At 65.5% G+C, this 53,008-nt stretch carries 46 protein-coding genes, 2 tRNA genes and 1 pseudogene; 20 read left to right on the top strand and 29 right to left on the bottom strand.

The window, feature by feature from the left end; genetic code table 11:
- Positions 1-284: 284 nt before the first annotated feature.
- The 8 genes from J8I34_RS27590 to J8I34_RS27555 all read right to left on the bottom strand — a co-directional run bounded on the left by J8I34_RS27590 (position 285) and on the right by J8I34_RS27555 (position 10,365).
- A complete protein-coding gene (locus tag J8I34_RS27590; RefSeq protein WP_209807473.1) occupies positions 285-1,205 on the bottom strand; it encodes a LysR family transcriptional regulator in 921 nt (306 codons plus the stop codon).
- 373 nt (positions 1,206-1,578) lie between these two features.
- Positions 1,579-2,040, bottom strand: a complete 462-nt coding sequence (locus J8I34_RS27585; protein WP_245176169.1) for a Zn-ribbon domain-containing OB-fold protein — start codon at positions 2,038-2,040, stop codon at positions 1,579-1,581.
- A complete protein-coding gene (locus J8I34_RS27580; protein WP_052279385.1) occupies positions 2,037-3,158 on the bottom strand; it encodes a thiolase family protein in 1,122 nt (373 codons plus the stop codon). The genes J8I34_RS27585 and J8I34_RS27580 overlap by 4 nt, the downstream gene beginning before the upstream one ends.
- Positions 3,159-3,205: 47 nt before the next feature.
- The gene (locus J8I34_RS27575) at positions 3,206-3,997 is read right to left on the bottom strand and encodes a crotonase/enoyl-CoA hydratase family protein (protein ID WP_209807472.1); all 792 of its coding nucleotides are present in this window, start codon (positions 3,995-3,997) and stop codon (positions 3,206-3,208) included.
- 48 nt (positions 3,998-4,045) lie between these two features.
- The gene (locus tag J8I34_RS27570) at positions 4,046-5,557 is read right to left on the bottom strand and encodes a class I adenylate-forming enzyme family protein (RefSeq protein WP_209807471.1); all 1,512 of its coding nucleotides are present in this window, start codon (positions 5,555-5,557) and stop codon (positions 4,046-4,048) included.
- Between the two features lie 76 nt (positions 5,558-5,633).
- Entirely contained in the window at positions 5,634-6,806 is a 1,173-nt protein-coding gene (locus tag J8I34_RS27565) for an acyl-CoA dehydrogenase family protein (protein ID WP_209807470.1), read from the bottom strand.
- Between the two features lie 80 nt (positions 6,807-6,886).
- On the bottom strand, positions 6,887-7,969 hold the full coding sequence (locus J8I34_RS27560) for a Bug family tripartite tricarboxylate transporter substrate binding protein (RefSeq protein ID WP_209807469.1): 1,083 nt from the start codon (positions 7,967-7,969) through the stop codon (positions 6,887-6,889).
- Positions 7,970-8,853: 884 nt separating this feature from the next.
- Positions 8,854-10,365: an aldehyde dehydrogenase family protein gene (locus J8I34_RS27555; protein ID WP_209807468.1), complete on the bottom strand. Its 1,512-nt coding sequence runs from the start codon at positions 10,363-10,365 to the stop codon at positions 8,854-8,856.
- Between the two features lie 1,357 nt (positions 10,366-11,722).
- Between J8I34_RS27555 and J8I34_RS27550 the strand changes: the two genes are divergently transcribed.
- Positions 11,723-13,489: a hypothetical protein gene (locus tag J8I34_RS27550; RefSeq protein WP_209807467.1), complete on the top strand. Its 1,767-nt coding sequence runs from the start codon at positions 11,723-11,725 to the stop codon at positions 13,487-13,489.
- A 487-nt stretch (positions 13,490-13,976) separates the two neighbouring features.
- Here the strand turns inward: J8I34_RS27550 and J8I34_RS27545 are convergent, their stop codons facing one another.
- The 3 genes from J8I34_RS27545 to argH form a co-directional block, all read right to left on the bottom strand.
- Positions 13,977-14,384 carry a RidA family protein gene (locus J8I34_RS27545; protein WP_209807466.1) on the bottom strand — a complete coding sequence of 136 codons (408 nt, stop codon included), beginning with the start codon at positions 14,382-14,384 and terminating at the stop codon, positions 13,977-13,979.
- A 306-nt stretch (positions 14,385-14,690) separates the two neighbouring features.
- Positions 14,691-15,659 (bottom strand): Bug family tripartite tricarboxylate transporter substrate binding protein, encoded by a 969-nt coding sequence (locus J8I34_RS27540; RefSeq protein WP_209807465.1) that lies wholly within the window; start codon positions 15,657-15,659, stop codon positions 14,691-14,693.
- 29 nt (positions 15,660-15,688) lie between these two features.
- On the bottom strand, positions 15,689-17,188 hold the full coding sequence (argH, locus tag J8I34_RS27535; RefSeq protein ID WP_209807464.1) for an argininosuccinate lyase: 1,500 nt from the start codon (positions 17,186-17,188) through the stop codon (positions 15,689-15,691).
- 125 nt (positions 17,189-17,313) lie between these two features.
- Here argH and J8I34_RS27530 point away from each other — a divergent pair, with 125 nt between their 5' ends.
- The 3 genes and pseudogenes from J8I34_RS27530 to J8I34_RS27520 all read left to right on the top strand — a co-directional run bounded on the left by J8I34_RS27530 (position 17,314) and on the right by J8I34_RS27520 (position 20,161).
- On the top strand, positions 17,314-18,192 hold the full coding sequence (locus tag J8I34_RS27530) for a LysR substrate-binding domain-containing protein (protein ID WP_029049942.1): 879 nt from the start codon (positions 17,314-17,316) through the stop codon (positions 18,190-18,192).
- A gap of 313 nt (positions 18,193-18,505) precedes the next feature.
- Positions 18,506-18,610: pseudogene (locus J8I34_RS34890) on the top strand (tail fiber protein); the annotation flags it as partial.
- Positions 18,611-18,937: 327 nt separating this feature from the next.
- Positions 18,938-20,161, top strand: a complete 1,224-nt coding sequence (locus tag J8I34_RS27520) for a LamG-like jellyroll fold domain-containing protein (RefSeq protein ID WP_209807463.1) — start codon at positions 18,938-18,940, stop codon at positions 20,159-20,161.
- A gap of 21 nt (positions 20,162-20,182) precedes the next feature.
- On the opposite strand, the gene J8I34_RS27515 is transcribed toward J8I34_RS27520, so the two are convergent.
- The gene (locus J8I34_RS27515; protein WP_209807462.1) at positions 20,183-21,034 is read right to left on the bottom strand and encodes a helix-turn-helix transcriptional regulator; all 852 of its coding nucleotides are present in this window, start codon (positions 21,032-21,034) and stop codon (positions 20,183-20,185) included.
- A gap of 29 nt (positions 21,035-21,063) precedes the next feature.
- On the opposite strand from J8I34_RS27515, the gene J8I34_RS34885 reads away from it, so the two are divergent.
- Positions 21,064-21,384, top strand: a complete 321-nt coding sequence (locus J8I34_RS34885) for a hypothetical protein (protein ID WP_245176168.1) — start codon at positions 21,064-21,066, stop codon at positions 21,382-21,384.
- Between the two features lie 131 nt (positions 21,385-21,515).
- Positions 21,516-21,746, top strand: a complete 231-nt coding sequence (locus J8I34_RS35750) for a DUF7706 family protein (RefSeq protein WP_500784439.1) — start codon at positions 21,516-21,518, stop codon at positions 21,744-21,746.
- Here the strand turns inward: J8I34_RS35750 and J8I34_RS27505 are convergent.
- The 4 genes from J8I34_RS27505 to J8I34_RS27490 all read right to left on the bottom strand — a co-directional run bounded on the left by J8I34_RS27505 (position 21,700) and on the right by J8I34_RS27490 (position 24,858).
- A complete protein-coding gene (locus tag J8I34_RS27505) occupies positions 21,700-23,052 on the bottom strand; it encodes a serine hydrolase domain-containing protein (protein WP_209807461.1) in 1,353 nt (450 codons plus the stop codon). The two genes, J8I34_RS35750 and J8I34_RS27505, sit on opposite strands and share 47 nt — an antisense overlap.
- A 51-nt stretch (positions 23,053-23,103) precedes the next feature.
- Positions 23,104-23,463: a MarR family winged helix-turn-helix transcriptional regulator gene (locus J8I34_RS27500; protein WP_256441871.1), complete on the bottom strand. Its 360-nt coding sequence runs from the start codon at positions 23,461-23,463 to the stop codon at positions 23,104-23,106.
- Between the two features lie 125 nt (positions 23,464-23,588).
- A complete protein-coding gene (gene ribA, locus J8I34_RS27495) occupies positions 23,589-24,185 on the bottom strand; it encodes a GTP cyclohydrolase II (RefSeq protein WP_133094483.1) in 597 nt (198 codons plus the stop codon).
- 202 nt (positions 24,186-24,387) lie between these two features.
- Entirely contained in the window at positions 24,388-24,858 is a 471-nt protein-coding gene (locus J8I34_RS27490) for an Lrp/AsnC family transcriptional regulator (protein ID WP_029049258.1), read from the bottom strand.
- A gap of 152 nt (positions 24,859-25,010) precedes the next feature.
- Between J8I34_RS27490 and J8I34_RS27485 the strand changes: the two genes are divergently transcribed.
- A complete protein-coding gene (locus J8I34_RS27485) occupies positions 25,011-25,373 on the top strand; it encodes an AsnC family transcriptional regulator (protein WP_209775631.1) in 363 nt (120 codons plus the stop codon).
- Positions 25,374-25,382: 9 nt separating this feature from the next.
- Here J8I34_RS27485 and J8I34_RS27480 read toward each other — a convergent pair whose 3' ends face one another.
- Positions 25,383-26,300 (bottom strand): LysR family transcriptional regulator, encoded by a 918-nt coding sequence (locus J8I34_RS27480; protein WP_209775630.1) that lies wholly within the window; start codon positions 26,298-26,300, stop codon positions 25,383-25,385.
- Positions 26,301-26,432: 132 nt separating this feature from the next.
- Between J8I34_RS27480 and metE the strand changes: the two genes are divergently transcribed.
- Positions 26,433-28,808: a 5-methyltetrahydropteroyltriglutamate--homocysteine S-methyltransferase gene (gene metE / locus J8I34_RS27475; RefSeq protein WP_209807460.1), complete on the top strand. Its 2,376-nt coding sequence runs from the start codon at positions 26,433-26,435 to the stop codon at positions 28,806-28,808.
- Positions 28,809-29,457: 649 nt separating this feature from the next.
- Here the strand turns inward: metE and J8I34_RS27470 are convergent.
- Entirely contained in the window at positions 29,458-30,876 is a 1,419-nt protein-coding gene (locus tag J8I34_RS27470) for a DUF1254 domain-containing protein (protein WP_209807459.1), read from the bottom strand.
- Between the two features lie 251 nt (positions 30,877-31,127).
- Entirely contained in the window at positions 31,128-31,505 is a 378-nt protein-coding gene (locus J8I34_RS27465; RefSeq protein WP_209775627.1) for a short-chain fatty acid transporter, read from the bottom strand.
- Positions 31,506-31,722: 217 nt separating this feature from the next.
- Here J8I34_RS27465 and J8I34_RS27460 point away from each other — a divergent pair, with 217 nt between their 5' ends.
- Both J8I34_RS27460 and J8I34_RS27455 read left to right on the top strand, forming a co-directional pair.
- Positions 31,723-33,432 (top strand): MBL fold metallo-hydrolase, encoded by a 1,710-nt coding sequence (locus J8I34_RS27460; RefSeq protein WP_209807458.1) that lies wholly within the window; start codon positions 31,723-31,725, stop codon positions 33,430-33,432.
- Positions 33,433-33,512: 80 nt separating this feature from the next.
- Positions 33,513-33,589, top strand: a tRNA-Arg gene (locus J8I34_RS27455).
- 110 nt (positions 33,590-33,699) lie between these two features.
- Here J8I34_RS27455 and J8I34_RS27450 read toward each other — a convergent pair.
- Together J8I34_RS27450 and J8I34_RS34880 are read right to left on the bottom strand one after the other, a co-directional pair.
- Entirely contained in the window at positions 33,700-34,527 is an 828-nt protein-coding gene (locus J8I34_RS27450; RefSeq protein ID WP_369796521.1) for a hydrolase, read from the bottom strand.
- A 479-nt stretch (positions 34,528-35,006) separates the two neighbouring features.
- Positions 35,007-35,459, bottom strand: coding sequence for a hypothetical protein (locus J8I34_RS34880; protein ID WP_245176167.1), 453 nt, complete (start codon positions 35,457-35,459; stop codon positions 35,007-35,009).
- A gap of 571 nt (positions 35,460-36,030) precedes the next feature.
- Between J8I34_RS34880 and J8I34_RS34875 the strand changes: the two genes are divergently transcribed.
- Positions 36,031-36,705, top strand: coding sequence for a GGDEF domain-containing protein (locus J8I34_RS34875; RefSeq protein WP_371748149.1), 675 nt, complete (start codon positions 36,031-36,033; stop codon positions 36,703-36,705).
- Between the two features lie 113 nt (positions 36,706-36,818).
- On the opposite strand, the gene J8I34_RS27440 is transcribed toward J8I34_RS34875, so the two are convergent.
- The 7 genes from J8I34_RS27440 to J8I34_RS27410 form a co-directional block, all read right to left on the bottom strand.
- Positions 36,819-36,905, bottom strand: a tRNA-Leu gene (locus tag J8I34_RS27440).
- A gap of 108 nt (positions 36,906-37,013) precedes the next feature.
- Positions 37,014-38,300, bottom strand: coding sequence for an amidohydrolase family protein (locus J8I34_RS27435; RefSeq protein WP_209807457.1), 1,287 nt, complete (start codon positions 38,298-38,300; stop codon positions 37,014-37,016).
- Positions 38,301-38,402: 102 nt separating this feature from the next.
- A complete protein-coding gene (locus J8I34_RS27430; protein WP_035878448.1) occupies positions 38,403-39,125 on the bottom strand; it encodes a TetR/AcrR family transcriptional regulator in 723 nt (240 codons plus the stop codon).
- Positions 39,125-39,832, bottom strand: a complete 708-nt coding sequence (gene upp, locus J8I34_RS27425) for a uracil phosphoribosyltransferase (protein WP_209775623.1) — start codon at positions 39,830-39,832, stop codon at positions 39,125-39,127. The genes J8I34_RS27430 and upp overlap by 1 nt, the downstream gene beginning before the upstream one ends.
- Before the next feature lie 99 nt (positions 39,833-39,931).
- A complete protein-coding gene (locus J8I34_RS27420) occupies positions 39,932-41,254 on the bottom strand; it encodes a URC4/urg3 family protein (protein WP_029049246.1) in 1,323 nt (440 codons plus the stop codon).
- On the bottom strand, positions 41,251-42,489 hold the full coding sequence (locus J8I34_RS27415) for a GTP cyclohydrolase II (protein WP_029049245.1): 1,239 nt from the start codon (positions 42,487-42,489) through the stop codon (positions 41,251-41,253). The genes J8I34_RS27420 and J8I34_RS27415 overlap by 4 nt, the downstream gene beginning before the upstream one ends.
- 230 nt (positions 42,490-42,719) lie before the next feature.
- Positions 42,720-43,829 (bottom strand): acyltransferase family protein, encoded by a 1,110-nt coding sequence (locus J8I34_RS27410; RefSeq protein ID WP_209775622.1) that lies wholly within the window; start codon positions 43,827-43,829, stop codon positions 42,720-42,722.
- 251 nt (positions 43,830-44,080) lie between these two features.
- Between J8I34_RS27410 and J8I34_RS27405 the strand changes: the two genes are divergently transcribed.
- Together J8I34_RS27405 and J8I34_RS27400 are read left to right on the top strand one after the other, a co-directional pair.
- The gene (locus J8I34_RS27405; protein ID WP_209807456.1) at positions 44,081-45,022 is read left to right on the top strand and encodes an amino acid ABC transporter substrate-binding protein; all 942 of its coding nucleotides are present in this window, start codon (positions 44,081-44,083) and stop codon (positions 45,020-45,022) included.
- 194 nt (positions 45,023-45,216) lie between these two features.
- Positions 45,217-45,525, top strand: a complete 309-nt coding sequence (locus tag J8I34_RS27400) for a hypothetical protein (protein ID WP_029049242.1) — start codon at positions 45,217-45,219, stop codon at positions 45,523-45,525.
- 71 nt (positions 45,526-45,596) lie between these two features.
- On the opposite strand, the gene J8I34_RS27395 is transcribed toward J8I34_RS27400, so the two are convergent.
- Positions 45,597-46,499: a hypothetical protein gene (locus tag J8I34_RS27395; protein ID WP_029049241.1), complete on the bottom strand. Its 903-nt coding sequence runs from the start codon at positions 46,497-46,499 to the stop codon at positions 45,597-45,599.
- A gap of 197 nt (positions 46,500-46,696) precedes the next feature.
- On the opposite strand from J8I34_RS27395, the gene J8I34_RS27390 reads away from it, so the two are divergent.
- The 7 genes from J8I34_RS27390 to J8I34_RS34870 form a co-directional block, all read left to right on the top strand.
- On the top strand, positions 46,697-47,260 hold the full coding sequence (locus tag J8I34_RS27390) for an HdeD family acid-resistance protein (RefSeq protein ID WP_029049240.1): 564 nt from the start codon (positions 46,697-46,699) through the stop codon (positions 47,258-47,260).
- A gap of 298 nt (positions 47,261-47,558) precedes the next feature.
- The gene (locus J8I34_RS27385) at positions 47,559-49,295 is read left to right on the top strand and encodes an ArnT family glycosyltransferase (protein WP_209807455.1); all 1,737 of its coding nucleotides are present in this window, start codon (positions 47,559-47,561) and stop codon (positions 49,293-49,295) included.
- 19 nt (positions 49,296-49,314) lie between these two features.
- A complete protein-coding gene (locus J8I34_RS27380) occupies positions 49,315-49,686 on the top strand; it encodes an EamA family transporter (protein ID WP_029049238.1) in 372 nt (123 codons plus the stop codon).
- Between the two features lie 86 nt (positions 49,687-49,772).
- Positions 49,773-50,945, top strand: coding sequence for a DegT/DnrJ/EryC1/StrS family aminotransferase (locus J8I34_RS27375; protein WP_029049237.1), 1,173 nt, complete (start codon positions 49,773-49,775; stop codon positions 50,943-50,945).
- Positions 50,924-51,916: a glycosyltransferase gene (locus J8I34_RS27370; protein WP_029049236.1), complete on the top strand. Its 993-nt coding sequence runs from the start codon at positions 50,924-50,926 to the stop codon at positions 51,914-51,916. The genes J8I34_RS27375 and J8I34_RS27370 overlap by 22 nt, the downstream gene beginning before the upstream one ends.
- Complete coding sequence (locus J8I34_RS27365) at positions 51,916-52,851, top strand: formyltransferase (RefSeq protein ID WP_209775619.1); 936 nt, start codon at positions 51,916-51,918, stop codon at positions 52,849-52,851. Before J8I34_RS27370 ends, J8I34_RS27365 begins: the two co-directional genes overlap by 1 nt.
- Positions 52,848-53,008: NAD-dependent epimerase/dehydratase family protein (locus tag J8I34_RS34870; RefSeq protein WP_245176170.1), on the top strand; the 161-nt coding region annotated here is incomplete at its 3' end. The genes J8I34_RS27365 and J8I34_RS34870, both read left to right, overlap by 4 nt.

Raw genomic sequence — 53,008 nt, 5'->3', positions numbered from 1 at the left:
GCACCTGCTTGAACAACGCCTCCTGCGCTCTGCTTGAACAGGGTGCCGCCGTTCGCCCCGGGTTATTGAGCAGTTACCCAATTCGGTCCGCGCTCGTTCGGATGAGAACCGGAAATAGCGAGACTGACCTGAATTGAAGCGCGAATTCGTTGGACTACCCGCACCGGTCGCTCACTGTCTCTTTGCGACCCGAAGCGGCCTTGCAGGTTTTCGCGACGGCTACGACTGCTATTGAGGAGCAACAGCCGCAGGCCCGTATGCGCGCCCTAAGATGTGGGCGCCGGTCATACAGCCGCGTCGTACTGACGGATCTGCGTCGCTAGTCGTTGCAGCAACCGGTTCGCCGCAGGCGAAAGCTGGCGGCCCACGCGCGTGATCAATTGAGCCTCCGGACTTTGCAGCAACCGGTTCTCGACTGGGATTGTCGTCAATTGGCCGGCTTCCAGCTCAGGGGCAACCGCGATCCGCGTCAGAAACGTGAAGCCGAGATTGTTGGTTATGAACAGCTTGAGCAAGGTGACCGAATTCGTTGTCAACGCTGGCGTCAGTCTGACGCGGTCGAGCAGCATCGCCGCCTCCACCAGCCGCCGCGTGCCGTGCTCCGGATGCGTCAATGCCAGCGGATAAGGAAGCAAGTCCTGCAGCGTGACCGATCCTAACTTGCCGGCGAGAGGAAAATCCGGCGCAACGACCGCGTGCATCGGTTGACGCGATTCAGCGCGGCTGACGACCTTAGGGTCGGGCGACGGGTTGAACGCTAGCCCGATGTCGGCCTCGTCCTCGGCCACGCGACGCACCACTTCGTTGGTGCTGCACTGGTCAACTGTGAGCGAGATTTCCGGGTGGCTCTCGCGGAACTGCCGTATCGGGCCGCCGACCATCGTCGACGCGAAGCCTTCACCCATGACGACAGTGACCTTGCCGCGGCGCAGTCCGCGCAATTCCTGGATCTTCGAAACGAGATCGGCCTGATGGGCGCGCTGCTGGGAGAAGTACTCGAGCAGCAGCGCGCCTGCCTCGGTTGGTTTGACGCCGCGCTTGTTACGCTCGACGAGCGGCGTGGCAAGTTCCTCCTCGAGCAGTGCGATCTGCCGACTCACGGCCGAGGGCGCGATGTCCAGGAAGTCGGCCGCGGCGCGCACTGTGCCACAGCGCACAGCTTCATACAGGTAACCAATACGGCTTTCGGTGTAGGGGGCTGGCATGCGGTCGTCCCAGACGTAGCGTGTAGGCGCCTATTCTGGCACGCCAGCGGAATTGGGGAGCATGTCTCTCCGCCGTCTGCGGCGCGACCGCCTCGCCGGTCATCGGACCAGACACCAACGGGTCAATCAGCTCTTCAGGGATCTTCGGCAGTACCGCACTCATGGCGGCGATCTCCGCGTTCTTCTGCTTCGTTCTGCTTGGTACAAATGCTCCGGTAGGTCGTGTCTTGCCTCACACAAAATTCTGGACAGGCTCCCGAAGCCAAGCACATCAGGCCGCCGCGGCCGGTCCGAGGCCGTCCCGAGCCCGTCTTGGGCCTTGCGCCTTGCTTGCCCAGGGCTTTAAAGTTCCTATGCTCCGCTGCCACCTCGTCTACTGCTCCGGTTGAAACATCAGTAGGTGCATGCCATCGTCTATCGGCAGCCAGTAGGGCACGACCTTCATGCCGATGCAAACCTCATCCAGCGCACAATTGACCAGGTTGGCAATCACATTGACGCCGACATCGAGGGTCACCGACGCGACCACATAGGGCTCGTGCCCACGAAAAGCCGCGGCGGCGCGCCGCACCACGGTCCATGAGAAAATTTCGCCGCGACCCGAGACCTCGCGCCATTCAATGTCGGTCTTGCGGCCGGTGAAAATGCTGGTTGGGCGCGGGTAATGCTGATATTTGCCGGTTGCCCGGCAGTACTGGATGACCAATTTCTTCTCGCGTGTCGCCGCCCAGAATGGTTGCGTGAAGCTGGATGGCTTGATCGCGCGCCTGACATCAAAGGTATCGTTGAGAAGATCGGGAGTAGCTGTTGGCATTGTCGCCTCGCGTTTGATCATGCGTTGGGAGCCAGGACCAGGGCGCTGCTCGTGCCCCAGTTGCGCGAGTAATTGATCCAGCCGATGCCACTCACCAGCGCATTGGCGGTATTCCTTACCTGACGCGCACCACCCTCGCCCATCAACTGCCTCACTGCCTCGGTCAGGTTGTGCGAACAGCATGCCGCTTGCCCCGCCGAGATCTGGCCGCCGCCGGTATTCAACGGTAGATCACCATCGAAGGCAAAGTTCATTTCGCGGATGAACTGCACGCCCTGACCAGGCCCACAAAAGCCGAACGCCTCGAGCTGCAGCATGATCGCGATGATGAAATCGTCGTAGGGATGAAACGATGCAACATCCCTGAGCGCGAGTCCTGCCTGGGCGAGGGCGCGTTTGCCGCAAACTTCGTGGCCACTGCGGGTAACATCGACGAAGTTCTCCCCACCCAGGAAGTTGGTTCGCTCCCCGTAGCCGATCGGTGTGACGAACTTGTCGATGCCCTTTTCCCTGGCGCGTCGCCTGCTGGTCATCAGCAGGCCGGAAGCGGCGTCGCAGCGCATGACGCAATCGAGCAGACGTATCGGGTCGGCGATCATGCGCGAGTTGAGGTAGTCATCGATAGTAATCGGCTTGCGCAGCTTCTCGCAGGCGTTGTCGTTCAACATGGCATGGGCACGCTGGGTGACCGCGAGCTTGCCCAGCATCTCGTAGTCAAGTCCATACTGATGCTCGTAGCGCCGCGTCAGCAAGCCGAAAGCGTCGGGGGGGCCGAATACACCGTACGGATCAGCCCACTCGCGGCGGAAACTTCGGTCACCTCGGTTGTTTTCCGCCACGCCAGTATCGGCGAACAGCAGCAAGACCGTGGTGCATAGGCCGGCATCGATCGCTGCCGCGGCACGTGCGACGCTGCCGGTGGCTGAACAGCCGCCGATATGCACCTGGTCGCAGTAGTCGAGTTCCAGGCCGAGCTGGTCGGCCGTAACCTGTGCCCAGAAGCTCTCACCCGCCGCTGTCAGCCCGAACCCGGCCATGACCAGGCCGTCGATCTCCGCCTTCTCGAAGCCGCTGCGCTCGAGCAAGGCGTCGAGCACCTCGGCATCAAGCTCCCAGACGTCGCGGTCGCTCTTCTCCATGATCTTGGTTTCGGCATAAGCGACGATCGCCGATTCGCGTAGGCAGTTCACAGCGCCCCTTCCCCTCCCGGCGCCTTGATGGGCGCCGCTTTCTTGTTCAGGAACTCGCTCAGACGCGCGGTCGTTTCGGGGCTGAGGGTATATTCACTGACCAGCCGCTCGACGAAGATGCCATCGTCGTAAGACATATCCCGGATGCGCGGCAAGGCATTGGTGATGGCGAAATTGGTCAGCGGCGCGTTGGCGCAGATGCGCCGGGCCAATGTGACGGCCTTCTCCAGCGCCTGCCCCTTGGGCACCACATACTGCACCGCGTTGAAGCGTAGCGCCTCATCGGCGTTCAGCACGCGTCCCGTCAACATCAAATCCGTCATGAGGGCGGTCCCGATCAGCCGGCTGATCCGCACCGAGCCGGCGCCGCCGACGAAGATGCCACGCTGGCCTTCAGGCAGGGCGAAAAACGCCGTTTCGTCGGCGACCCGAATATGGGTGCTGGCCGCGGCCTCGAAGCCGCCACCGATGGTGGCACCATGCAAGGCAGAGACGAAGGGTATCCTGCCCCGAGCGATCGACTCAGTGTCGTAATTGCGAGGATACGGCAGTTTGTGGTCCTGGCCGCTTTCCCACATCGACGCGGCGTAGGCGAGATCCAGCCCACCGCTGAAGCACTCCCCATGACCGAACAGCACGCCGCACCTGGCCTCTTCACCCGCGCGCATCACCGCCGTATGCAACTGCTTATGCAATTCGTCGTTGAAGGCATTACGCTTTTCCGGACGGTTGAGACCGATAATGGCAACGTCGCCATCGAGTTCATAACTCACTACTTCCTTGCTCATTTCTTTCTCCTTCGATGTTTCGTTCATTTCACGAGGGCAACAGCCCGGTCATCCCTGCGCCACTGCATCGACGTGGGCGAGCAAATTTCGTTTGAGCAACTTGCCGGTGTCAGTCATCGGCATGGAGGGCAGCACGCGAAACAGTGCCGGTTGCTTGTAGGGCGCCAGTTGCTCCCGCAGGTGGCCGCGCAGTGCTTGCTCATCAAAACCCATGCCGTCGCGAAGCTCGAGGAAGGCGATCACCCTCTCGTTGCCATCAGGCTCTCGCTGCCCAACGACCGCCGAGCGCCGCACGCTGGGATGCTGATTGAGCACCGCTTCCACTTCTGCCGGATACACATTGAAGCCGGAGCGGATGATGAGCTCCTTAAGTCGGCCGACGATGAACAGCGCGCCGTCCTCCCCCAGCCGCCCAAGGTCACCTGTGGCATACCAGCCGCCGGGACGGAACGCCTGCCGGGTAGCCTCGGGATCTCGAAAGTAACCGGGCGTCAGATACGGCCCGGCGAGCCAGATCTCCCCGGTCTCTCCCGCCGCTACATCACGATGGTTGGCGTCCACGATGCGAATGGACATGCCTTCCAGGAGATAGCCTGCGGCGGTGTCCTGGCGCCGCACGTTGCTTGCGGTGGCGCAGCCGACCGGGGATTCCGAACTCGCATAACCGTGGTGCAGCGGCAGGCCGAAACAAGCCTCCACGCGCTCCTTCAGCGCGATATCGAGTGGACTGCTTCCCGTGTAGATGTAGCGCAGATGCGGCGCTGATGGCCGGTCAATGCCATGCGTCTCGAGGTGGGCAAGGAGGCGCGAATACAGCGCCGGCGGACCTTGCAGTTGGCTGACCCGATGATGGGCGAGTGCGTCGAGCACATCAGCGGCAGAGAAAGTCTGCTGCAAGACCAATGTTGCGCCCGAAAGGAGCGACGAGGCCAGCACGGCGGCAAGGCCAAAGATATGGGTCATCGGCACGAACAAGCACAGGCGATCGTCGCGACCCAGGCCGCGCGATTTGCAGGAGACGCGCGCGGCATGCAGCACGGCCGCGTGGGTCACCATGACGCCCTTTGGCCTTCCGGTGGTGCCGGAGGTGGAGATGATCGCCGCGACGCGCTCGGCTTCGCTGCCTTGTTCGGCGACTGCCTCAAGGCGCACGTCGCTGTGCATGAGTCCGTCGAGCGTCGAGGAGCGGGCCTGGTGGCGCCCGGCATGGGTCATTGCCGCCGCAGAGACCCCCGTGGTGAAGTAGATCAGCCGCGCATCGACCAATTGCGCAAAGGCATCGACTTCGCCGGCTGCCATGCGGGCATTGACTCCGGAGGACCAGGCGCCGACGCAACTGCAAGCGAGCAGCAAGGCGATATGCTCGGTGCAGTTTTCCGTCACGATTACCACCCGATCGCCGGGGCGCACGCCCAAGGCGAGCAGTTCCGTCTCCAGGGCGCTGGCCATCGCGCCGACCTCGGCATAGGTCACAGTGCGATCGGGGAGATGGATGAATTCGCGGTCGGGCTCACTCGCGAGCCACGGCTCGAGGAGTTCGTGGATGCGGCTTGGATTCATGGGTTCTCCAAAAGGAAACAGATTCGGGCGCGATGAATTGCCTGGATCGGCAATGCGCCTCGGCGCACCAGTGCCATCAGCCGAACACATTCAAGGCATGCCGGGAAATGGCGGCCTTGAGAACGTCGGTCGGCCCATCGGTGATCAACATGCTGCGCTGATCACGCCAGAACTTCTCGATCGGCAATTCGGTCGAGAGTCCGATACCGCCGTGGACTTGCATGCATCGATCTGCAGCTTCAAAGGATTTGCTGTCACCGAAATTCTTCACCATGTAAGCTTCCGTGCGAATGTCCTCGCCGCGATCGTGTTTCCACGCTGCGTGCCTGACCATCAGTTCGAGCTGGTGCCACTCGAGGTAGGAATCGGCGATTAACCATTGCACGCCTTGCCGTTCAGCAAGCGGCTTGTCGAAGGTCACCCGCTCCTTCGCATAGCTCGCGGCCAGTTCGAGACAGCGCTCCATCACCCCGCAGGCCTTGGCGCCGTGACGCACCCGAAGTACGGTGAGCACTTTCTGTGCGTGCTTGAAGCCTTCGCCTTCGGCGCCGATGCGATTTTCCACCGGCACTCTGACATCGTCGAAGGCGATTTCCCAAGGCGTGTCGTCGACCAGCATCTTCTGTGCGCGCAGCAGTTTGACCCCGGGAGATTTCATGTCGACGATGAAGGCAGAGATCCCGCCGTGCGAGCCCTTTGTGCGGTCGGTCGCGGCCATCAGTTGCGCATAATCGGCATCAGCCGCGCCCGTGATGAAGCGCTTGAAACCGTTGATCACGTAATGATCGCCGTCGCGCACGGCGGTAGTCTTCATGCCTCCGGGGTCCGAACCCGCATCGGGCTCGGTCTGGGCAAAGCACCATTTCAATTCGCCGCGCAATGTCGGCAAGAGAAAGCGCTCCTTCTGCGCAGCGTCGAGTTCATAGAGCACGGGGTACACCGTCGCGCCGAACGGATTGATTGCCCGCACCGGCAAGGCCACCGTGCGGGCGAGTTCCGACCACACGATGGTCTTGGCGAGCAGGCCGAAGCCCAGCCCGCCGTATTCGACGGGCACATCGAACTTGTCGAGTCCCAGTTCTTTCCCGAACGCCTCGACGCGGGCACGCAGTTCGGGAATCAGCTTGTCGTCCTTGCGTGCGGTGAGTTCGGCCGGAATGAGCTCCTGATTCACAAAGCGGCGCAGCGAATCCTTCAGCATGCGCAGTTCTTCCGGCAACGCAAAATTCATCATATCGTTTCCGTCCATACCCATTTCCTTTCAGTGCCGCTGCGTGCGCGCACGGCGACGGCGTGCACGCGGCTGCCGTTGGCCGCGCTGGCTAGCGCTCAGCGCGATGAATTCGACTCGATGTACTGGTTGAAGAAGGTCACCATCTCCGGCGGCAACCTTTTCAGTTCGACAATGACGCGCTCGCCGTCGGCACCCTGGACGAAATGTGCCGGCGCCAGCGTCACCTTTTCGTACTGCGCGATGAATTGCGGATCCTTCGCCATCCTTTCCACGGCGCTGCGCAGTTCAGCGACGGCAGCGTCGGGGGCATTAGGCGGCATGAAGATCACCCGCGGCGTGCGCGAGATCCGGTTCAGGAACTGCAGCGCTTCCCACTTCGGCCCGCTAGGGTTCGCATTGGCGCCGTGGATTTCGCGATAGAGCTCCAGGAAGGTGGGCACATCGGGCAGATTGGGACTGCGTCTAAGGTTGCCTTCGCCGCGCTCGTACTGGAAGAGCGGAATCGCGAGGCCCTTGTCCACCAAATTCAGCTTGGCAAAGGAGTTGTAGCCGGGCAAGGAATTACTGAGCAACTGGATGTCGCCCTGGAGCAGCGCCACTTCGGCCTCACGCGTCCCCTTGTAGCCGGGAATGATCCGGTATTTGGCGCCGAGCAGATCAAGGGCCAGACTCTGGCGCAACGCCGACCAGTCCGAACCGTTCGAAAGCACGGCAGCGCGAAACGTATTGACTTTGGCAATATCTGCAGGTTTGGCGATGCCCGGGGCGGTGTCACGCCGAATGTATAGCAGGTTGGTCTGCTCCATGCCGGCAATGAACTTGAGGTCGTTGAATTTGACCCGCAAGTTCGGATGATTCAAGATCTGCTGCATCGGGTCCCAGGTAAAGAAACCGATGTTGAGGTTGTTCGTCTCGGAGACGTCGCCGAGTTGGTTGACGGCGATCATGCCGCCGGCGCCGGCAACGTTGCGAACGACGACAGCGCTGGTGCCTTTCAGAAAGCGCGGCAGATGTTGCGCAAAAACGCGCCCCTCCAGGTCGGTGGGGCCGCCCACCGGGAAATTGACAATCACATTGACCACGCGGCCGGCAATATCTTGCGCATGGGAAATACCCGTGCCTGCGCAGAGCATCGCCAAGACGCAGGCAACGCTGCGAAATTTAGTCATCAGACGCATTTCTCAAACCTCCTGATAGTCGACATGAAGTGAATCGCGACGCCTGTAGCTCCGCTGATCGAGTCTGCGGGCGTCGCGGGCACGACGAATCGCTTGGCGCGATCCAGCTCTTCTCCGTTTCGCGGTCATCAGGCGGCGTGGATCGGAATCACCGAAGAGTCCGCCACGCGCGCCCCCTCATGCCGCGCACTACCCAAATCTGCGCCCTTGGACGTGAGGAACATGTTCACCCACCCAGCGCGTTGACGCGCACGACGCGCCTCGGATCGGCCTTGAAAGATACGTGAGCGCCGCCAGGTGGATGATGTGGGTGACGCCGTAGCGCTCCATCATTGCATCCAGCGGCACGGCATCGGCGACGTCGAACCTGCACGAACTCTCCGCGTGCCAGCGGACGCACCGCCTTCAAGGCTGCAGCCCTGGCCTGCACGGACTCCTCGACCAGCCTGGCGAGATCATTGTATGGATGAACTCCGACTCGCATGACTAGATCCGTAACTTCTATATAGGTGTTCGAAGAATATAGCTTGTTATATCGACTTTCTTCTAGGGATATCCATAAGTCCTACATAGGATAAAGTGCGGCGCGTTTCGCGGCTGATGGGCTGGTCGTACACGATGCCATGCTGTTCCAGGACGTGCGTGTAGATACCGGGTGCATGGGTGCGCCTACGCGGATGAGGTGAGTATCCAGTCTCATCGAGTCGCTCGAGGCTCGCTGGCAGAAGTCGCGGTCGCGCGGGGCGCCCCTCGAGCAGCAGCACGGAGCCTGCCTTGCGCCCGGCGAGTCCGGTGGCAAGCGTGGCGCCCCGACTCGCCGGCGCCGATCACCACGTAGTCGAAAAGTTTCGCTATGTTCCATGTTCCGAAAGGCTCCAGCGATGTCACGAACGGCCCACCCGGGTCGTGGGCGTGGCGGCGGTCTGGACCCACACGCTCTTGGTCTGCGTGTATTCGTAAAGCGCCTCGACTCCGCTCGTGCGCCCGTAGCCGCTGTTCTTGTAACCGCCAAATGGCGAAGCAACATGCACGGAGCGGTAACCGTTGATCCAAAATGTGCCGGCGTCCACCTGGCCCGCCACACGGTGCGCGCGGCCGACGTCGTTGGTCCACACCGCGCCAGCCAGGCCGAATTCGCTGTCATTGGCGATCGCGATCGCTTCCTCCTCCGTGTCGAACGGAATCGCGGCGATCACGGGTCCGAAGATCTCGGTGCGGGCGACTTGCATGGAGTTCGAGACACCGGCGAACAGCGTCGGCTTGACGTAATAGCCGCCTGGCTCGAAATCTGTGGTGCCGGCCGCGAGCTGGGCGCCTTCTGCGACGCCCGCAACGATCATCCGCTTGATGTGCTCGTACTGGCCGCGGTTGCTGATTGGCCCAATCTCCGTCGACGATTCGAGCGGATGCCCGATGCGCAGTCGGCGCGCGCCGTCCGCCACCTTGTCGACCAGTTCGTCGTAGACTCGGCGCTGCACGAGCAAGCGCGATCCAGCGGTGCAACTCTGGCCCGTGCCCGAGTAGACGGCTGCCTGGGCGCCAATTGCGGCCATGTCGAGGTTTGCGTCTTCGAAGACGATATTTGCGGACTTGCCGCCGAGTTCAAGGATGCAGGGGATCAGATGCCGCGCAGCAGATTCGGCGATCTTTGCGCCCGTTGCGGGCGAGCCGACGAAGACGACCTTCCGCACGATGCCGTTCGCGATCGCCGCCTGCGCCGTCGTGTGACCGTAGCCGGCTAGCACGTTGACGAGTCCGGCGGGCAGGCCGGCCTGTTCGGCCAGCGAGGCGACCGCCAGCGACGTGAACGGCGTCAGCTCCGATGGCTTTAGCAGCGCGGCGTTGCCCACGGCGATGGTCGGTGCGACCTGCCAGCCGAACGACAGAATCGGGATGTTCCACGGCGTGACATGGAGGATGGTCCCGTACGGCTCGCGGCGCGTGTAGTTGAGGTGCGTAGTCGGCACGGCGATTACGTCGCCATGGAACTTGTCGGCCCAGCCCGCGTAGAACTCGAACATCTCGGCCACCATCTCGGCCTCGCGGCGGCTGTCGCGGATCGGCTTGCCGGTCGAGATCGACTCGAGGCGCGCGAGCGCTTCGCCATACTCGCGGATCTTCGCCGCCACCGCGAACAGGGTGCGCCCGCGCGCGGCGTGGGTCATGCCCCACCAGGTTTTCTGCGCCTCTTGGGCGGCCATACAGGCGAGAGCGGCCACGTCGGCGCCGGCGTCGCGATAGCTGACGCTCTTTTCGCCGGTCGCGGGGTCGAACAACTGGATTTCGTCCCCGCTGCCCGGAATCAGCTTGCCGCCCACATACGAGCCGATTTCCGTGGCGCCCGGAAAGAACTCGGCGAAGGCCGCCACCAGGAATCCTGCTTTCGATTGCTCCATCGTGAATGCTCCAGTCAGTTGTGTTCGTCCGTGGCAGTATGGTTGGAGGGGGTGGCCTGATCAATGACACACGATGAGCAATCGTGTTCTGAAAAAGAGAACACTAGTCAGCGTGCTACTTGATGTGAAGACAGTGGCGCCGCTTTGACTAGCTTTGTCCCGAGACGTCAAATAGCAGTCCCGAAATGTCAAATTACCGGTCTTATCTCGCCAATACTGGCTCGCTCGCCCGAAGGGTTATTTCGGTGCAAGTGAAAGACCGCGGCCCCGACGTTCACGCAGACGAGTACCACGTTCGGGGCTGTCCTTATGGCAACGCGATGCGGCTAGAGAACGTCCAAAACTTGCGTGATCTGGGCGGGCTGTGCAGCAGATCCGTTCGTCTCCCAGCAGTTGGATGTCTCAGATGGGTCTGCTGCCGGCTGGCACAGGCGCAGCGGATCAGTGGCGAGAGGACGCTTACCAGCAACCCGTCAACGCCCTGTTTCCGATGAGGCTCACAATCGTAAAATTCGGCCGCCGAATGCCCGTGGATCACCTCACCCCCGGTAAATCGGCTACTGTCGGCAGGCAGCCACGCGGTAATCGGATGACGGATTACAGGGCTGAACTGACGCCTGAACGTCCGACTGATGACATATCTGAACGGCGGCTCATGGCCGACACCGGTCAAATGCGCCCCCGGTCGGTGCTTCCCCACAAGTACCGGTCGTAGGGAATCGGGTTTCGCGCTCCTAGCGCGCAGCCCGCCTGGTCTCAAGGCAAGCGCGCGCCAGTCGCACTAATTCCAGATTTCTAGTCTCACGGAAAAGCACCTAGTCTCACGAATTCCGGTTCCGTACACTGGTCTCTAGGCAAGCGCGCGGCAGTCGCACTAATTCCGGTTCCAACATGCGGAGGGGTGATTTGGTCGCGCATTGTGTGTCGACTGTTAGGAATCGGAATTCTCGAGATTGCGATCTCCGAAGAATCAACGACTTAGCGTCCAATTCGGTCCGCGCTCGTTCGGATTAGAACCGGAAATAGCGAGACTGACCTGAATTGAAGCGCGAATTCGTTGGACTGCCCCGCACCGGTCGCTCCCTGTCTCTTTGCGACCCGTTGCTGCCCTATGAGTCTTGATTGCCGATGACTACTTTGCAGCGATAGCGGTCTTTCCCATAAAACTACCCGTGGGCCGCTGCCGGCCAAAGGCTGGCGCTCGTCCGTGACTGCTCTCTGGTACTCTCTCCCCGTCCAACTTGTACGATGCAGCTCTGGCTTCTCCACCTACGATTAGCGAACGGACTTCGCATAATTCCGACGCGGGCTGCTGGATCAGAGTCGCGGCTGCTGACATTACTTAGGGAACCAATCTATGAACGAAGCCTGGATGCTTCAAACTTCTGAAATTCGGCGTCCGTTTTCGCGGGCGACCTGGGTTTCCCTTCGTGCTTCGCTCAATGACGAGAAGGGCAGCGTGACGGAAGTGGGGTATGTCGGCGACGTATTCGCTTGCGGCTCCGTCGCCTTTCCCAAGCAGCATCACGAGCTAGCCGAGCGCTTGAGTTGGAGCGACATCGGCATCGGGCACACCGTGGCACCGTATGCATACTCGGACGGCCATTACTCGCCGATCGATGAGTATCAGTACAACGACAAGGAGCCCGTCGGGATCAACCTCGTTTTTGAGCATCCACAGCCCGTGGTCGGCGGCCGGCAGTGGATCCTGAATCCGGATCTGGTGGTTGCGCTCCGCCTAATTAAGGAGGGGTCGAACTGGGTCAGGCCGGAAGAGGACTTTGTCGTGGTCGCCAGGGAGACGGTGGACAGCGATGGTAGCCATCGCCAGATCGAGATCAAGCGTGAGTTCCTGATGGACTATCTGGCAGCGCGAGGCATGTCCCTTCGTCTTTCCTATTACCGCCAGCGCGTCGAGAACGTGCCTAGCCTCAAGGACAGCCCCTACGCCGGCCTGACTGAGGTCCAGGCGCAGCGTGAAGGTGGAAGGTACGAACTGCGCATCAAGGAGCTAGACGCCGTGTTCGGCGGAAGTTGGGCATCGTTTCGTATGTGGCGTACCGACGTCGACGAGGAGGAAGATGCTCCGGTCATGGGGCCTGAGACGAATGACAACACCGCCTCGGAGAGCGCAAAGGGCCATCGAAGCGGATACCCCGGCGTGCGCGTCGAAGGCGAGTTCTGGCGAGACGAGTGGATAGAACATCAGGGGAAGAGCACGCGTGTGCGCGGGGACGAGGATCAGAACCTGCCGCACTTCATCGTCGACACCGACGGCTCGCGCAAGTTCTCGGCCGAGCTCAATGACGAAGACATCGGACGCTGGCTCTGGTTCCGCCCATCCGTGGTCAACGAGCTCCTGACTCATCGAGGCTTCTCCCTGAAGTGGTACACGGCTGAAACCGGCGCGATCGAATCCACCTCGGGGTACTCAACTCATTTCGGTATTAACGCCTCGGAACTTATCACCGTTTACGCCTATGACATCGCCAAGCTTCCCGCTTGGGAGCAGTTTCTCTGGGCCGCAAGCAACGTCGCGCCGGAAGGCAAGGTCAGCGCGGAACTTCTCGCCTCGCAGGTCAAGGCCCAGCCAGCGGACACCAATGCCGTGGAGGAAATGCTGTTTGGGTGCATGCGGCTGCTGGAGGCCGACTTCCGCAAGACATTTGGCGTGCCTCTGTTCTCACATGAGATTGATGATGCCGCGTCGATGCAGCACGTCTCGCGCTTTTCGAGCAAAGACCAGGCTTCGCTCTTGCGGCTGGCCAAGGAGCTTGTTCGAGTCTTCTCTGACCGACTCGACGTCCGCTCTCTTCGAAAGTTGTCCAACCACCCTGACAAGGAGAAGCTGGGCTCTAACAAGTTGCTGCAGAGCATCTTGGCTCAGAAGGCCGGGGAGTCGCGCGCGCGCGAGGTTTTCTCTGCGATCGCCGGCGCGTACGATATGCGTCTTGGCGACGCGCATCCGACGACCTCGAAGATCAGCGAAGCCCTCAAGCTCGCCGGCATCGACACCACGGTGTCGTATCTGAGGCAGGGCGAGCAATTGATCCGCAACTTCGGTCACGCCGTTTGGTGCACCGGGAGTCTGCTCTTCGGAGACCAAGAAAAGAGCGAGGGATGAGCCATTAGCTGTCGGACGGCCCAATAGCGGCCGGTCGGCGGATCGACGATGAGCGGCAGCACACCCTGAAGCGGTCAGTCAATAAAAGGCTCTGACTGGCCGCTCGTGGCCGACAGCAGTCAAATGCGCCCCTCGGTCAAGTGCTTCCCCACAAGTACTGGACTGTAGGGAAGCGGGTTTCGCGCTCCTAGCGCGCAGCCCGCCTGGTCTCAAGGCAAGCGCGCGGCAGTCGCACTAATTCCAAATTTCTAGTCTCACAGAAAAGCACGTAGTCTCACGAATTCCGGTTCCGTACATCAGAGTCGTTGAGTCACGTAAGGATGGCCGTCGCCGCGGGCATTTCGCCTACTGGGGGTGAAACGGTCGCACCCCTACGCGGCAACCAGCCTATGTCGTCTTCGGAGCTCGCAGGCGACGACCGAGCCTCAACGAGGCATTGACTGTTGCCGACCCTTCGATCAATGGCACATCTCCGCCATTAGCGTGGTCACCTTGCAGTCGCATCTCGCTTCACGGCCACACACTTGATCTCAACCAGCAAGCCCGGATGCGCGAGCTCGGACACGCCAATCGAAGTCCATGCGCACGTGCCGCGTGGGAAAATCCGATTCTTCACTTCACGGAATACGTGCATCTGCGCGCTCATATGCACGTGGTACGTCGTCATATCGACAACGTCCTCGAAACTGCAGCCAGCTTCGTCTAGCACCACGCGCAGATTTTCCCAGCACGCCAGAAATTGCGCCTCGGGATCCGAGATCACTTCGAGGTCGGCGGTACGCCCGATCTGTCCGGCACAAAATACGGTGGCGCCGACTTTCACTGCCGGTACATAGCCAGCACGTTCGACGATACGTTGCATCGTCGGTGGGACGATCGGTTCGCGGTCTGTCATGTGTTCTTCCGTCACTATAAGTTGAAGCCCGGATCCAGTCGCGGTAGCGCCTGTGCTGATTCCATCGGCCACTAGCCATTCTGGCTGCCACGCCAGCGCCCGCTCGAATGGCCAGTAGCAGTAATCATCAGCCCAAACGCCGTGAGGCCACAGCCGCTCACAGCAGCTTGCCCCATAGATGAAGGCGCAGCACGACGAGGTGGCGCAGCTTCGGGCGAACTGGCCTGACTTGTAAGCGCGACGCGGACGCTGTCGGCCGAGCACGCCAGCGTCCGTTTTTTTATGCCACGCCGCCCAGCGGCAGCCTCAATCCAGCGTGATGTTCGCCTTCCGGATCACCTCGCTCCAGCGCTGCGTCTCGACGCGCACCAGCGCGGCATAGTCTGCGCTGGTGCCGGGCATCGGGATAGCCTCCTGGGCCGCGAGGCTCTCGGCAGTTTTCTTCTCTTTCGCGATCTTGTTGATCTCGATCGACAGCCGGTCGACGACGGCCTTGGGCGTTCCCGCCGGCGCCAGCACGCCGGCCCAGGAGTCGACCACCAAGTCAGGGATGCCGGCCTCCGCCATGGTGGGAACGTCCGGCAACGAAGCCACCCGCCGCGAACTCGCGACCGCCAGGGCGCGCATCTTCCCGCCCTGGATTTGCGGCAGGACATTGGGCAGGTTGACGAACATCAGGTCGATCTGCCCCGCCATGAGGTCAACCGCCGCCGGGCCCGCGCCCTTGAACGGCACGTGCTCAAAGCTGGTGCCGGTCTTGTGCTGGAACAGCTCGCCGACCATCTGGTTGACGCTGCCGTTTCCGGCGGAGCCCATGAAGAGCGGCTTGCCGCCGGATTTGGCATAGGCGACGAAATCCTTGACGGTCTTCGCCGGCACCTTGTTCGAGACCACCAGAACGTTCGGCACGGCGGCAAACAGTGCCACCTGCACAAAGTCCTTGTTCGCCTCGTACGGCAGCTTCTTGTAGATCAGCGGGTGGATGGACTGGTGGCCCGAAGACGCGAGCAGCAGCGTATAGCCGTCAGGCGGCGACTTGGCGACCAGGTCCGCACCCAGCGTGCCGCCCGCACCGGGCTTGTTCTCCACGATGACCTGCTGACCCAGCGTCTCGGAAAGGCGCTGCGCCAGCACTCGGCCGATCAGGTTGACGGTGCCTCCCGCCGGGAACGGAACGATGAGGCGGATCGGCTTGTCCGGATACGCCGCGGACGCGCCTGGGGCAACGCAAGCCGCGCTAACGGCCGCAATCAGTAACTTGGCGATGAGCTTCATGGTGCTTGGGCAGGAAGAGGATGGATGGATCAGGCCGCTGCCAGGGCGGCGATATCGCGCTTCATCTGGTCGCGCGCCGCATCGAGGCGCTGCCGTGTCGACGTCACCGAAGCCAGCACGGCTTCAAGATGAGCGCGTTGGCGCTCTATGGCAACGGTCACCTCCGCCGGCGCAGGACCGCCGTTGCCGCGCGAGTTGACGCTCTCGACGGGGTCCAGGTACTGGCGCAGCTTGGCTTCCGGCCATTCGATCGCGCGACCGATGACGTCCACCGCCGCGCGGTCGAGCATGGTGCTGGTCACTTCGCCGGCGGACTGGCCGGCATCCAGGGCCATGCGCACCAGGCCACCCACGACGTGGTGGGCGTCGCGGAACGACAGTCCCGCGTCGGCAACGAGCCCGTCGGCCAGGTCGGTGGCCACGGAAAAGTCGAACCTGACCCGCTGCAGCATGGATTGCCGCTTCGGCTCGACGCTGCCGACGACCAGCTTGAACAGCGCGAGGCAGCGCGCCGTTTCCTCGCAGCACTCCCAGAAGCTGCGGATGCTCTCGCGGCTGCTGTCGCCGGTGTGCGTGAAATGGGTGCCCTTGACCGCGATCAGCGCGGTCGTCAGCAGCCCGACGACATGGGCGCTCTTGCCGCGCAGGTATTCGAGCACGGCGGGGTTCTTCTTCTGCGGCATGATGCTCGAGGTACTCGCCACGCGGTCGGGGAAGGACAGCAGGCCGAACTCCGGGGTGGACCACACATAGAAGTCCTGCGCCACCCGCCCCCATGTCAGTGCGACGATGGTCATGTCGGACATGGCCTCCCATGCGAAGTCGCGTGACGCCACTGCATCCAGCGTGTTGTGGACCAGCGAACCGAAGCCGAGCGCGGTCGCGGTGACTTGCCTGTCGATCGGGAACCGCGTGCCGGCCAGCGCGCCTGCACCCAGCGGCATGGCGTCGATCCGCGCCAAAGCCGCATGCAGCCGGTCCATGTCCCGGCCCAGCGTCTCGGCCACGGCGCTCAGGTAGAAGCCGAACGTGATGGGCTGCGCGGGCTGCAGGTGCGTGTAGCCAGGCATGACGGCATCGGCCAATTCACCAGCGCGTTGCAGCGCCACCCTGCGAACGCTGCCCAGCGCCTCGATGGTGTCGAGGACGATGTTGCGGGCGCGCATCCGGTCGATGGTGGCGGCGATGTCGTTCCGGCTGCGCGCCATGTGCAGGCGTCCGCCGATGTCCCGGCCGCTCACTTCCATCAGCCGGGCTTCATAGTTGAAGTACGGATCCTCGCGGGCGGGATCCAGCGTCACCGCGTCGGGCCCCTCGGCCTCCATCCGCTGCAGGCCGCCTGCCAGCTGCCGTGCCACTTCCGGGGACACCAGGCCGGTCTTGTGCAGCATCAGCAGGTGCGCCTGGTTCACCTCGGTGAGGTAGGCGAATTGTCTCGTGAAGTCGCGCGCAAGGCGCGGACCGTAAATGTGCTCGCAGATTTCCTGGGCAAGCGGCTCGTTGAGCCGGCGGCTGACTTTCGATTCCATGGTTCCGGATACGTTGTGTGGTGAACCCAGTATCGAAGCCAGGGACATACCGGTCAAATGACAGTTTCACGGGGGTGCATGCATTTTTGATATGGACATCCGGGAATGCCTGTACCATTGCCGGCATGAACTTCAAGCAGATCGAAACCTTCCGCACCGTTATGCTGACCGGCTCTATGACCGTCGCGGCGAAGCAGTTGCATACGTCGCAACCGAACGTGAGCCGCGTCATCGGCAAGCTCGAAGCGGAGCTCGGCTTCGAGCTGTTCGACCGGCTGCCGGGACGCGTGGTGGCGACCAAGGGCGGCGAGGCGTTGTTCAAGGAAGTGGAGCGTGCCTTCGTCGGACTGGACAGCCTGAGCGACTCGGCGCGCGCCATCCGCGACGTCGGGGTCGGCACGCTGCGCGTGGCGGCCGCCGCGTCGATATCGCTGAGCGTGTTGCCGCAGGCAGTCCGGCGCTTCAGCGAAAAATACCCACAGGTACGCATCGTCTGCGACACCAGCGAGTCCTATGTGATCGCCAACTGGATCGCCACGCAGCACTGCGACATCGGCTTTGTTTCCAACATCTCCGACAAGCCGGGTGTCGTGGCGTCGGTCATACACACCGAAAGCGCCGTGTGTGTCGTGCCGGCGCGTCACCGGCTGGCGAAGAAGAAGCAGCTCGTCCCGGAAGACCTGGCCGGCGAGCGCTTTGTTTCCCTGCCCGGCGGAAATACGTCACGGCGTGCGATCGATGCCGTGTTCCGTGACGGCGACCGCATCATGGCGCTCGAAACGCCCTTCGCCGCGACGATCTGCAGAATGGTCAGCGAAGGCCTTGGCGTGAGCCTGATGAACCCCATCGTCAGCCGGACGATGAAGTTCCCGGGCGTGGTCGCCATCCCGTTCAAGCCCGATATCCCGTTCAGGAGCTACATGCTGCGCGCGCAACTGGCGCCACGCGACACGCACGTCAACTATTTCGCCGCCTGCATGCGAGCAGCCTTCGACGCCGTGTGACCGAGGGCGGCTTGCCGCCATGTTCGCTTGGCGGCGCAAGATCGAGACGAATTTCAGCAGCGTCTTGTCCTGTCCGCCGCGTCTCCAGACGACCCCCACTGGGCCGAACGAACCCGCGTCCGTCGTGCTGGAGCGGATCGGCCGCGCAGATGCCGACGATTTCTACAGCGGTGAAATCGCGTCCGCCATCCTCGGACAAAAAAGGCACCACGGAAGTGACCCGATTTGATATCAGTTGTCAGAAATATCTAATTCGTCTATTTCTACGGCCGCCGTTTCTTGCGGTTGTTCCTTTGATCCGGGGAGGTGGACCGTGGACGAGTACCTTGGCGAAATCCGGCTGTGCGCGTTCGGCTTCGCGCCCACGGGCTGGGCCCTCTGCAACGGGGCATTGCTGCCGATTGCGCAGAAGCGAGCCGCACGAGAACATGCAGCCATACATGGCGCCGCTGGTCTGTATCGCGCTCACTGGTGAGTTTCCGCTGCGCGCCTGGCCGGCGTGCCGGGCGCTCTTTTCCTACCCCGGAAGAGTAATGGCGATGCGCGCGACGCGATCCTATATTGGCCCCGGGTGCGCCGCGCGCAGTCCTGCCGCGGCACCGTTGCACGGATGGCGGGAGACCTCATCGCGCGCCGCCACGTTCCTTCCATCCGTCAAACAAGCACAACGGCGGCTGAATGTTGCAGGGGTGAGTTCCCGTTGCTTCATGACCTTCCTGAATGTCCAAATCCGAGGGGTAACACCATGAATGCTCCAACCGTCAGTGCATACGACTTCTCTTCGCCCGGCGCTGTGCAGGTCAATGCCGGCGCCCCGCGCATCATCCTGGGCGCCAGCACGGTCCACGTACTGGCCTGGGTTTATGTGAACAGCGCGGGTCTGCCTGATAACCAGAAGGTGTTCTCACTGGGCCAGTCGCTGGTGCTTGGCATCGGCACAGCGGGCAACGACGCGCCGCTGCTCTATCCAGAGGTCTGGGACAACGCCGGCAACCACTACACCTTCGTGGCCGGAGAGATCCCGACTGACCAGTGGAGCCTGGTTGAAATGATCTGGACGCAAGGGCAGAGCCTGGCCGGCTATGTCAACGGCGTACAGGTCCAGTCTGTGCCGGTATCCGGCAATCCGCTGCAGGCACCCAATGGCAACGGTACCTCCTACATCGGCGCGTTCTGGGACGGCGAGTCGTTCCCGTTCTCAGGCATGGTGCAGTCCGTGCTGCTGACCAACGGCGCCGACTACACCGCCACGCAGGGCTTTGCCGTGCAGCCGCCGCAAGCCATCAGCAACTGGGGCCCCAGCGGCGCCGTGCTGATCGGCGGCGCCAGCGTCGTCGCGCTCGATTTGCCGCCGTCGACCCCGTACGCGGCCCCCAGCCAGCCCCCTTCGCCTACCTACGTCAATGAGCCGATGCCTGGCAGCGTGGCCGCCAACGCGCCGTTCAGCATGGTCGTTCCCGGTGACAGCAGCACCTATACCATCCTCACCGTCAACCAGGCATGGGTGCAGCTATGCGAGCTCACCGGCCAGCCCGGCGTCAATACCGGCTATGAAGTCGACGTGACCACCGGCGTCAGCGTGTCCGACAGTGAAACGCAAACGCTGGGCGTGAGCCTGGGATTGGAATCGGGGTTCGATATCGGGCTGTTCAGCGCCAAGGTGAACCTGACGCTGTCGTACTCCGATTCGTTCACCGAGGAACTGTCGATCACCGAGCAGACTACGATCGGCAAGCACTTCGAGATCGATAACCCGGTCCAGACCACCACTGGCGTTTGGTGGCAGGCGGTGCCGACGCTGACCACGTTCCAGGTGGTCAATAACGCGAACACCCTTGGCGCCAGCGTCACCGACCCGCTGCCGGATATCGCCGCCACCGTGTATCCGCCGTCGAGCCAGGGCACGCTGAAGACGCTGGGCGCTCCGCTGACCGGCAAGACACCCGAGCAGCCATCGTTGCGCACGTAGCGCACGTAGCGCACCACTCGGTCAGCCGGCTGGCCGTTCAGCGGCCGCCTCCCGCAGCGTCCATAGCGGCGGCAGTTGCGCGACCGGCGGCACGGTGTGGGCGATTGCGCTCACACCGTGCCGGCCTTCCACACCGGTCTTGTCGTAGATGACGCGCGCATGGACCTTTACGGTTTCGACGCTGACGCCAAGGATGGCCGCGATGTCTTCGTTCGACTTGCCCTGCGCCAGCCAGCCGCAGACTTCAAGCTGGCGCGGCGTCAGCGCCGGAAACGCGAGCCGCAGCCGCAGCGCGGGCCCGAGACGGGCGACGGTGCGCTGCTGCGCTTGGCGGTAGCAGCGCAACACATGGGGACGCAGCGCCTGCAGGCGCTCGCGATCGCCGTCGCTGAACGGCGGGCTGCCCGCTACGCGCAAGCCGGCCACCGTGACCACATACCCATCGTGTTGCATCACCACCGCCATCACCCGGTGCAGCCGTGACGGCAACCAGACCTCGCGCGCGACCGGTAGCGCCATGAACTCGTCATGGCTAAACACATCGGATTCGCGCAGCGCGCATTCGCCAAAGAACGCCGGGTCGTATTCCCAAAATGGATGGCCCTGCATGTGCCTGCCGGCGAAAGCCTGCGCCCATGCGGCGCGCATGCCGGGGTCGCCTTGCTCTGACAACAGCGCGCGGCACTCCCCGCTGGCCTGGTGCAGTTCGGTATAGCCAGACAGGTCGCAGTCGGTCAGCGCCGCTACGCTTTCGAACAGAAGCGCCGGCAGCTCATGGAGGTCGGGCTCGTGCTCGTATAACCGGATCACTTCATCCCGGAATGCCTGCTGCTTGCGGTCCTCGGACTTCAGGGCGCTAGGTGGGGGACGCATCCTGGCCTTTCGCCTGCGCGGAGCAGGTCATGGCAATGGAAGGAAACGGCGATGTCGATTGTAGCGTTGCGAAGCCGCTTTGCGCTTATATGGCGCTCAACATCCGGTGTGAGCGCCACGTTCTGGCGCCTGCTGATTTTCTACGTCGGCGCGGTCGCCGTCCTGCTGATGATCTCAACTACATCGCGCTGGTGTTCGTCGCCGCGGTGCTCGCATGCATCGCCATCCTGCCGGATATGCGCATGTCGTTGCTGTTCTCGGTGGTATGGGTGGGCATTGTGTACTTGGCATTCCGGTTCTACACGCGGGACGAGAAGGCTGCGCTCCGGAATCTCGCCAGCAATCCCTGAGCGTCCGTACCGGATCGGCATAGCCGTTGCAGCCCGAGATTTGCGCCGCCGGGAAAGCCGGCGGCGCAAATCAGGCTCAAGAATGACCCTCGCAAAGGATTTCGCCGCGAACGGCAACATTCCACGTCACCATGCAAATACAAATTGATGAGCGCCGCGCGGTCGCCCTTTCCGGCTTCATACAGCGCCTCACCTGGCCGGTTATCCGAGCCAGCGCGACGAGCGACGAAGAAGCGTTCCTCGTACGCGAGGCATTTGATGCGATTGGGAAGGCTCTCGTCCTTGGGCGTATCGCTTCACCACCCCGGCATTGCACTACTGCAACAACGTCTCCGCCAGCGCCCGGAACGCGCGGAACGTGATCGGGTTGTTGGCAGCGTTCCCCGCCACCGGGTGCGACGCATAGCGGACGATGGTCAGCTCGGCCCTGGGATCGATGTAGATGCGCTGCCCATGGATGCCGGCAGCCTGGAACATGCCGTGGCTGTCATGGGACACCCACCACATGTCGCGGTAGCTCCAGCCCGGCAGCACGGCGCCGCTGCCCGAGCGTGCGAACTGCCCGCGGTCGCCGCCGCGGCGGATATCGGCCACGACCGACGCAGGGATGATCTGCTTGCCATTGAAGCGCCCGTTGCCGCGGATGATCTCACCAAAGCGCGCGAGGTCGCGCAGCGTGGTGTTCAGGCCGCCGCCGCCCGCTTCCGTGCCGATGCTGTCGACCGTGAAGTAGGCATCCTGCTCGGCGCCCATCGGCTGCCAGATCCTTTCCGACAGCAGCCTGGCCAGCGACTGGCCCGAAGCGCGGCGCACGATCCACGCGAGCACCTCGGCATTCACCGTCTTGTAGGCAAAGACATCGTCGTGTCCGCCTTCCTTCTGCAGCGTCTTCAGGAAGTCGTAGAACGTTCCCGGCCCGTTGTATCCGGCAGGCCGGGCGAGCATGCCGCCGGCGCGCGCATAATCCCAGACCTCGGCCTTTGGATTGGCATAGTCCTCCGAGTAGCGGACGCCGACGGTCATGTCCATCACCTGGCGCACCGTGGCATCGCCGTAGGCGGTGCCGGCCATTTCCGGCAGGTAGCGCGTGACGGGCGCCGCCGGATCGAGCTTGCCGTCGGCGGCCAGCATCGCCGCCAGCGTGCCGACGAAGGACTTCGTCACCGACATGGCGATATGGGGCGTGTGGCCGTCCAGTACGCCGAAGTAGCGCTCATAGAGGACCTTGCCCTTGTGCATGACCAGGATGCCGTCGGTATAGGTCAGCGCCAGCATCTCTTCGAAGGTGCGCTGCGTGCCGTCCGCATCGGTGAACGGCACCCGGCCGATATCGCGCTCTGCGCGCGGCAGCGGGCTGGGCGGGCCGCTGCCGCGCCAGACCGACGCGGTCGGCACCAGTTCGCGGATATGCGAGAACAGCCAGCGATTGCGCGGGAATTTCTCGGCGCCCGGCGCGTGGGTGATCTGCTTCTCGGGCGGCGGCGGAAATCCTTGCATCCAGCCGAGCCGCACCGGGTCGCTGTCCAGCGCGGCGACCAGGGCAGGCGCCGCGGGCGCGGCGCCGCGGCCCGCGTCCTGGCTCCAGGCCGGCAAGGCGGCGGCGCACAGGGCGCCGCATGCAATGGCGCGCCATCGGCGGCGCGTCCGGGTATGGGTATTGGGTTCCATGTCGTCTCCTCGTTGTTTTATGGCCTTGCCGTTTTCGCTCCCCTGCCCCTGCTAGCCGCCGGCCGGCGGCTCGACACCGCGCTGATGCGCCTCGAGCACCGCGGTCAGCTTGCCGATGCACCGGTCGAGCGTCTGGACTTCGGCTTCGGTCAGGACCGACAGGAACATCCTTTCCAGGACATCGCCGCGCTGGTAGGTCTGCGCCACCAGTTCCGCGCCGGCCGGGGTCAGGAACAGGTTCAGTTGCCGGGCATCGGCCGCGCCTACCTCACGGCGCAGCAAGCCCCGTTTCGCCAGCGCGGTGACCAGCTTGGAAGTCACCGTCTTCTCCAGCAGCACCAGTTCGATCAGCCGCGTCAGCGTCAGGCCGGGCTCCAGCCCGGCAAAACGCAGCACGCGCAACTCCCTCAGGCCGATGCCGAATTCCCGCTCATAGCTAACAAGGAATCATGTGAGGAAAAAGCCCGTTGCGCTTCGTCCTGACGGGCCCGTGGGCAGCCGGGCAGTTAGCCGGCATGCCGCCTGGCCTGCCACTGTCAGTCGAGCAGGTGGCCCATGCGCGTGCGCTTGGTCGCCAGGTACTTTTCATTCTCGGCGTTGGACGGCACGATGTGCCGCAGCTGCTCGTTGACCTTGATGCCGGCTTTTTCGAGCGCGGCGGCCTTGAGCGGGTTATTGCTCATCAGCCGCACCGACGTGACGCCCCACTGGTGCAGCAGGTCGGCCGCAAAGGCGTAGTTGCGCGCGTCGATGGCCTGGCCCAGCGCCAGGTTGGCGTCGACGGTATCCAGCCCCCCGTCCTGCAGGCGGTAGGCGCGGATCTTCTCCGCCAGGCCGATGCCACGACCTTCGTGGCCGCGCAGGTAGAGCAGGATGCCGCGGCCTTCGGCCGCGATCTTTTCCATGGCCAGTTCCAGTTGCGGGCCGCAGTCGCAGCGGCAGGAACCGAAGACATCTCCGGTCAGGCATTCGGAATGCATGCGGATCAGCACGTCCTCGCCAGCCACCTCGCCCACACTGAGAGCCAGATGCTCAATGCCTGAGTGGGCGCCCTTGAAGGCGTGTGCCGTGAAGTCACCAAATCGGGTCGGCAGGCGTGCCGAATCGATCAGCTCAATTTCTGTGTCGTTCATACCGGAATTCTTTTCAATGGGTGCGGGGCGGCCCGGCACCGCCGACATTATGAGCGGAATTGCGCGTTCGCGCTTGATTCGGCCATGGAATACACCGTTGCGGGCCGTCGGCATATTCCTAAAGCAAGGCGCGCGACAGACTTTTGCAGCCAGGGCAAAGTGATGCGCGCGGCATAGCAAGCTGGCTACGCCGGCTGGCGGCTCAGGGTTCGACGGAGGGCTCGCGCTTCAGCGTGCGCAGCACAAAGGTCGAGCGGCTGTGGCGCAGCCCAGGCAGCTTGTACAGCTTGTGCCGCAGGAACTCCTCATAGCCTTGCGTGCCGGCCACGGCGACCTTGATCAGGTAGTCGTAGTCGCCGGTCAGCAGGTAGGCTTCCATCACTTCCGGCAGTTCGGCAAGTGCCTGGCCGAAGCGGTACAGCATGTCGTCGTCGTGGCGCTCCAGCGTGACTTCGATCAGGACCGTATCCGGCAATCCCAGCGCCTTCTGGTTCAGCAGGGCCGCGTAGCCTTCGATGACCCCGCTTTCCTCGAGAGCGCGCACCCGGTTCCAGCAGGGTGTGGCGGAGAGGCCGACCTGCTCGGCCAGTTTCGCGTTGGACAGGCGGCCGTCGCGGCGGAGTTCGCGCAGGATGCGGCGGTCAGTGTCATCGAGCCTGGGAGGTTGCACCATGGTCTATAGTTCTTATGGACGAAACATCTCCATTTTATTCCATAAGAAGTCGTTTCTTCTCCATTTTTACCAATATCGGAGAAAATAAAGAAGCTCATTTTGCGCTCCGGCTGGTAAATTAACCTCATCAGAAGACCTGCCGGAAACGCCACATGCCAGCCACCTTCCCTCCCACCCTGCGCCTTTCCCTGCAACTCGACGGCACCGACCCATTCGGTGCGATGGAGTGGGTGTTTGCCAGCGCCCGCCGAACCGGGCTGGTGCCTGAACAATTGCGCTTCGACTCGACCGGCTTCGAATCAACCAGTCAGCCAGTGCTCCATGCAACCCTGACCGCGGCCGATGCCAGCCTGCTCTGGCTGTTCCTGCGCCGGCTGGAAAGCGGCATCGACATGGCAGTGCTGGACGCAGACGTCGACGATCCGGAGGGCGAAGCGCAAAGCGGGCTGACTCCCGCACCGCGCGCCGCCATCCCGAAGGTCGGCAGCGACGCCGCATTGGCGCTGCCTGCCTAGCGGGCCGCGCTATGCTGGAAGCAGTTCGATGCCGTCGAGCTGCGCCGCGCACGTATCCCGCACGATCGCGACAAAGTCCGCCACATAAGGCCGGAGCGCCAGCGGCGCCGGCACCGTGGCATAGAGCTCGCTCCACAGCCCCCTGGCGCCGATCCGCTTGGCCAGCACGTAGTCGTGGTCGACATAGTTCTTCACGCCCCAGTTTGGCAATGCGGCCACGCCGCGCCGGCTCGCCACCAGTTGCAGCACGGCCACCGTCAGCTCCGCGGTGCGCCGCTGCAGCCGGATGCCGGCGGGCTCCAGCACCTCGCGGATCAGGTCGATGCGCTGCTCCGGCACCGGATAGGTGATCAGCGTCTCGCCGGCCAGGTCGGCGGCCTCGATGCGGCGCTTGTTGCGCAGCCGGTGCTCGTTGGCGATGACCGCCAGGATCTCGAAGCGGAACAGCGGCGCGACGTCGAGCCCGCGCCGGACCGCCGGCTGCGAGCCGATCACCATGTCGGCGCGGCCTTCGCTGAGCAGCGAGATCGGGTCGGCATGGAAGCCCGCCACCAGGTCCACCTCCACCTCGGGCCAGCGGCGGCGGAATTCATCCATCACCGGCATCAGCCAGTCGAAGCAGGTATGGCACTCCAGCACCACGCGCAGTTCGCCGCGGGTATCGCCCTTGAGCCGTTCGATATCGCGGTCGGCCGCGCTGACCGCGGCCAGCACCTCGCGCGCGAGTGCCAGCAGGCGTTCGCCCGCCGGCGTGAAGCGCAGCCCCTGCCGGGTCCGGTCGAACAGCGGCAGGCCGTAGTGCGCCTCGATGGCCTTGATCTGGTGTGACAGCGCCGACTGGCTGACATGCACACGCTCGGCCGCGGTGGCGAGCTTGCCGGATTCGGCAATGGCAATCAGCGAACGGAAATGGCGGACCTCGATCATGCGCGGTCCGGCACGCGGGCCTGCCCCGCCGTCGTATGAAATTGATTCATATACTGTTTAAAACTTGTCGCTTGATTCATTTTATGGGCAAACCGACACTGTGTGCCAGTCATCTTCCGGAGCAAGTTCCCCATGGCACGCACCCATATCCTCGGCTTTCCCCGCATCGGCGAACGCCGCGAACTGAAATTCGCCCAGGAGGCCTTCTGGCGCGGTGAAAGCAGCGAAGCCGCGCTGCGCGAAGTGGCCGCGCAGCTGCGCGGCCGCCACTGGCAACTGCAGGCCGAGCGCGGCCTGGACACCGTCGCCACCGGCGACTTCGCCTGGTATGACCAGATGCTCAGCCTGACCGCGCTGCTCGGCGCCGTGCCGCGCCGCTTCGGTTTCGACCCGGCGCAGCTGACGCTGACGCAGTATTTCGAGCTGGCGCGCGGCAACCGCGAGCAGCCGGCAATGGAAATGACCAAGTGGTTCGACACCAACTACCACTACCTGGTCCCCGAGCTGGATAGCGACACCACCTTCGACGGCGGCCCGGCCTGGTTCTTCGAGGAAGCCAATGAAGCGCTGGCGCAAGGCCTGCGCGTGCGCCCCGTTCTGGTGGGCCCGGTCACCTACCTGTGGCTGTCCAAGAGCCACGTGGCCGGCTTCGACCGACTCTCGCTGCTGCCGCAGCTGGTGCAGGCCTACCGCCGCATCCTTGGCCAGCTGAAGGCGCGCGGCATCGAGTGGGTCCAGGTCGACGAGCCCGCGCTGTGCCTGGACCTGGAGCCCGCATGGCTCGACGCCTTCGACAGCGCCTACGAAGGCCTGCGCGACGCGGGCCCGAAGCTGCTGCTGGCGACGTACTTCGACACCGCCGCCGACCACGCCGCACGCGCCGCCGCGCTGCCGGTCGACGGCTTCCATATCGACCTGGTGCGCGCGCCGGATCAGCTGGCTGCATGGCAGGCCGCGCTGCCGGCGCATGCCGTGCTGTCCGCCGGCGTGATCGACGGCCGCAATGTCTGGCGCACCGACCTGCGCCGCGTGCTTGACACGCTGCGCCCCGTGCAGGCGGCGCTCGGCGAGCGCCTGTGGCTGGCGCCGTCCTGCTCGCTGCTGCATGTGCCGGTGTCGCTGGCGCATGAAGCGCGCCTCGATGGCGAACTGAAGTCGTGGCTCGCCTTCGCCACCGAGAAGCTCGACGAGCTGCAGGTGCTGGCACGCGCGCTCAACGAAGGCGATGCCGCCGTCGCCGCGCAGCTGGCGGCCTCTGACGCCGTGCAGGCGTCGCGCCGGCAATCGCGCCGCGTGGTCAACCCGCGCGTGCAGCAACGCCTGGCCAGCGTCACCGCCGACATGTCTCGCCGTGCCACCCCGTTCGCGCAGCGCATCGAGCGCCAGCGCGAGTCGCTGCAGTTGCCGCTGCTGCCGACCACCACCATCGGCTCGTTCCCGCAGACCGCGGCCATCCGCCAGACTCGTGCGGCGTTCAAGCGCGGCGACATCGGCGCGCTGGAGTACCTGGAACGCATCCGCGCCGAAATCGCGCTGGCCGTGCGCAAGCAGGAAGAACTGGGCCTGGATGTGCTGGTCCACGGCGAGGCCGAGCGCAATGACATGGTCGAATATTTCGGCGAACAGCTGTGCGGCTATGGCTTTACCGGGAACGGCTGGGTGCAGAGCTATGGCTCGCGCTGCGTCAAGCCGCCGGTGATCTACGGCGATGTGTACCGGCCGGAGCCGATGACGGTGGACACCACCCGCTACGCGCAATCGCTGACCGAGCGGCCGATGAAGGGCATGCTCACCGGTCCGATCACCATGCTGCAATGGTCGTTCGTGCGCGACGACCAGCCGCGCGCCACCACCGCACGCCAGCTCGCGCTGGCGATCCGCGACGAGGTGTGCGACCTGGAACAGGCCGGCATCCGCGTGATCCAGATCGACGAACCCGCGCTGCGCGAAGGCCTGCCGCTGCGCCGCGGCGACTGGGACGCCTACCTGGACTGGGCAGTCACCGCTTTCCGCCTGTCTGCCAGCGGCGTCAAGGACCAGACCCAGATCCACACGCATATGTGCTACGCCGAGTTCAACGACATCCTGCCGTCGATCGCGGCACTGGACGCCGACGTGATCACCATCGAGACCTCGCGCTCGGCAATGGAGCTGCTGGAAGGCTTCGGCGACTTCGACTACCCGAACGAGATCGGGCCCGGCGTCTATGACATCCACTCGCCGCGCGTGCCGTCGGTGCAAGCGATGGAGCGGCTGCTCGACCGTGCCTGCGAGGTGGTGCCGCCGCGGCGCCTGTGGGTCAACCCTGACTGCGGCCTGAAGACGCGCGCCTGGGAAGAGACCGAGGCGGCGCTGGCCAACATGGTCAGTGCAGCGCGCGCGCTGCGCGCGCGCTGGACCAGCCCCGGCGCGATGGCGTGGAAGCGGGTCGCCAAGCCGGCCGGCCATGTCGGTGCGGCGCCTGCCGGCGGCACCGCTTGCACCGGGTGCGCGACGCACGCGCACTGAGCGAACGCGCGCGTCATCGCCGAAAACAGCCGCCGGCAAGAAGAAGGCCGCATGCCCATCAGATATACCCAAGATCCGGGAGCGCAATTCCTTCGGCAATGACCCGCGCGACATCAAGGGGGATATCCGTGGTCAGCCGGGAGAGGTTTCGCCGCTGATACTTCCTTCTGTTTGGCAACCCATACGGCGTTGGCGGCACATACCATAGGCTGGATGAGCGTGGTGAGGTGTCCCCCCAGGACTCACCGCGTTTGTCCCGCCGCGTCTGCAGCTCCGCGGCGGGGCTTTTCTCGATGATCGTCGGGCCCTTCGCCCTCTTTCCCACCCGCGGCCTCATTGCGATGGTTACCCGCCTGCTGGCAATCAACCGCCTTGTCGGTCAACCGCAAGGCTTTTGCCCTCGCTTATGCCGCAGGCACGGCGATGGATTCACCGCAAGGAGGAACGGGCGGCGGATATCTGCGACCAGCCGGATGCAATCGATGCAGAGGATTGCAAGGTGCTGATCCGATACGAAATCAGGAAGGGGCCGAGGCGGATAGCCATCATGAAGCGTGGCTGACCGATATCCCATGGCCGAAGGCATACATCGACGCAAAGACTCGCAGGCATGCGGCCTTCTTTTCTTGCCAGCAGCAGCGTTGCCGACTTAGTTCACGCGTATCACCGGGGGCGGCATCCAGCTGCCATCGAGCAACCCCTGCTCCGGCCAGTACGCGCGCAGCATCATGTTCAGGCCGTCGGGCGGGGCCGGCAGCCAGTTGGCGGCCCGGGATCCCGCCGGGCGTTCGTGCTGGATATAGATGTCGAGCGAGCCGTCGCGGTTGTAGCGCAGGCGGTCGCGGCTGCCGATGGCATAGCGCTGGATCGGGTTGGGGACAAACGCCTGGTGGTCGTCGTAGAGCGTCAGCGACCAGAACGCCCGCGCCGGCGGCAATTGGCCCTTGTCGAAATGCAGCACGTAGCGCGCGCCGCCCTGCAGCGGCGTGCCGTTGGCATCGGTCCGTGTCGACGCGTAGATCGCATCCTCCGGCAGGTTGGCGCCCAGCCCTACCGACGCGGTCACAGCGCGGCGGCCGTAGTTGGTGCCATAGTTGCCGAGATCGCGGTGCATGACCCAGCCGTTGCCGGCATCGGCATTGCCCTTGCGCGCGCCCTGCACGATCGCCGCCAGCGCCGCGGTCGCGCCCTCCTGCACCGCGCGCGCGGTGGTCGGTTCCATCACCGTGGTCTTGAACGGCACGCCGGGATGGATGCCCATGCGGCGCAGCTTCTCCACCATGGCGCTGTCGGCCGGCGCCGGCGGATTTGCCGGCAGCAGCGCGGCAAAGCGCGTGAAAAAGGCCTGCGCGTCCATCGCCGCGACCTGCTCCACCGGCGAACTCTGCGTATCGACCGCTGCGGCGCGCGGCGCGGGCCGCTCAGGCACGCGGCGGCCGCCGCCCCAGGCTGACAGCGGCGTCAGCCGGTACTGGTCCTGCAGCCGGTGCACCGCCGAAAGATCCTTCTTGTCGTTGACCTGGGTACGCCCGATCAGCCAGACCATCGACGTCGGCGAGCGGATTTCCTGCACGCCCTTGGGCAGCGTGCCGCGCCAGTCGGGTCCGGTGATGGCGAAATTGCCGCGACGGGTGCCGGTGGTGCGCATGCCCGGCGAGGCAAACACATTGGTCCACGCATCCAGCAGCGGCATCAGGTAATAGCGCCCTTGCGTGTCGGGCACGGACAGGATCACCGGCTCGCGCGACAGGTCCAGCCATGCCGACGAATACAGCGTATCGGCATTGGGGCTGACCACGTCGGTGAAGCTGGGATCCGGGAACGTGCGCTTGTGGCTGAAGGTGTTGACCGGCGTGCGCAGCGTCATCAGCTCACGCGTCACGTCCATCAGCACCAGCGGATAGGCATAGGTAAAGACCTCGGCCGACAGGGCTTTCATGGCCAGGTCGGACGGCGGCTGCTCGACGGCGGCGGTTTGGATGGTGGCTGAATCCGGCGCGCTGGCGCAGCCGGACAGCATGACAGCGAGCGTGACCGCGCTCGCCATAAGACGAAATGAAGGCTTCATGACCCCGTTCCCGATTCTTGCGCCTTGTCCGGGCGTTGCGGCTATGACTGCCAGCATGTCGTCCCGGAGGCGCATCTGTTTGCTCCCGCATCTTGTCCCTCCCCTTGCGCCGTGTCAATTCCTCGCACGCAGGGGAGAGAGGGCGATCACACCAAAGGGAGGGCGTCCACGGAACGTGGATGATAAAGCACCTCCACAACGCAACGGAATCACCCGATCAGGACCTGAAAACAGCGCACGATACCTACCGCTCAATACCGCATCTGCACATCATCGACCTTGCCCGTGCGCGCGTTGTACAGGCAGGCATAGTGAAAACCGATCGCCGACGAGCTGTCATCGGGCTCGAACACGCCTTCGCCGTTGACCGAGGTCTGCGCGTCAGGCCGCTGGTAGTACTGCTCGCGATCGGCCATCAGCATGACGCTGCCGGGCTGCGGATAGCGGCGCTTGAGCGCTTCGGCAACGGCCGGCACGCAGGCGATGGAGGCGGCCCTGGACACGGCCTGGGGATCGACCGTGATCCGCGTGGTGGCGGGCGGGACCGGGCGCGGCGCGGTTTGCGGCGGCGTAGCGCAGGCGGCGAGCAGGCACGCCAGCGGCAGGCACAGGATTGAAACTCGTATCACGCGGACCTCCTCCCAGCGGAAGCGCGCACGCTGGCGCCCTCCCAAAAAGTGAAGCGGAGCCATCAGATTAATGCCTTCGGGCGGAAAAGCCAAAGCCGCGCGTCCCTGGCATCTCCGGATTTGCCCGCGATTGCGAATCTTCCAACACGGCTAAACTATCGGCTCCCGGCGCCGGCGCGCAGCGCGCGGCGCCGCAAGACACCACGATGCCGACACAATGACAGCCACAGAGACAAGCGGCGCACGCCCTGCCACTACCACCATTCCCGCGCCATTGCTGCGCAATGCCGCCAGCCTGCTGGTCGTGCGCGACGCGCCCACCGGCATGGAAGTCCTGCTGGTCCGCCGCGTCGAGCGCGCCAACGACCGCAGCAGCGGCGCCTATGTGTTCCCCGGCGGCACGCTCGACGCGCTGCAAGACAAGGCGCTGCATGCGCACGCCCACGGCCTCGACGACATCGCCGCCAGCGAGCGCCTGGGGCTGCCGGCTGGCGGCCTGGACTTCTATGTTGCCGCGGTACGCGAATGCTTCGAAGAAGCCGGCCTGCTGTTCGCCTACGGCAACGACGGACGCCTGCTGCCTCCCGATGCCCTCGACGCCGGACAGCAGACGCTGCTGCGCGCCGCCGTGCAGCGCGGCGGACCCGGCCTGGCGCATGCATGCGAGCAACTCGGGCTGCGGCTGGCTGCCGACCGGCTGGCCTACCACAGCTACTGGCTCACGCCGCCGGGCCTGCCCAAGCGCTTCGATACGCGCTTCTTCGTCGCGATCGCGCCGGAAGGCCAGCAAGTGATCGCCGATGGCAACGAGATCGTCGAACACCGCTGGATCCGCCCTGCCGAAGCCGCCGATCCCGCCAGCGGCCTGCCGATGATGCACGTCACGCGCCGCACGCTGGCGGCGATCGCGCAATTCGAGAACGCCGAGGCCTGCTTTGCGTATGCGGCGCAGCTGCGCGGCATCGCCTGCATCATGCCGCGCCTGGCCACCGGCGCCGCGGGCGTGCGGCCGGTGATGCCCAACGAAGCGTGCTATGCCGAGATCGGCCGCATCGACCCCGAAGGCCGGCACCATGGCCGTTACGAGCTATGCCCCGGCTTGCCGGTGCAGCTGTCCGGGCGCGTCTGGCGCGTGACCGCGAACAACGGCAGCGTGATGACCGGCCCCGGCACCAACACCTACCTGGTGGGCGGCGGCGCGCGCAACGAATGGGCCGTGATCGATCCCGGCCCCGATGACGCCGAACATGTGCGCGCCATCCTGGCCGCGGCACCGGGCCCGATCCGCTGGATCTTCGCCACGCACACGCACCTCGACCATTCTCCGGCGGCGGCCGCGCTGCAGGCTGCGACCGGCGCAACGGTGCTGGGCCGTGGCGCGCCCGCAGGCCAGTGGCAGGATGCGGGCTTCGCGCCGCAGCGCGAACTCGCGCACGGCGAGCGCATCGCCCTCGGCGACGGCTGCACGCTGCGCGTCTGCCATACGCCGGGCCACGCGTCGAACCACCTCTGCTACCTGCTCGAAGAAGAGAAGACGCTGTTTACCGGGGACCACGTGATGCAGGGCTCGACGGTCGTGATCGGTCCGCCTGACGGAGACATGCGCGCCTATCTCGAGTCGCTGGCTGCCCTGCAGCAAGAAGACCTGGAATGGCTCGCCCCCGGGCACGGCTTCCTGATCGCGCGCCCGCAGGACGCGATCCGCCTCCTGGTCCGCCACCGGCTGCAGCGTGAAGCCAAGGTCGCGGCTGCGCTGCGCGAACTGGGGCCCGCGCCGATCGAAGCGCTGGTGCTGCGCGTCTATGACGACGTGCCGCCGCGCATGCACCCGGTCGCGCAGCGCTCGCTGCTTGCGCACCTGCTCAAGCTGCGGGATGAAGGCAAGGCACGCGAAGCAGACGGGGACTGGTCGGAGGTGGCGGCATAGCCGCCGTAAGCGGCCGCAAAGTTTTTTTCGCGCACCCCTTGCGCAATCCCGAAATTCCGCTACAATTCGGCCTCTCGTGTGCGGCTGTAGCTCAGTTGGATAGAGTACTTGGCTACGAACCAAGGGGTCGTGGGTTCGAATCCTGCCAGCCGCGCCACCTATGCAGAAGGGAAAAGGGCTTCCGGAAACGGAAGCCCTTTTTTCATGGCGCCTCTTCGCGAAATTTGCGCCCCATCCTGTGCGCAAGCGCTCGCCGCCACTCTGAAACTACCACCGGTACCTCGCGCCGACCGTACCCCCCGGATTGCGCCCCGCCTTCACCTTGAACCACAGCTTCACGCCGGTTGCCGTGTTGCCGTGCGCGCCGATATTGAACGAGAACAGCCCGCGCAGCAGGTCGGCATCGATCTTCGTGCCGTTGATGTTGATGCTTTGCTTGCGGCTGTCCTGCCACCAGTCGGCTTCAACGAACGGATAGATGCCGGCCAGGCGTGTCGGCTGCGCGCCATAGAGCCGTATGCCGATGCCGGTGGCACTGGAATCGCCGGGCATGCCCTGCGCCTGCACGCCGCTGACCGGCGACATTCCGGGCTGATAGGCCAGCTGCAGCCGCGGCTGGATCGTCAGGCCGCCGGCGCGCGGCACCACTGCATCGACAGCCAGCGCCATGGTGCGCACGCTGCCGTCGACAAAGCCGCTGGCGCTGGTGACATCGTCCAGGTGCAGCGTCAGGCGGCGCGGGCGATCGACCACGGCGGCGGGATCGCGGTCCACGACGGCCGGGCCCGGCGCGTCGTCGTCCGGTCCCGCTCCCATCGCAAGCGGCAATGACGACGAAGGCTCGGGCGACCGCGTCGCGTACTCGACGGTGACCGGTTCGGGGGCACTACTGAAGAAGGTGGACGCATTGGCCGGTATGTCGGCGTCGGCCACCAGCGCCTCGGGTGCCTCGGCGACCGGCGCTGGCGCGGCCCGCGCCTGCAGCGGCTGGTCCCAGCCGGAGACGCCCTGGCTGTCGACAACCCTTTCCGGAACCGCATCATCCGCGTGGGCCAGCGCACACATCAGCACGGCCAGGATGCTGCAGCATTGCAAGTGGTGCCGGATCAGACCCGGATGCGTGGCACACGGGTGCCACCCGGGGCAAGACCCCGCCTCCTCCCTCTCGCTCGATGATGACAAGACCATAGTCATGGCAACCACCTTCGGACGTTATATCTGCCTGCCCGATGAGCTTGAGGATAGGTCAATCCGCCTGCTTGCGTTAGCGGGGAATGTTGGTCTCCGCGCGCTGGCAATGGCCGCGTTCCGGACGACGACCGCGGTCGGACATGCGGCGACGCACGTCGGCTCGGATGGCCCGGATCAAATCGCCGCGGCTTTGCGCTTTAAATGCCCCTTTTCGTCAATAATGGCGAGAATGACGAATCTCCCATGCACTGCCCGGCTCGCGGCCGCCGGGAGCAACACCGATGGCTCAGTGGCAACGCGCGCGCCGGCGTAACGCCGCGACGGCAGCGCGGCGTGGCAACAGCCTGCAGCGCAAGCTGGCGATCGCGACGGCGGTCGGCGGGCTATGCACGCTCGTGCTGGCCGCGCTGGTGATCGCGCGCTCGTTCGGCACCTTCATGGCCGCACGGCAGAACCTCCACGACATTTCGGCATACCGTGGCGTGCTCGACGCCGCCAACGTGCTGTCCGCCGAACGGGGGCCAGCCAACAGCGTGCTGGGCGAACCGCCGCTGGCCGACAGCGCCGCGCGCGCACGCCTGCGCGCCATGCGCGCGCTGAGCGACGCCGCGCTGCAGCGCCTGGCCGCCCCACCCGCGCCGCCCTTCGGGCTGCACAGCCACCACCTGCCGGCGCTGATGGTCGAGCGCGTGCGCGAGCGGCTGCAACGGGCGCGCGCCGAGATCGACCAGCTGGCCGCGCGCCCACTTGCAGAACGCGACATGGACGCGATCCGCCATGCGATCGAGAGCATGTTCAACGTGGTCGACATGCTGCAGCCGGCCATCGCGTGGCAAGTGCGCGAATTGTCCGCGTGTCACGAAGGTCTGGCGGCAGCCGCCCTGACCGGCAAGATGCTGGGCGACCTGCGCGAGTATGGCGGGCGCATCGCCTCGCAGATCATGGCGCCCGTGGCGGCGCGGCAGCCGATGCCGGTGCAGAGCCTGGTCGATGCCACGCGCTCGCGCGGACGGCTGCTCGAACTATGGCAGCTGGCCGGCCCGGCGTACAACATGTTCGGCGACTCGCCCGCGCTGGATCACGCCTACGCCGACACAAATCACCAGTTTTTCGGACAGGGCATGGCGATGATCGACAGCCTGGTCGCGCAAGGACGCGCGTCTGGCCATTATTCGATGACGCCCGAGGAACTGACGAATCGCTACGTGCGCACGCTGGAACCGCTGGAGCGGCTACGCCGCGTGTTCCTGGACGAGGTGGTCGCGCATTTCGCCGCCACGCGCGCGCAGGCGCTGCGCGAGCTGGCGGCCGCCTGCGGCGCAACGGCGCTGATCCTGGCGGTACTCGGCTACATCCTGGTGTTCGCGCAGCGCTCGGTGTTCCTGCCACTGCTGCGCGCGCGACGAAGTGATCGGCCTGGCCGAGGAACGCGGCCATCCGGACTACGCCTCGCCGCCTGCAATGGCCCCGCGCATGGCCACGCGCGCAACGGAAATGCGGCCCCTGTTCGATGCCATCGATATCCTGCGCCGCAAGCTGCGCGAACGCGCCTCGCTGACGGCCCAGCTGGAGCACCAGGCACGCACCGACAGCCTCACCGGGCTGCTGAACCGGCGCGCGCTGGAGCTGGTGGCGGCCCGCTACCCGGCGCAGCACAGTGCCAGCCTGGTGCTGATCGACGTCGATCGCTTCAAGCAGATCAACGACCGCCATGGCCATGCGGCCGGCGACGAAGTGTTGCGCGAGGTGGCAACGCTGATGCGCGCGCTGGTACCGCCGGAGAGCATGCTGGCCCGCTTCGGCGGCGAGGAATTCGCCCTGCTGCTGCCGCATGGCCGCCCGGGCGAGGCCGCCGCGCAGGCCGAAGCGCTGCGCGCGGCGCTCGCCCGTGCCCCGGTGCGCATGCCCGGCGGCAAGTCCCTGCAGGTGACGGCCAGTTTCGGCGTCGCGATCGGGCACGGCGGAGCACGCCACTGGCAGCAGCTGTTCGCCGCGGCCGATGCCGCGATGTACCGGGCCAAGGCGGAGGGACGCAATTGCGTGCGCGAAGCGCAATGCAATGAAGAGGCACCGGCGGCCTGAGCTTGCCGGCGGAATTTCGATCGGCGGGGCTCCGCGAACGAGACCCTGGATCGAGACCCTGGACGAGACCCGTAAACGACGAAAGGCTCGCTTGCGCGAGCCTTTCCGAATATTGGTGCCCAGAAGAGGACTCGAACCTCCACAGTGTTGCCACCGCTAGGACCTGAACCTAGTGCGTCTACCAATTCCGCCATCTGGGCTTCGTTTCGCTGCATTGCTGCTGCGTTGCGAAGAAGAAAATTATGCCGCCGATACAAGACGTTGTCAACAGTCCTGCACAAAAATCTTCGTGGGCATGCTGCGTGAACCTACTGCTCGCCACCCCGCCGCATGAAATCCACGTGCGCCGGCCGTCCGGGCAACTGCAGCGCCACCGTCGCAGGCGGCGTGGCGGCGATGGTCTTGCCAGCCCGCAGCACGCGCAGCCGCGTGGCGCGCAGCCGGATCGCCTCGACCGGGTCGCGCGCCTGCAGCAGCACCAGGTCGGCCCTACAGCCCGGCGCGATGCCGTAGCCGTCCAGACCAAGGATGTGCGCCGGCGCCGTGGTCACCGCTGCAAAGCAGGCCCGCATCGCCTCCTGCCCGGTCATCTGCGCCACATGCAGGCCCATATGCGCGACTTCAAGCATGTCGCCCGAGCCCAGGGCGTACCACGGGTCCATCACGCAGTCGTGGCCGAACGCGACCGGCACGCCGGCCGCCAGCAGTTCAGGCACGCGCGTCATGCCGCGGCGCCTGGGGTAGCTGTCGTGCCGCCCCTGCAGCGTGATGTTGATCAGCGGGTTGGCGATTGCCGCGACGCCGGCCTCGCGCATCAGCGGGAGCAGCTTGGACACGTAGTAGTTGTCCATCGAGTGCATCGAGGTCAGGTGCGAGCCGGCCACGCGGCCATGCAGGCCGAGCCGCACCGTCTCGCTCGCCAGCGTCTCGATATGGCGCGACAGCGGGTCGTCGCTTTCGTCGCAATGCATGTCGACGCGCAGCCCGCGCTCGGCCGCCAGCTCGCACAGCAGCCGCACCGATTCCGCGCCCTGCGCCATGGTGCGCTCGAAATGCGGGATGCCGCCGACCACCTCGACGCCCATGTCGAGCGCGCGCGTCAGGTTCTGCAGCGCGCCGGGTGCGCGTAGCACGCCGTCCTGCGGGAACGCCACCAGCTGCAGGTCGAGGTAAGGACGCACGCGCTCGCGCACGTGCAGTAGCGCTTCCACCGCGAGCAGGCGCGGGTCGCAGACGTCGACGTGCGAGCGGATCGCCAGCAGCCCGCGCGCCACGGCCCAGTCGCAGTAGGCCAGTGCGCGTTCGACCAGCGCTTCCTGCGTCAGCATCGGCTTGAGTTCGCCCCACAGCGCAATGCCTTCGAGCAGCGTGCCGGACTGGTTCACGCGCGGCAGCCCGTACGACAGCGTCGAGTCCATATGGAAATGCGCGTCGACGAACGGCGGCGTCACCAGCTGGCCGGCGGCATCGATTTCCTCGGCGGCCCGCGCGGCCAGCGCCGGTTCCACCGCGGCGATGCGGCCTTCGGCAATGCCGATATCGATGCCGGTGCGCCCGTCGGGCAGGTTGCAGTGCCGCAGGATCAGGTCGAGCATGGCGTCTCTTGAAGGGGAAGGTTCAGACGGAAAGCATGGCGCATGATCGCATGGCCGCGCGGGGCGCAGGCAGCACGCGTGCGGACGGTACGGACGATGCGCTCACCCCTGCCTGTCAGCCAGCACCTGCATGGTCATGGCCTCGGGCGCGAGGCCGCAGCCGCGCAGCAGCAGCGCCACCAGGTGCTCGGTCGCCTGCGCATAGTCCTGCCGCCCCAACTGGCTCACACCGAGCACGGCGCAGACCTGCGACTCGAAATCGGCATAGGTCTGCGTTGCGGCCCAGATGGTAAAGAACAGGTGCTGCGGGTCCACCGGTGCCATCTGGCCGCTGTCGATCCATTGCTGCACCACCGCGGCCTTGCGCGCCACCAGTTCGCGCAGCGCATGGCGCAGGATCTCGCCGATCTCCGGCGCGCCGTGCAGCAGTTCGTTGGCAAACACGCGCGAGGCGTCGGGATGGCTGGCGGACAAGCGCATCTTGGCGCGGATGTACTGCTCCAGCGCCACCTGCGGCGGCAGTTCGGCGCGGATGATATCGGTCTCCGACAGCCACAGCTGCAGCGTGTGGGCCAGCACCGCGCGGTACAGCGCCTGCTTGGTGCGGAAGTAGTAGTGCAGGTTCGACTTGGGCACGCCGGCGCGCGTCGCGATCTCGGCCATGGTGGCGCCGGCAAACCCCGCGCGCGCGAACACGTACTCGGCCGCGCGCATGATCATGGCCTGGTTTTCCTGCCGGATGCGGCCGGCAGGCCCTTCGTGCGCAAGCGGTATGCCATGCGCCGGCAGCGCCCGGCGCGGTGTGGCGCTGGCGCCCGGGTCCATCACCGTGTGCCGTAGAGGCGGTCGCCGGCATCGCCCAGGCCGGGCACGATGTAGCCGTGCTCGTTGAGCGTCTCGTCGATCGCGGCGGTGACGATCCCCACTTCGGGATGCGCGGCACGCAGCGCGCGCAAGCCCGGACGCGAGGCGATCAGGCACACGTATTTCATGGTGGTGACGCCCGCCTCCTTCAGCCGGTTCAGCGCGGCAATGGCCGAGTTGCCGGTGGCCAGCATCGGATCGACCACGATGACCATGCGCTCGTGGATATCTTCCGGCATCTTGAAGTAGTACTCGATCGGCTCGAGCGTCTCGGGGTCGCGGTACAGCCCGATATGACCGACGCGCGCCGCCGGCAGCAATTCCAGCATGCCGTCGATGAAACCATTGCCGGCACGCAGGATCGACACCAGGCACAGCTTCTTGCCCGACAGTATGCGCGACTGCGTCGGCGCGATTGGGGTGCGGATGGAAATGGTTTCCATCGCCAGGTCGCGCGTGGCTTCGTAGGTCAGCAACTGGCTGATCTCGCGCACCAGGCGGCGGAAATTGTCGGTGGTGGTTTCCTCGCTGCGCACCAGCGTGACCTTGTGCTGCACGAGCGGATGGTCGACGACCAGCACGCCGGGCATGCCGGCAGCGTTGTCGTCGCGGCCGGCTACACCGGGAACAGCGTCGGGAACAGCGGGAACAGCGGACATGTCGTTCATGGGGACGCTCCTGATGCCATGTTTGAAGCCACGTTATCCAACGCAAACCTTGCAGATCGCGGAACGCGATCGCGGCGGGCGCAGGGGCGCCCGCCGTGCTCAGAACACGGTGCCGTCGCTGACGATGCTGAACGGCGGCGCACCGCCCGGGCGCCGCTTGGCGGCGATGCGCCGGCCTGCGGCCCAGGTGCCGCCTTCCAGCACGCGCGCCAGCGGGAAGTCGGCTTCCGCCAGTCCCAGCGCCTGGCGCACGCCATCGGCCACCAGGTCCAGGCCAGTCACCGTCAGCGCGCGCCATTCGACGATCACGGGCTCGTCCACCGCATGCGGCTCGGCGATAAAGGACGCATCGCGCGGCACCATCAGTTCGAAGTCGAACAGCAGGCCGCCGTTGCGGTACTCAGGCAGCCCGGTCAGCGCATCCAGCCCGGTGACCGTCAGGCCCGCATCTTCCAGTGGTTCCAGCAGCGAATAAGTCAGCCACTGCGTGAGCTTGTGGAATGGCACCAGCCCGCCGGGCGCGGCAGGATGGTGCCAGCAATCGCCCAGCGACACACCCTCGACCACGATACGCCCCGGCCAGACCGGCCCCAGCCCCACCAGCAGCGTGCGCAGCAGAAAGCTGGCGTCGAGCCGCTCGTTGACCGCATGTGCCTTCAGGTAGTCGAACAGGTTGCCCAGCCGCGCGGGCCGCCCGAACAGCGCCGGCGTAGCTTCCATCACCTCGCCCAGCCGGCGCAGCAGCCCGGCGCGGCCTTCCAGGCCCACCAGCGGGTTGTGCTGCGCTACCTGGAAGGCGTGGGCGATGCTGTCGGCATCGATGCGCTGCAGCCGCTCGGCATCCGCGCGCAGCGGGTCGCCGGGCGCCGCGGAAAAGCCGCCGCGTGCGAACAAGACGAAGCTGGCCACGCCCAGCCCCTCGGAGCGGGTCAGCACCAGGTCGCTGGCCGGATCGCGGTAGCGCCAGTCGGGGCCCGCGCCGGCGTCGAGCAGTACGCTCGGGATCACCAGGTCGATGCCGATGCGGGCGCGCTCTTCGCGGTGCTCGGGCCCGCTCAGGCCGGCGCGCTCGCACAGCACCTGCCAGCGGTCCACACGCTGGTCGACGCCGCCGCTCTCGAAGTGGCGCCAGCGGCTGTGATAAGGCACCTGCAGGTCCGGATAGCGCTGCCGGATGGTGCTGGCCACGTAGTCGGCGATCGCGTGGATGCGGTCGGGGTGCCAGGTAAACAATTCGGACGCGCCGCTGGCCACGTGCTCGGTGACCGCCGCGCAATGTGTGCGCACGGCCTCCGCGCACAGCAGCGCGGAAGCGGGGTGCCCTTCCGGCACGGGGCTGAGCCAGCCCCCACCCGGACGCATTTCCTCGCCTGCTCCCCGACGGTCCATGCCGCCACGATCCTCTTCGGGATACATTGTCATTCGTTCAACCCCCTGCCCTTTGCCAGGGCCAGTTCATCGGCATCTGGCGGCGTGTAGCGCGTAAAGTAGCCGGCCGCCACCTTGGCGTCGATCTCGACACGGGCGTCCGCCGGGATCAGGGTTTCGGGGATCGCCACCTGCTCGACCACCTCGATGCCCTGCGCCACCAGCGCGCCATGCTTCATGTTGCTCATCGACGCCCAGCGGTCGATGCGACGGATGCCCAGCCAGTGGAACACATCCGGCATCAGCTCCTGGAAACGCATGTCCTGCACGCCTGCCACGCATTCGGTGCGGGCAAAGTAAGTCTCGGCGCGGTCGCCACCCGCCTGCCGCTTGCGGGCGTTGTAGACCAGGAACTTGGTCACCTCGCCCAGCGCGCGGCCCTCCTTGCGGTTGTAGACCACCAGCCCCACACCGCCCTGCTGCGCCATCTCGATGCACACTTCGATGCCATGTGCCAGGTATGGCCGGCAGGTACAGATGTCTGACCCGAACACGTCGGATCCGTTGCATTCATCGTGCACGCGGCAAGCCACTTTGGTCTCGGGCTTGCCGAGCTGGCTGACGTCGCCGAAGAAGTACAGTGTCATGCCCCCGATGGGCGGCAGGAACACTTTAAGGTCGGGCCGCGTGACCAGCTCCGGGAACATGCCGCCGGTCTGCTCGAACAGGCTGCGCCGCAACACGCTCTCCTTGATGCCGAAGCGCGCCGCCAGCCCCGGCAGGTACCAGACCGGATCGACCGCCGCCTTGGTCACGCGCACGTCGCCATTGGCATAGAGGATGCTGCCGTCTGGCGTCAGCCGGCCGGCAGCCATCGCCGATATCAGTTCGGGCATGTTGATATGCGCGCGCGTGACGGCAATGGTCGGGCGGATATCCACGCCCGCCGCAATGCGGTCGGCGAAGACGGAGGAAACGAGGTGGCCCCAGGGATCGAGCGAGACGATCTTTTCCGGATCGGCCCATTGCGGGTGCGGGCCGATGGCCTCGGCGGGTGCGGTATCGGTCAGGTCGGGACGATGGTCGCGCTGCAGCGAGCCGCTGGCGACCGCCAGTGCGCGGTAGATGGCGTAGGCGCCGGCATGGGTGCCGATCACATTGCGCTGCGCGGGATTCGCCAGGCTCGCGATCACTGGTCCGCGTTCGGCTGCGGTGGGCGCCCCCCAGTGGATCGGCTCGGCCGGCTTGCCGCGGCGTGCGTGCGAAGTGAGGACGATATGGTCGGACATGGCACCCTCGGTTCCGATGGAATCCTGACCAAACGGTCAGGTTTACACTTCCATACTAGGCAACGTTCATGCCATCGCCCAATGCCGGTTTACGTGAGTTTTGCCGCGCTCCGTATGGAGCCGTACGCAAGCGGGGCGACGCGCATGCACGCAGGGCGTGCCGGGGACATGACGCCGACGGTGCGCGCGCACCAGCAGGAGGCAACGCCGCGCGCGCAGGGTTGCAAGCCTTAGACAGTAGGACGGCTCGCCGATCCGCGCGAGTCTGACAGCCAGGCCCACGCCGCCCGCAGCCCGGCCAGCGGGCTTGCGCTCTCCACGTAGCGATGGAACAGCGCGCCGGCAACGTTGCTCAGTGCCCACGCGGCCGCCATGCCCAGCGCGTTCAGCAACGGCTCCCCAGGCGCAAGGTTCGACACCAGCGCGTTGACCAGCAGGCACACCGGGAAGTGCACCAGGAAGACCGAATAGGAAATGCGGCCGAAGAAACCGACCACATGGCCGCGCGGCCAGCGCTCCATCCAGCCGCCGCGGCGGGAGATGGCCAGCAGCAGCGCGGTGGCCAGCGCCACGGCGATGCGCAAGCGGAAATCGACGATCAGCGCCGCCAGCGCCACCGCGCCGATCACCAGCATCGGCATGGCCGACCGGCCCGGGTTCGAGGCCCACCATGCCAGCGTGCCCATGCCATAGGCGCCGAAGAAGTACACCGCCCAGATATCCCAGGCGGCATCGCGGTTGAACCAGAACAGCGACGCGACCGCCAGCAGCGCGACCACGCCGATGCCGGCAACGGCGCCCGCCTGCGCCTGACGCGGCGCCAGGGCGCGTGCGGCCCACAGCGCCACCAGCAGCAGCCCGAACAGCTGGAGGTCGATCGCGACGTACCAGACACCGGCCGAGAGCGCATCAACATCCAGCACGTTATGCAGCAGCGTGAGGTGCGCCAGGAACTGCGTCAGGTGCGCAGGTGCCGGGATCGATTCATGGATCATCCACTGCCGCGCCAGCGCGGAGCCGGCAATGCTCAGCAGCAGCGCGACGGCGAATGGCACCACCAGCTTCAGGTAGCGGCGCCACAGCATCGCCAGTGGATGTTCGCGGGTTTCGAGCCGGCCGTGCGGTGCCAGGCTGCGCGCGGCCAGGAAGCCGCTGATCACCAGGAACACCTGGACTGCGATGCGGGCGTAGTCATACAGCCAGTCCACCACCCCCGGGGCCAGGCGGTAGGCAGTGTCGGACATCGGACCGTAGAAAGCGAGGTGATGCAGCACGATCAGCTGGGAGCTGACCGCCTTGAGCGCGTCGATGCAGGGCAGGCGTGACGGACGGGGGCTCATTGTTCTTGGGATCTGACAAAGCGCACGGAAGGCGCGATTCTACCTGTTTGCCCCGATTGACATGTGGCGTCGCATCCACAAATTGCGGATTGGTTACACACTGGCAACGATTGTTGCCCTTTGCCTGCTTTGGGCTTCCATGTCTCACCGGAGAGGCATTTGCTTATGACGACTTTATCCTTCGCCCAGCGAAGGCTGGGGTATACCCTAGCGTCTTTGCCGCACCGCCGGCCAGCTATCCGGTTTCCCGAATGTCCGTCTCTGTCCTGTCTTCCCTGCTTGCCCCTTTGTCCAGCGCGCGTCGCCCCCTTGCGGCGCTCGCCTTCGGTGTCATGGCCGCCGCGCTGACGCCGGCTGCGGCCAATGCCCAGTCGCAAACTCCCGTGCTCGACAAGATCCGCGATTCCGGCACCATTGTGCTGGGCTACCGTGAATCGGCGCTGCCCTTTTCCTTTGCCGACGACAAGGGCCAGCCGGCCGGCTACGCGGTCGATCTGTGCCTGCGCGCCGCCGAAGCGGCGCGCCAGAAGCTGGGCCTGAAAGACCTGAAAGTGCGCTGGATGCCACTGACGCCGCAGAACCGCATTCCGGCGGTGGTCAACGGGCTGGTCGACCTCGACTGCGCCCCCAACACCAACTCGCTCGAGCGCCAGAAGCAGGTGGCCTTCAGCGTCTCGCACTATGTCTCGACCGTGCGCATGCTGGTCCGCGCCGACTCTGGCATCCGCTCGCTTGGCGACCTGCGCGGCAAGACCGTGGTCACCAGCGCGGGCTCGACCGGCGACCGCCACGTGCGCCGCCTGAAGGGCCAGTACGGCTACCACGACGTCTACGCCAAGGACCATGGCGAGTCGTTCCTGCTGCTCGAATCCGGCCGCGCCCAGGCCTTCGTGATGGATGACGTGCTGCTGGCCGGACTGCGTGCGCGCGCCAAGGATCCGTCGCAGTACTTGATCGTGGGCCCGTCGCTGTCGGTCGAGCAGAACGCGCTGATGTTGTCCAAGGCTGATCCGGAATGGAAGCGCCTGGTCGACCAGGCGCTCGCCACTGCCTTCACCGGCCCGGACGTGGTCGCGCTGCAGAAGCGCTGGTTCCAGCAGCCGATCGGCAGTCGTGGCATCAACCTGGCGCTGACGCCTTCGGGCGAGGTGCGCGCGGCGTGGAAGCATCCTTCCGACGCCGTCACCGAGTAACCCGGATCCCGCCAGCAAAGACCCCGCCCGCAGCCGGACCGCGGCCGCAATTCAGGGTTTCCATGAGAGTGCCGCGCCGGGCAAGCCCCAAGTTGACAGCGACAAACGATGTTGGCGACACTGGCCCGAGCCATCCCTGCGTGGGATAGGCCACATACACGACCGCCCGACGGCGGCATTTCTCAGGAGAAACCATGAACAAGTTTGTCGCGACCGCGATCGCGCTCTGCCTCGGCGCCGCCTCGCTGGCCGCCCAGGCGCAGGGTACCGGCAAGAAGCAGTTCGATCCGTATTCCCAGGGTGCAAAGTCGGGCGAGAAATTCGACCCGTACTCGCAGGGTGCCAAGGCCGGCGACAAGTTCGACCCGTACAGCCAGGGCGCGAACAAGAGCACGCGCAGCGACCTGAACCCCGCCGCTCCGGCCGCCGAGCCGAAGCCGGCGAAGAAGTCCTCCAAGCCGAAGGCCAAGAAGAAGGCCGCTCCGGCGCCGGCCGCCAGCTGAAACGGCAATGGCTCCGACGAAAAAACCCGCCGAGGCGGGTTTTTTTGTGCCCTGCGCGGGCCAACGCCACTTTATGGCGCCTGCGTGTCGCGCTCCAGCGCGGTGACGTCGATGCGCTGCACATTGCCGTCCTGCCGCACCTCGGTGCGCAGCACGAAGGCTTCGGACGGGCAGTACCAGTCGGTCACGAGCATCAGCGAGGGTTCGACCTGCACGACTTCCTCGCCCACCATCACCGGCCCCAGCGAAGTGCGCTTCTCATAGGTGATCGGCAGGCATTCCTTGCGCCCCATCACGGTTTCGATCACCTGGCGCCGGCCCACCTGGCGCGAGCCGATATGGATCGATGCATGCAGGGCGCGCATGGTGCTGACCACTTCGTCGGAGCCGAGGGGATAGACCTTGAGCGATACGCTGGACTGGAACGTCTCGCCTTCGAGCCTGCTGCCTTCGCGCAGATCCATGCCGGCGTAGTTGAAGACGCCCTTGCCCCGGAACGAGGCTTCGCCGTACATGCGCGCATAGCGGGCGCGGGCATTGATGATCGCACGCTGGCTTTCGATGCTGGTCTCGTCATCGGGCGTGCGCCGGTCGATCACGACCTCATGCACCTGTTCCATGATCACCGGCGGCCCCATCAGCGCCGACATCGCCGACTTGGAGCTGACCGTCAGCTGCGCGCGGCAGCCGGATGCGCTGCGCCCGACATCGCGCAGCGTCATGCGGATCGACATCGGCATGGCGCCGTCGCCCTCCAGCTGCACATGCGAGCCGGAGCGGAACCATGGCGCGTTGCAAAGCACGGCCGCCGCCGACGCGGCCATCTGCGTGGCAGCCACCTGCGCGGCGGCATTGACGGCTGTCGCGGCGGCACCGGCGGGCGCCGCCGGCTGCGCCGCTGCCGGCATGGCCAGCAGCGTGGACGCCACTGCGGCAAGGCTGGCAAGCCGGTACTGTTGCGCCTTTGTCTTCACATGAATCCCTGTCTAGAATGACCTGGCGCCCCCGATATCCCGCCCGGCCTGCCACGCGTCCGCCTGGCCACTCAGATTATTGGTGTTTTTCGTGCAAGTGGCTATCTCGCTGACCCTTAGCGGTGGCCAGGGCCACATGCCTGAGGCCGCCGGGCTGTTCCCGTGTACCGGCCCGCGCGGGCCCAGAGGGAGGTTCCATGCTTCAGTACTACGCGAAACTGTGGTGGGTGGTCGCCCTGCGCGGCCTGTTTGCGCTGGTCTTCGGCTTCTGCGCGTTCTTCGCGCCGATCGCCACGCTGGCCGCGCTGGTGATCGTATTCGGCGCCTTTGCCGCGGCCGACGGGCTGATGGCCCTGGTCATGGCCATCTCCGGCAGGGACCGCGAGACCAGCGACCGCTGGATCCTTGCGCTGCAGGGCCTGCTCGGCCTCGGCGTGGGCGCGCTGACATGGTTCAGCCCGGCTATCACCGCGCTGTCGCTGCTGGTCTACATCGCGGTATGGACGCTGGCCACGGGCGTGCTGCAGATCGTCGCCGCGATCCGGTTGCGCAAGGAGATCCCCAACGAATGGTGGCTGATCCTGGCGGGCCTGGTCAGCATTGCCTTTGCCTTCCTGGTACTGTGGCAGCCGCTGGCGGGGGCGCTGGCGGTGCTGTGGATGATCGGCGCATGGGCCATCGTGTGCGGCATCCTGCTGATCGCCGTCGCGTTCCGCCTGCGCCGCGCGCGTCCGGCCGCAGCGGGCGTCCAGGCGGCCTGAGCGCCATCCTGCGGGCCTACCGGCGCTCGCCGCCCGCCCGTCGTGCGGAGCGTGGCGTCTCAAGGGGCACCCCGTCGCCGTGCTACCATTGCCCGCCGCGCGTGCCTCCGCCGCGGCTGTGGCGCCCCAGGCGCTCGGCAACGGCTGTCGGCGCGGCCATCCAGCATGTCTTCCGGCTTGCCCTGACCAGGTCGCCGGTTGGCTGTCCACCAATGGACGGCCTGATGCGTTGTGATGGCTTCCCGTCATCGCGCACCCACGCAAGACCATCCCAATCCGTCGTCTTTCCAGGAGTTCTATGCGTAGTTCATCGACCTCGCGGTATGCCGGGCTGTCGGTTGGTGCCACCACCAGTGCTGTCGTGCTGGTCAGCCTTGCCGTACTGCTGGTCTGGTTCGGCACGCTCGACATGCGCCACCTGCTGCGCTCCGACGAGGGCCGCTACGCCGAAATCGCGCGCGAGATGTTCGTCACCGGCGACTGGGTGACGATCCGCTACCACGAATTCAAGTACTTCGAGAAACCACCCTTCCACCTGTGGGTGACCTCGCTGGCCTATACGCTGTTCGGTGTCGGCGACTGGCAGGCGCGCCTGTGCGTAGCGTTGTCCGGCCTGCTTGGCCTGGGCGTGACCATGTTGGCCGCGGCGCGCTGGTATGGGCAGCGCGTGGCGCTGCTAGCCGGACTGGCGCTGCTGGCGGCACCGATGTGGAATGTCGCCGGGCATTTCAATTCGCTGGACATGACCCTGGCCGGCGCGATGGCGTGCGTGCTGGCCTGCATGCTCATCGCACAGCACCCGGACGCCACGCCCGCGGCGCGCCGCAACTGGATGCTGGCGTGCTGGGCCGCCATGGGCGTGGCAGTGCTGGTCAAGGGGCTGGTCGGGCTGGCCTTGCCCGGGCTGGTGCTGGTGGTCTATACCCTCGCCACCCGCGATCCTGGCCTGTGGCGCAGGCTCCATCTGCTGGCCGGCACGGCGGTGCTGCTCGCGGTCACCGTGCCGTGGTTCTGGCTGGTGTCGGTGCGCAACCCTGAATTCCCGCATTTCTTCTTTATCCACGAGCACTGGCAGCGCTATACCTCGCATGTCCACCAGCGCGAAGGCGCGATCTGGTTCTTCGTGCCGCTGCTGCTGGCCGGGTTCCTGCCCTGGCTGGGGCTTGCACCACAGATGTGGCAGGCGGTGCGCGAGCGCGCCGGCGTCGCGCGCGGCACTTCGCCGCGGCCGTTCCAGCCCGCGCTGCTGGCGGCGCTGTGGGCCGTGACGATCTTCGTGTTCTTCAGCCTGTCGGGATCCAAGCTGCCGGGCTATATCGTGCCGATCTTTCCGGCACTGGCGCTGCTGGCGGGCGTGGCGCTTGACACGGTCACGGAACGCGCGTGGCGCTGGCAGGTCAATGCCATGATTGCGCTGGGCGTGATCGGGCTGCTGGCGTGCCCCTTCGTTGCCATGCTGGACAAGCCGAGCACGCCGAATGCCGTGTACCGCGAATTCACCTTCTGGATCGCCATTGCCTTTGCCATCATGCTGGCCGGGGCCGTGGCTGCCCGGCGCCTGCTGCGCACACGCGGCGTATTTCCCAGCATCGTGGTGTATGCGCTGGCGATGTTCGCCTGCTGCACGGTGGCGCTGCGTGGCCACGAGGCGATGGGCCGGCCCAGTTCCGGCGCGGACCTGGTGCCGGCGATCAATGCGGTGCTGACGCCGCAGATGCCGCTGTACAGCGTCGGCATGCTGGACCATACGCTGCCGTTCTACCTGCGCCGCACCGTCATCATGGTCGCGCACCGGGACGAACTGGCGTTCGGCATCGGGCAGGAGCCGCGGAAGTGGATCCCCACCATCGACGGCTTTATCTCGCGCTGGCAGGACGGCCAGCGCGCCGTGGCGATCATGATGCCCGAAACCTACAAGATGCTGGCGGCGCGCGGCGTGCCGATGCACCGGATCGCCGGCGACCGCCGGCGCGTGGCGGTCGCCAACTTTGCACTGCCGGGCGAGGGCCCGCACGCGCCATCCCAAGGACAGTAACCCTGCACGACCTGGCGCCATGACGCTTTCGACTTTCCTGTTTATCGTTACCGGCGTGCTGCTCAACGCAGCCGCCCAGCTGCTGCTGAAGGCCGGCGTCAACGCCATCGGCGCGATCACGCTGGATCGCGGCACGCTACTCGTCACGGCGCTGCGCGTGCTGACGCAATGGCCGGTGCTGGCCGGCCTGACCCTGTACGTGGTCAGCGTCGGCGTGTGGATCGTGGGGCTGTCGCGCGTGGACGTGTCGGTCGCCTACCCAATGCTGTCGCTCGGCTATGTGGTCAACGCGCTCGCCGCCTGGTGGCTGTTCGGCGAGATGATCGGCCCCTTGCGCGTGGCCGGCATCCTGCTGATACTGGCTGGCGTCTTCCTGATCGCCCGCTCCTGACCTGGCCACCCTGGCTTGCCTGACCTGCCTCACCGACCGGGACCGATTTTTCGCGGATTTTTTGTCGATCTTTCGTTTTTAAGCCCATGACTGCTCCTGCTTCCGACTTCCTGCCCTTTGTCCGGCCTGAAATCGATGCCGCCGCCATCGCCGACGTCGGCAAGGTGCTGGCCTCCGGCTGGATCACCTCGGGGCCGAAAATGCAGGCCTTCGAGGCCGCACTGTCGGACCTGTTCGGCGGACGGCCGGTTCGCACTTTCGCCAACGGCTCGGCGACGATGGAAATCGCGCTGCGCATTGCGGATATCGGCCCTGGCGATGAAGTCATCACCACCCCGATCACCTGGGTCGCCACCGCCAACGTGGTGATCGCGGTCGGCGCGCGCCCGGTGTTCGTCGACATCGACCCGCGCACACGCAACCTGGACCTGGACGCGGTCGAGGCCGCGATCACGCCGCGCACGCGCGCGATCATGCCGGTGTACCTGTCAGGCCTGCCAGTCGACATGGACCGGCTCTACGCCATTGCTTCGAAACATGACCTGCGCGTGATCGAAGACGCCGCCCAGGCGATCGACTCGCGCTGGCAGGGCCAGCGCATCGGCGCTTTCGGCGACCTGGTCAGCTTCAGCTTCCAGGCCAACAAGAACATCACCACCATCGAGGGCGGCTGCCTGGTGATGAACACGCCGGAAGAAGCCGTGCGCGCCGAACGCCTGCGGCTGCAGGGCGTGATCCGCACCGGCTTGGACGGCATGGACGTGGAAGAACCCGGCGGCAAGTTCAACCTGACCGACGTCAATGCCGCGGTAGGCCTGGCGCAGCTCGGCAAGCTCGACGCCATCACCGCGCGCCGCGCCGAACTGGCCGAGGCCTACTTCCGCTGCGCCGCCGACAGCGGCCTGGCGGAGCTCGGCATCGAGCTGCCGCGGCCGCTCGATGCGCAGGCCGCCACCACCAACTGGCACATGTTCCAGGTGGTGCTGCCGACGGGGCGCCTGCAGGGCGGTCCGGCGCAGGCGCGCCAGCAGGTCATGGCAGCCATGCGCGAGCGCGGCATCGGCACCGGCGTGCATTACCCGCCCGTCCATCTTTTTACCTACTACCGCTCGCTCGGCTGGCGCGAAGGCATGCTGCCGCATGCCGAACGCATCGGGCGCGGCATCGTCACGCTGCCGCTGTTCCCGGCGATGCAAGCCGCCGATGTCGAGCGGGTCTGCGCAACCCTCAGCGAAACATGCAAACGTCTCTCCAAATGAGCCCGGTCGAAGTTTCGGTCGTCATTCCGGTCTACAACGAAGAAGACGGGCTGCAAGCCCTGTTCGACCGCCTTTATCCGGCGCTGGATGGCCTTGGCAACTCTTACGAGGTCATCTTCATCAACGATGGCAGCACCGACCGTTCGGCGGCCCTGCTGGCCGCGCAGTTCCACAAGCGCCCGGACGTGACCCGGGTGGTGCTGTTCAATGGCAATTTCGGCCAGCACATGGCGATCCTGGCGGGCTTCGAGCATACCCGCGGCAGGATCGTCATCACCCTCGACGCCGACCTGCAGAACCCGCCGGAAGAAATCCCGCGCCTGGTCGAGGCGATGCGCGCCGGCCATGACTACGTCGGCACCATCCGCCGCCAGCGCAATGACACCGCGTTCCGTCGCTACGCGTCGCGCGCGATGAACCGGCTGCGCGAGCGCATCACCAAGATCCGCATGACGGACCAGGGCTGCATGCTGCGCGCCTATGACCGCAACGTGATCGACACCATCAACGCCTGCCGCGAGGTCAACACCTTTATCCCCGCGCTGGCCTATACCTTCGCGTCGAATCCCATCGAGATCGAGGTCGGCCACGAGCAGCGCCACGCGGGGGAATCGAAGTATTCGCTGTACCAGCTGATCCGCCTGAATTTCGACCTGGTGACCGGCTTCTCGATCGTGCCGCTGCAGTGGTTCTCGGCAATCGGCACGATCCTGTCGCTGTTTTCAGGCGTGCTGGTGGTAGTGCTGCTGGTACGGCGCTTCCTGTTCGGCTCTGAAGTCCAGGGTGTGTTCACGCTGTTCGCCATGAACTTCTTCCTGATCGGCATCCTGCTGTTCGGCCTGGGCCTGCTGGGCGAGTACGTCGGCCGCATCTACCAGGAAGTGCGCGACCGGCCTCGTTACCGCATCAAGGCGGTGCTGGAGGCCGACCCCGCGCGCGCCGCATCGGCCCCCGCGCAGGTGGAGCGATAATGCGCGCCGTCGTCTTCGGCTATCACAATGTCGGCGACCGCTGCCTGCGGGTACTGCATGCGCGCGGCGTCGAAGTGGCGCTGGTCATCACGCACCGCGACCGTCCCGACGAGAACATCTGGTTCCGCCGGGTTGCGGACACCGCCGCCGAGCTGGGCCTTCCCTTCCTCTACGGCGAGGACCCCGCCGACCCCGCGATCGCGCAGGCAGTGCGCGATGCGCACCCGGACGTGATCTTTTCCTTCTACTACCGCGCAATGATTCCCGCGGCAGTGCTGGCGCTGGCCCCTGGCGGCGCCTTCAACATGCACGGATCGCTGCTGCCGAAGTATCGCGGCCGCGTGCCGGTGAACTGGGCGGTGCTGCACGGCGAGACCGAAACCGGCGCCACGCTGCATGCGATGGAGGCCAGGCCCGATGCCGGCTATATCGTCGACCAGACCGCCGTGCCGATCCTGCCGGACGACACCGCCGGCGAAGTCTTCGAGAAGGTCACCGTGGCCGCCGAACAGACCTTGTGGCGCGTATTGCCGGCGATGATCGCCGGCAATACGCCACAGCGGCCCAACCCGCTTGAGGAAGGCAGCTATTTTTCCGGACGCAAGCCGGAAGACGGCCGCATCGACTGGCGCCAGCCGGCTGCCAGTGTCTACAACCTGATCCGCGCGGTCGCGCCGCCCTATCCCGGCGCGTTCACCGAGGTGGCGGGGGAGCGCTTCATCGTGGCGCAGGCACGCCGCCTTCAGGCCGGCTCCGCCAGCGCCGCCGGCGGGTTGCCGCCCGGCCTGCACGTGCATGACGGCAGGATCGTGGGCGTGTGCGGAGATGGCGGTGCGGTGCTCATCACCGAATTGCTGGCGCATGACGGGGCGCCGGTCACGCCCGATACCTTTTCCCAGATTCTCAGAAAACAAACGAACGAGGAACACCGATGAAAAAGGTCCTGATTCTCGGCGTCAACGGCTTCATCGGCCATCACCTGACGCGCCGCATCCTGGAAACCACGCCGTGGGAGGTCTACGGCATGGACATGAACACGGACCGCCTCGGCGACCTCGTCGACCACCCGCGCATGCACTTCTTCGAAGGTGA

It is taken from the genome of Cupriavidus phytohabitans (assembly GCF_017815025.1).
Classification (GTDB): domain Bacteria; phylum Pseudomonadota; class Gammaproteobacteria; order Burkholderiales; family Burkholderiaceae; genus Cupriavidus.
The sequence above is the reverse complement of the archived record's forward strand: the minus strand, read 5'-3'. Positions and strand labels throughout refer to the sequence as shown.

Coding starts and splice junctions, on each gene's coding strand:
- J8I34_RS27590 (WP_209807473.1), bottom strand. CDS start 1,205: ATGCCAGCCCCCTACACCGAAAGCCGTATTGGTTACCTGTATGAAGCT.
- J8I34_RS27585 (WP_245176169.1), bottom strand. CDS start 2,040: ATGATCAAACGCGAGGCGACAATGCCAACAGCTACTCCCGATCTTCTC.
- J8I34_RS27580 (WP_052279385.1), bottom strand. CDS start 3,158: ATGGAGAAGAGCGACCGCGACGTCTGGGAGCTTGATGCCGAGGTGCTC.
- J8I34_RS27575 (WP_209807472.1), bottom strand. CDS start 3,997: ATGAGCAAGGAAGTAGTGAGTTATGAACTCGATGGCGACGTTGCCATT.
- J8I34_RS27570 (WP_209807471.1), bottom strand. CDS start 5,557: ATGAATCCAAGCCGCATCCACGAACTCCTCGAGCCGTGGCTCGCGAGT.
- J8I34_RS27565 (WP_209807470.1), bottom strand. CDS start 6,806: ATGGACGGAAACGATATGATGAATTTTGCGTTGCCGGAAGAACTGCGC.
- J8I34_RS27560 (WP_209807469.1), bottom strand. CDS start 7,969: ATGCGTCTGATGACTAAATTTCGCAGCGTTGCCTGCGTCTTGGCGATG.
- J8I34_RS27555 (WP_209807468.1), bottom strand. CDS start 10,365: ATGGAGCAATCGAAAGCAGGATTCCTGGTGGCGGCCTTCGCCGAGTTC.
- J8I34_RS27550 (WP_209807467.1), top strand. CDS start 11,723: ATGAACGAAGCCTGGATGCTTCAAACTTCTGAAATTCGGCGTCCGTTT.
- J8I34_RS27545 (WP_209807466.1), bottom strand. CDS start 14,384: ATGACAGACCGCGAACCGATCGTCCCACCGACGATGCAACGTATCGTC.
- J8I34_RS27540 (WP_209807465.1), bottom strand. CDS start 15,659: ATGAAGCTCATCGCCAAGTTACTGATTGCGGCCGTTAGCGCGGCTTGC.
- argH (WP_209807464.1), bottom strand. CDS start 17,188: ATGGAATCGAAAGTCAGCCGCCGGCTCAACGAGCCGCTTGCCCAGGAA.
- J8I34_RS27530 (WP_029049942.1), top strand. CDS start 17,314: ATGAACTTCAAGCAGATCGAAACCTTCCGCACCGTTATGCTGACCGGC.
- J8I34_RS27520 (WP_209807463.1), top strand. CDS start 18,938: ATGAATGCTCCAACCGTCAGTGCATACGACTTCTCTTCGCCCGGCGCT.
- J8I34_RS27515 (WP_209807462.1), bottom strand. CDS start 21,034: ATGCGTCCCCCACCTAGCGCCCTGAAGTCCGAGGACCGCAAGCAGCAG.
- J8I34_RS34885 (WP_245176168.1), top strand. CDS start 21,064: ATGGCAATGGAAGGAAACGGCGATGTCGATTGTAGCGTTGCGAAGCCG.
- J8I34_RS35750 (WP_500784439.1), top strand. CDS start 21,516: ATGCAAATACAAATTGATGAGCGCCGCGCGGTCGCCCTTTCCGGCTTC.
- J8I34_RS27505 (WP_209807461.1), bottom strand. CDS start 23,052: ATGGAACCCAATACCCATACCCGGACGCGCCGCCGATGGCGCGCCATT.
- ribA (WP_133094483.1), bottom strand. CDS start 24,185: ATGAACGACACAGAAATTGAGCTGATCGATTCGGCACGCCTGCCGACC.
- J8I34_RS27490 (WP_029049258.1), bottom strand. CDS start 24,858: ATGGTGCAACCTCCCAGGCTCGATGACACTGACCGCCGCATCCTGCGC.
- J8I34_RS27485 (WP_209775631.1), top strand. CDS start 25,011: ATGCCAGCCACCTTCCCTCCCACCCTGCGCCTTTCCCTGCAACTCGAC.
- J8I34_RS27480 (WP_209775630.1), bottom strand. CDS start 26,300: ATGATCGAGGTCCGCCATTTCCGTTCGCTGATTGCCATTGCCGAATCC.
- metE (WP_209807460.1), top strand. CDS start 26,433: ATGGCACGCACCCATATCCTCGGCTTTCCCCGCATCGGCGAACGCCGC.
- J8I34_RS27470 (WP_209807459.1), bottom strand. CDS start 30,876: ATGAAGCCTTCATTTCGTCTTATGGCGAGCGCGGTCACGCTCGCTGTC.
- J8I34_RS27460 (WP_209807458.1), top strand. CDS start 31,723: ATGACAGCCACAGAGACAAGCGGCGCACGCCCTGCCACTACCACCATT.
- J8I34_RS27435 (WP_209807457.1), bottom strand. CDS start 38,300: ATGCTCGACCTGATCCTGCGGCACTGCAACCTGCCCGACGGGCGCACC.
- J8I34_RS27430 (WP_035878448.1), bottom strand. CDS start 39,125: ATGGACCCGGGCGCCAGCGCCACACCGCGCCGGGCGCTGCCGGCGCAT.
- upp (WP_209775623.1), bottom strand. CDS start 39,832: ATGAACGACATGTCCGCTGTTCCCGCTGTTCCCGACGCTGTTCCCGGT.
- J8I34_RS27420 (WP_029049246.1), bottom strand. CDS start 41,254: ATGACAATGTATCCCGAAGAGGATCGTGGCGGCATGGACCGTCGGGGA.
- J8I34_RS27415 (WP_029049245.1), bottom strand. CDS start 42,489: ATGTCCGACCATATCGTCCTCACTTCGCACGCACGCCGCGGCAAGCCG.
- J8I34_RS27410 (WP_209775622.1), bottom strand. CDS start 43,829: ATGAGCCCCCGTCCGTCACGCCTGCCCTGCATCGACGCGCTCAAGGCG.
- J8I34_RS27405 (WP_209807456.1), top strand. CDS start 44,081: ATGTCCGTCTCTGTCCTGTCTTCCCTGCTTGCCCCTTTGTCCAGCGCG.
- J8I34_RS27400 (WP_029049242.1), top strand. CDS start 45,217: ATGAACAAGTTTGTCGCGACCGCGATCGCGCTCTGCCTCGGCGCCGCC.
- J8I34_RS27390 (WP_029049240.1), top strand. CDS start 46,697: ATGCTTCAGTACTACGCGAAACTGTGGTGGGTGGTCGCCCTGCGCGGC.
- J8I34_RS27385 (WP_209807455.1), top strand. CDS start 47,559: ATGCGTAGTTCATCGACCTCGCGGTATGCCGGGCTGTCGGTTGGTGCC.
- J8I34_RS27380 (WP_029049238.1), top strand. CDS start 49,315: ATGACGCTTTCGACTTTCCTGTTTATCGTTACCGGCGTGCTGCTCAAC.
- J8I34_RS27375 (WP_029049237.1), top strand. CDS start 49,773: ATGACTGCTCCTGCTTCCGACTTCCTGCCCTTTGTCCGGCCTGAAATC.
- J8I34_RS27370 (WP_029049236.1), top strand. CDS start 50,924: ATGCAAACGTCTCTCCAAATGAGCCCGGTCGAAGTTTCGGTCGTCATT.
- J8I34_RS27365 (WP_209775619.1), top strand. CDS start 51,916: ATGCGCGCCGTCGTCTTCGGCTATCACAATGTCGGCGACCGCTGCCTG.